This is a genomic window from Haemophilus haemolyticus (assembly GCF_003490595.1).
In the GTDB taxonomy this organism is placed as follows: domain Bacteria; phylum Pseudomonadota; class Gammaproteobacteria; order Enterobacterales; family Pasteurellaceae; genus Haemophilus; species Haemophilus haemolyticus_L.
Genome location: NZ_QQGY01000010.1, coordinates 1 through 57,671, shown reverse-complemented (window position 1 = coordinate 57,671; position 57,671 = coordinate 1). Strand labels below are relative to the sequence as shown.

The following is a 57,671-nucleotide window of genomic DNA, read 5'->3' as shown; positions in this document are numbered from 1 at the left end:
AGGTTTTCGGTTACGTTCAATTCGTTCCTGAGAACGTGCAGCCCAAATCTCTTCAGGGGCAACACCGACCGCATTAGCGATAAGTCTTTCCATTTTCGGATAGGGTTTATCAAGTGCGGTCTTTAATGTGTTGTAACTCACGTTCCCAGCTTCAGCCAAAGAACGTAAAGACCACCCGTTTTTACGCAACGCAGCCAAAATATCCGCACGATGCCAATCGCATATAGCGGTTTTTTTTGTGTCGCTTAATACACTCATTACATACACCTCCTTTTATGTATCCAGTGCGTGTATTAAATCGTAAATGTTTAAATATTGCAAGCGTAAATGTTTAGTTTTTTAAAATTATTTCATCTTTTGTGTTTAATTTTAAGAATATCAAACACTTACAATAAACATTTACAGATAATAAATTTTTATTTAAAAGGTAAAAGATGAGCAAGCCAAACATTTACGATCAAGAGTTCTCTGAAAGAATGATGAAAATTGCAAAATTAAAGTTTAATGACAATTTGAGTTTATTCGCGAGAGCGGTTGGAGTAGTACAACCATCATTGGCAAGATGGGTTAAAGGAGAAGCAGATCCAACAAGAACAAACTTGGTGAAAATTGCGGAAGCTAGTGGTGTAAGCCTTGATTGGTTAGCCCTTGGCGTGGGTAATATGGATGGAGTAGAACCACAATCAAAGAAATCTGAAGTTAATTTAATAGCAAGTAATGACGAAACCTTTTCAGTGATTGAAGATTGCCGAGAAGTGCGTATTTCAGCCGGTGGCGGTGGTTTTAACGATGAATATAAACCTTACCAAACCACCAAAGTAGAAAAGGCTTGGCTCGATTCACGCCGCTTAAAGGCGGAAGACTGTGCGATGTTCTTAGTAAGTGGCGATAGTATGTACCCAACGCTAAAAGACGGCGAAGAAATTATTGTAGATCGGTCGAAAAAGGAATTAAAAGACGGAAAAATCTTTGTATTAAATAATGAAGGTGCAATGCTAGTGAAGAAAGTGCAAATCACCTACAACGGCATCACACTCATCAGCCAAAACACAGAATACGCGCCAATAGAACTCAACGCAGAACAAGCCAATAACTTAATTGTGATAGGGCAAGTCGTGCGTGGCTATCGTGACTTCTAATATGTCGCCGACATCAATGTCGGTAACATCCAAAGAAACCGCATTACAAGCGCTTTCTTAATATTTTAAAGCACAAAGGCAAGGAAGCCTGTGTTCCTTTCAAATACCGCCAAATAATGGCGCATTTTCGCAAATTCTACCCATAATCACACACAACAAACCGCTAGATTTCATCTAAACGCACCAAAATCGCCCCAAAAACTAACAAAAAAAGGCGATTTCGCCCCATAAAACCGCCTTTTTTATTTAGTGAGTTCTAAGTTAGCTTCTAAGTTATCGTCTCTGGTTAGAAATTTAAGGTAAATTCTTAGTAGCAAAACTCAATGACCTATTCAGTTTAAAGCCGTTTTAAACTAACTTTAAAATGAACTTTAAATTTTTAAAAATGTTTAAAACCTAACAATTCACCGCCAACTTTTATGCAAAATAAAACCCAATTTTCGACCATTTTCCCCCAATCCACACCATTTTCCATTTTTGCATAAATTTTCCCCCTAAAAACGCCAAAGCCCCACAAACAGGGGCTCCAGCCAATTTTTTCCCACCAAATTTTTTCTTTTTCCTTATGCAAATATTGTCACTACCCCACATACATCGGAAGATTTGCTCACAGAAATTCGTGATTTATTAAAGAATAAATAATGAAATTGAAAAATAAAGGTTGGTAGATATGCCAACCTTTTTTTATTGTTATTTTTTAGGCTATAATCGGCCCCTAAAATTTAAGGAATTAAACATGGAAAAATATAATAAACTCCGTATTGAATGGGATTGCCGCCGAGGAATGTTGGAGTTGGATAAAATCATTATGCCTTTTTATTTGAAGCATTTTGATGAATTAACAGATGATAAAAAAGATATATTTATTCGTTTATTAGCAAGTACAGATCTGCAGCTGTTTTCTTGGTTTTTTAATCGTGGTCAATCATCAGATTCAGACATTCAATCTATGGTGGAATATATCCAAAACGTACAAAAAATCTCAACTAATTAAAATTATTAAGATACGTATGAACTTTTTTCACACACTTGTGTCTGAGATTGCAACAAGAGCTTGCTGTCTTGAATATTAAGGCGTGTTAGATATTGGCATAGGAGAAATATGGCTGAACAGCTAACAGATCAGGCTTTGGTAGAAAGAGTGCAGCAAGGGGATAAGAAAGCCTTCAATTTGTTGGTTTCTCGTTATCAGAATAAAGTAGCGGGGCTTTTGACTCGCTATGTATCACGTAACGATATTCCTGATGTAGTGCAAGAATCCTTTATAAAGGCTTATCGCTCAATTGAATCTTTTCGTGGCGAAAGTGCTTTCTATACATGGCTTTATCGAATTGCCGTTAATACGGCAAAAAATTATTTAACGGCTCAAGGGCGTCGTCCACCTAATGAAGATATTTTAGCTGAGGATGCTGAAAATTATGATGTGGGTACGCACTTGCGAGATGTAGATACACCCGAAAATGAAATGTTATCTAGTGAACTTGAACGAATTGTGTTTAGTACGATTCACAGTTTGCCAGAAGATTTAAAAACAGCAATCACCTTGCGAGAGCTAGAAGGTTTAAGCTATGAAGAGATTGCAGAAATTATGGATTGCCCTGTTGGTACTGTTCGTTCTCGTATTTTCCGAGCAAGGGAAATTATTGAGAATAAAATTCAACCACTGATGCAACGTGAATAAAAAAGTCGGAGTTTACTATGCAAAAAGAGCAACTTTCAGCCTATATGGATGGCGAACAAGTCGAGGCTGGCTTGACAGATGCTTTATTGAAAGACGAAGAATTACAAGAATCTTGGCAGGCATTCCATGCTGTACGTGCAGTGATGCGTAAAGAAAGTACTTTGTTTCTAGGGGCTGATTTTACCGCTAAAATGGCAGGTTTAATTGAATCTGAAGAAGTGAAGAAAGTCGATGTCATTGCTGTGTCTCAACCTGAACCAGAAGACGCACATAATTCTGTATTTATGCAAAAATTAAAAGCGTTCTTTGCTCCAATGACACAAGTTGCTGTTGCTGCCGGTGTATGTTTAGTGGCGGTACTTGGTGTTCAATCTTTCAATAATAAAAATGATGCGTCTAATTTACCTGAGACTCCAGTATTGCAAACCTTGCCATTTAATAATACGGTTCAAGAGGTGAGCTACAATGCGCCGAGTAAAGATACATTGACATCAGAGCAGCTTGAACAAAAAAGTCGCCGTATTGGTGCGATGTTACAGAACTATGAATTACAACGTCGTATGAATGCAGATGCATTAAATGTAAGTAGTAATAGTCAAAAATAATATGGATTAGCCCTGTGCATTTATGTTAATTCACCACCTAATATACTATTTAGTGTGGTGAATTTTTATCCTTTAAATTTAATGTTTATGAAAAAAATAGCGTTAAAACTCACCGCACTTTCTCTTTCTTTTCTATTTAGTAACATTACTTCAGCTGAAGAGCTTTCTGCGAAGCAGTCTTTAGATAAAATGACACAAGCATTGGATAATCTCAATTATGAGCTTGCCTTTGTTCAAACAACCCCATCAAATATGGATTCCTTTCGTTATCGTCATATTAAGAAAGATAATAAAACTTATGCGCAATTAGTGACGCTTGATGGTCGTCAACAAGAAATTATTCAACGTGATAATTTAGTCAGCTATTTTCAGCCGAATACTCAAGCCTTTACACTTAATAGTGGCAATATCGTCGATGCAATGCCTGCTGTTGTTCGGGCTGATTTTGATAAACTTTCTTCAGTTTATGATTTTATAAAAATAGGTAAAGATCGAGTGGCTGGGCGTTTTGCTGACACGATCCGTATCATCCCTAAAGATGATTTCCGATATCAGTATTTAGTGTTTGTCGATGAAGAAAATGGTTTATTATTACGCGGTGATATGCTTGATAGTGAAGGTAAATTACTTGATCAGTTTAGAGTTGTAACGCTTTATATCGACGATAGACTAAGAGGGTTGACGGAGTATATTAACAAAGTCTCAATGCCTCCTTTGTTGAAAGAAAGTAAAAATGAACAAAATTCAGATATAACTTGGTCTGCAGGTTGGTTGCCACAAGGTTTTTCTTTAATTCGATATACTCAAGAAACATTGGAAAATGAAATCATAGATAGCGCATTATATAGCGACGGTTTATTTACTTTTACGTTGTTTGTTTCTAATGCAGGCTCTAATAATCTACCAGAAAATACTTGGAAACAAGGAGCTTATACGATTTATAGTGAAGTGAGTGGCGGAAAAGAAATTACTTTTATTGGGCAATTGCCCATAGCTGCAGCTAAGCGAATTGTACAAGAAGTTAAATTTCGATAACAAGTGCGGTGATTTTTCACCGCATTTTTATCTTTAAAGATTAGTGTAATTTTAATCTTGGTTTTAAATAACGATTTAGTTTATCAACCAGAATAATCAAACCAATTTTAATACAACCGTGCAAAGCATGTTGATGCATTCTATATAAAGATACATAGGCAAATTGTGCAAATTTACCTTGAACGGTAAGTGGATTTTTACCGAATTTATTGGTTAAGCTACCAAGTGCGGTGAAATCTGACAGAGAAACTAAGGTGCCTTTATCGTTATATTTAAATGGTTTTAATGGTTTTTGCTCAAAAAGTGCAAAGATATTTTTTGCACAAGCTTTTGCCATTTGATGTGCGGCTTGAGCTCTTGGCGGGACTAATTTACCGTTTGGCTGTGTTAATGCTGCACAGTCACCAATGGCAAAAATACTGTCATCAACGGTTGTTTGAAGTGTGTCTTTTACCACTAATTGATTGATTCGATTGAGTTCTAATCCATCAAATTGCTGTGTCACTGTTGATGTGCGAACGCCTGCGGCCCAAACGATGAGATCTGCCTTAATTTCTTCTCCATCTTTGGTGATAAGGGTATTGGGTTGAGCTTCGGTGATCATTGTATTTAATTTCACGTTTGTGCCCATTTCTTGCAACTCGTCTAATACCGCAGCAGATAAATCTTCGGGTAGTGCTGGCAGTAAGCGAGGTCCCGCTTCAACGAGAGTGACTTGTAAACATGAGTTATCAATTTTGCCATAGCCGTAAGAAGATAAATCTTCCGTAGCATGATAAAGCTCAGCTGTTAATTCCACACCAGTTGCTCCGCCACCGACAATAGCGATATTCACATTATTTTCATCCACTAATTTTTGTTTAAATTCTTCTTCACCAATATCATCTAAAGCACGGTTTTCAGAGAATTTAAGGAATAATTCCAACATTTTTTGTTGGAAGCGAAGTGCTTGATCAGAGCTGTCTAAGAAAATACAGTTATCAGCCACACCTTTTGTGTTGAAATCATTTGATTTGCTACCGATCGCAATCACTAAGTAATCATAAGGAATTCGGCGAGTAATGACGAGCATATCGCCTTCTTGCCCATAAACAGGGGCGAGTTCAACATATTTTTGTTCACGATTAATACGAGTGATTGAACCCTGTTCAAAACTGAAATGGTGATTTTTACCATGTGCACGATAGCTAAGAGAATCTACGCCATCATCCATTACACCCGTTGCAATTTCATGTAATAGGGGTTTCCATAGATGCGTAGCATTGCGATCCACTAGTGTCACTTTAGCTTGTTTTTTTCGACCTAATTTATCACCTAAGAATGTTGCTAATTCAATGCCGCCAGCGCCCCCGCCGACGATCACGACGTTTTTCATAAAGCTCTCCTAAAAGTTTAAATTGTTAAAAATGTTAAATTAATGTAATGATAACATAACAACTAAACAGGGCGAAAAACTTTCATGAAAATAACCGCACTTTTATTGATGGCAATATTCGTAGATTGGTTGTAATGCTTGAATAGTTTGAATGATAAAAGAGACGGGATTTATTTGACTGAGTTCCGATTTTTCAATGCTTTTTCCTATGCACCAAAAATCTTCTTCTGAGCGTAAAATGAGATCGTTTTTAGTCATTTGTTTCACTTTGCGAAAATCATCATATTCACTTTCATCTTCTCGCCAAATATCAAAATCAGCAAATTGTTTGAAATCAAATTGATCAAGCCACCGATTATATTGTTGCACATTAATTTGTGAGCGATCTGCGCGATAGCAATGCCAATCTAAGCACACTCTTAATCGACGACGATTTAATAGCACAGAAAAGATCGCTGCAGAATTTTGATTAAACTCGTATTTAAAATAAGCGAAGAAATGTGCTCGCACTTGCCAACCATTGGTCCAACTTTCAATATGCGGTTTCGCAAAAGGTGTGCCAAGCTGTTTTGCCACTTCTTGAATAATCGCTTTCCAGTTATCCCAATGTAATTTGTAATCCGCTTTAATCGCCGGAATATCTTCTGGACAGAATTTTTTCATTTGGGCAAATTGATAGAAAGGAATATTGAACAGTTCACAAGATTCGGCAGTAAGCGAGAGCATAGCGTTTCCTTAAAAATCACTGTAATTTTTGACCGGACTTTGTGTGAAGAACTGTTTGTCTTCCCAACGCAACATGGTCATTCGATTATTCCACACACAACCGGTATCTAAGGCATAAATACCTTGTGGAGTAGGCTCATCCACTAAACTTGCCCAATGCCCAAAGACAATGGGAATTTGTTTATAAAGAGGATTATCTAAATTAAACCAAGCTGTAAGCTCTGTAGGCGCATCTTTTAAAGGAGATTTACAGGCAAAATCAAAGCGATGATCTAAATAGCAAAAACGCATGCGAGTGAAAGCATTAATAATGTAACGATGACGCGCTAAGCCCTGTAAATCTGGCGACCAGCGATCAGGCTGTTCAGAATACATATTTTCAATAAGATAATGAAAATCACCGTGCTGTAAAATCTGTTCAACTTCGGCCGCACAAGATTTCGCAGTTTCCAAATCCCAATCAGGCGAAATACCTGCGTGTGCCATCAGAAAGTTTAATTCTTCATTATGTACAAGTAATGGCTGATGGCGTAACCAATGAATCAGCTCATCAAAATCGGGCGCATTAAAAATGGCATCGACGCGATCACGCGGTTTTACTTTTTTAATACCAAGTGCGGTCGCAATTAAGTGTAAATCGTGATTACCTAGTACGGTTTGTGCTGCATTACCAAGTGATTTTACGAAACGAAGACATTCAAGTGATTTATCTCCACGAGCCACAAGATCCCCCACAAGATAAAGTTTATCTTGCGTAGGATTGAAATCTACACGTTCTAATAAAAGCTGTAATTCATCATAACAGCCTTGCAAATCACCGACGAAATAGGTTGCCATTTTTGACCGCTCTTTTTACCCTTCTGAATCTAAGATTTCATATTTATTGATATCAGCTGGTGGATTATCTACCAACCAGTTTGCTAAGCGGGCATAATCTGCGATAGTCAAATTTTCTGCGCGTGCATTTAAATCAATACCTAGTGAGGTCAGATTTTCAGGTGAAAATAATGTTGAGAGTGCATTGCGCAGTGTTTTACGGCGCTGATTGAACGCTTGGGAGCAAACACGGTTCAACCAATATAAATCTTTTACAGGATGAGGTAATTCTTTATGTGGAATTAAACGCACAACGGCTGAATCCACTTTCGGCGCAGGTTTGAAGGCCGAAGGTGGTACTTCAAGTACAGGCATCACCTGGCAGAAGTATTGAGCCATAATGGTTAAACGGCCGTAGGCTTTGCTATTTGGCCCTGCGCATAAGCGTTTTACCACTTCTTTTTGCAGCATGAAGTGCATATCTTGAATTACATCATGATACTTAAATAAATGGAACATTAATGGCGTAGAAATGTTGTAAGGCAAGTTACCAAACACACGTAATTTCTGACCTTTTTCTGCCAAATTTTCTTTTGTATAAAGCTCACCAAAATCAAATTGCATCGCATCCGTTTCAATAACAGTGAGTTTTTGATGTAAAAATGGATGATGACGTAAACGTTCTGCAAGGTCTCGGTCAAGCTCTACCACAGTGAGGTGATCGACAAGTTCACCAACCGGCTCTGTTAATGCGCCAAGTCCCGGACCAATTTCCACTAAGAATTGATTGGGTTGTGGGTAAATTGCGGCCACGATACCTTGAATGACAGAGGTATCATGTAAAAAGTTTTGTCCGAAGCGTTTACGGGCGGTATGGCCTAAGTGTTTTTTTGAGTTCATAAGTACTATTTAATAAGAAAAGTGCGGTTATTATAGAGCCTGTATTTCTTTTGTAAATTTTAGTGTAACTGTCATGGGCAATATCATTTAGCGATGAGTTCCAGTATTGTTTTAATATGATGACTCAAACTTGGATTATAACGAATACAGTCCATTGGATTGAGAATACGATGTTGATGTTCAGATGCTTGTTTTACTGATTTTTGAATTGCATCATCCAATGTATTCATGTTTTCTCTAGAAAATGTATAGCCAAATCCATGTTGTAATACTTCTAGGCATCCCATGTTTTCAGAAAAAATAACTGGCGTACCAGATAATATGGATTCTAGTCCAACAAGCCCAAATGGCTCATATTGAGATGCCATAATGGTGAAATCTGCCGATTGGTATAATTCAGGCATATTTTTGCAAAAACCAAGCGAAGATATTTTAGGATTTTCTTCTACAGGCGTTCCTGCTACCACTAAGCGAATAGGTAACTGAGTTTTTTCAAAATATTTTTTTAAAATATCAAAACCTTTTCGCGTATGCCCAGTAGAAGGAAATAGGTAAATGATTTCATCTTTTTTGAAACCCAACTTTTCTCTGAGTTTTACTCTTTCTTCTTCATTGATTTGTGTGAATTTATCTGTATTAATAGGGGGATAAATCACATCAATTTTGTTTTCTGGGATATGATATAACTCAACGAGTTCTTTTTTCATCAATGCAGAATGAGCGATGACATATTTGGATTGATTTAAAGATTTTTGTTCACCCATGATTTTAAATCGATCTGATATGCTTGGCTTTTTCTTTGATGCTTGTAGATATCCTTTATGATTTCCACCACAAATAACAACGTCAGATAGGGTATAAGAGGTGGTAAGTGAGACTTCTGATGTTTCTTTATATTTATTTGAAAAATAGGAAAGAAACGAAGTTCTCCATTTTTTTAGGCACAAAAGAAAGATTAATCTTAACTGGCTTAATCAAATCGTATTCAGGTAATGCAGTATCAAACTTGGCAGAGTAAATTTTAGGTGTAATGCTTGCCTGAGATAATCCATTAACAATATCAATAAGATATCGCTCCATACCTCCGCCATATTGAAATTTTTGACAGGTTAATGAAATATTGGGGTGATTATTATTACTTAGTAATGTTTTATTCATTTTTATTTACCTAGTAATGGGATTATTTATGTTGATTATAGGGAGTGTTTTGATTTTGTAAATCATTGTTAACTTATGCTAAATTGAGTTTTTTATGAACAATATTATTTTTTCTTTCGTAGAAAGCCAAAAACGGCTATAATCCGCCCGTTTTTCTTAACTTTTCCGCCTAAAGTGCGGATAAAAAATCGATTATTTTTAGAGGATACAATGGCGAAAGAAGATTGCATTGAGATGCAAGGCACAATTTTAGAGACTTTACCGAATACTATGTTCCGCGTGGAGTTGGAAAACGGTCACGTGGTTACTGCACATATTTCTGGAAAAATGCGTAAAAACTATATCCGTATTTTGACTGGGGATAAAGTGACTGTAGAAATGACCCCTTATGATTTAAGTAAAGGTCGTATTATTTTCCGCAGTCGTTAATCACTGAAGATTTGAGATAGGCCGATATTATTACAATATCGGCCTTCTTTTTGGTCAAAAAGAACTCAAACGGGTTGCGGAACGTAAAAAAATCGGTATAATCCGCAACCCTTAGCCACATTGAATTTTTCGTTCCTTGCCTTTGCAGATTGGTGGCTGATCTACGTCAAAGGCTGATTAACCCGTAAGGAGCAGTAATGCGTCACTACGAAATCGTGTTTATGGTTCATCCGGACCAAAGCGAGCAAGTACCAGGTATGATCGAACGTTACACCGGTTCTGTAAAAGAAGCTGGTGGTCAAGTTCATCGCCTAGAAGATTGGGGTCGTCGCCAATTAGCGTACCCAATTAATAAATTACACAAAGCACACTATGTGCTTATGAATGTAGAAGCGCCTCAACAAGTCATCGACGAGCTAGAAACGACTTTCCGTTATAACGATGCTGTATTACGCAGTCTTGTTATCCATACTAAGCACGCCGTAACAGAAGCGTCCCCAATGAAAGCGGCTAAAGAAGAACGTAAACCTTTAGCTGAAGTTGAAAACAACGATTTTGAGGATGCTGAAGAGTAATTTGAAAATTGATAATCGTTTTTCGGTTATGGGAGTCGTTTCTCAGTTACCAAAGCGATTAAAGAGCCCTAGTGGAATTGAGCATTGCAAATTTTTGTTAGAACATCGTTCTGATCAGATTGAAAGTGGTTTTACACGTCAAGCTTGGTTAAAAATGCCAGTTCAAATTAGTGGTAATCAATTGATAGAAAAAACTCAAAGCATTACGGTCGGTAGTAAAATTTTGGTGGTGGGATTTATTACATCACATAAAACCCAAAGTGGTTTATGCCAATTAGTTTTACATGCCGAGCAAATCGAATTTATAGATTAGGAGACTAGCCAAATGGCACGTTATTTCCGTCGTCGTAAGTTCTGCCGTTTCACAGCGGAAAATGTTGTTGAAATCGATTACAAAGATATCGCTACATTAAAGAACTATATTTCAGAAAGCGGCAAAATTGTACCTAGCCGTATTACCGGTACTCGTGCGAAGTACCAACGTCAATTAGCTCGTGCAATCAAGCGCGCTCGCTATTTAGCGTTACTTCCATACACTGACAATCATCAGTAATTAAGGAGATACGGTAATGCAAGTAATTCTTTTAGATAAAATTGTTCACTTAGGTCAAGTGGGCGATCAAGTAAATGTTAAATCAGGTTTTGCACGTAACTTCTTAATCCCACAAGGTAAAGCAGTTATGGCAACTAAAGCTAACATTGAACACTTTGAAGCACGTCGTGCAGAATTAGAAGCAGCAGCGGCAGCAAATCTTGCAGCAGCTCAAGCTCGTGCAGCAGAAGTTACTGCATTAGGTTCTGTGACTATCGCATCTAAAGCAGGTGATGAAGGTCGTTTATTCGGCGCAATCACTACTCGTGATGTGGCAGAAGCAGTAACTGCAGCAGGCGTTAAAATTGCGAAAAGTGAAGTTCGTTTACCAAACGGTCCTATCCGTACTCTTGGTGACCACGATGTTCGTTTCCAACTTCACGGTGAAGTATTTGCAACATTAGATGTAATCGTTGTTGCAGAATAATTTGTCAGATAGGCAAAATAAAACCCGGTCTTAGATCGGGTTTTTATTATTAGTTTAACGTAATAAAAAGGAGCTATAGCTCCTTTTTATTTGTAACTTTTAGTCGTCAAGGAAACTTCTTAATGTTTCTGAGCGGCTAGGATGACGTAATTTACGTAACGCTTTTGCTTCAATTTGACGAATACGTTCGCGTGTAACGTCGAATTGTTTACCCACTTCTTCAAGCGTATGGTCGGTATTCATATCGATACCAAAACGCATGCGTAATACTTTTGCTTCTCGTGGTGTTAGGCCTTCAAGAACTTCGTGAGTCGCAACTCTTAAGCTTTGTGCTGTTGCAGAATCTAAAGGAAGTTCTAAGGTTGAATCTTCAATAAAATCACCTAAATGTGAGTCATCGTCATCACCGATAGGCGTTTCCATAGAAATTGGCTCTTTTGCAATTTTCAATACTTTACGAATTTTATCTTCAGGCATTCCCATACGCTCAGCTAATTCTTCTGGTGTTGCTTCACGCCCCATTTCTTGTAATAACTGGCGAGAAATGCGGTTAAGTTTATTGATTGTTTCAATCATATGTACCGGAATACGGATTGTACGAGCTTGATCCGCAATAGAGCGTGTAATGGCTTGGCGAATCCACCAGGTCGCATATGTAGAGAATTTATAACCACGGCGATACTCAAATTTATCTACCGCTTTCATTAAACCAATATTCCCTTCTTGAATTAAGTCTAGGAATTGTAAACCGCGGTTCGTATATTTTTTCGCTATGGAAATTACTAAACGTAAGTTAGCTTCTACCATTTCTTTTTTAGCTCGACGAGCTTTTTGTTCACCTCGAGCGACTGCATCACAAATATCGCGCATTTGGGTAATGGTAAGTTTCGTATTTTCTTCAATGCTAGCTAAGTTGTTTAATGCCTCAAGTATACGTGCTTCATATTTTGGTAAGCGTTTTGCCCATGGTTTGCTTGATTTTAAGGCTTTTTGTACCCATTCAGTATTGCTGCCATTAGTAGTAATGAGTTTCTCAAAATCATCTTTTGGCATTCCTGCAATATCCACTACTATTTTTTGCAACTGACGTTCTTCGTGACGTACAGATTTCATCATTTCTTTCATTGATAAAACGAGTAAATCAAATTGTTTTGGTACTAAACGGAATTGTTTAAAAATTTCACCAAGCAGCGCAATTTGATCTTGGGCGCGTTTTCCTGAGCGACCATGTTTTTCAATAACAGCAAGCGTTTTGGTGTGTTGCTCTTTTAATTGTTGGAATTTTTCTCTTGCAACTTCTGGATCGATGCTATTATCAGACTCGCTTGAATCTGATGTAGATTCTGCTTCGTTTTCGTCTTCATCTTCGTTGTCTTCAACATCTGCACTTTCTGATTCTTCTCCGTCTTCAGAAAAGTTTTCATCAATGACATTATGTTCTTCTATTTCTGCATTTGGATCGACAAAACCCGTAATTAAGTCAGCTAAACGGAAGTTTCCTTTTTCCACATCATCATAATTTTTTAGCAACCCATTTAAAGCTTCTGGATATGCGGCAATGGATGTTTGAACTTCATCAATTCCTTCTTCAATACGTTTTGCAATGCTGATTTCATCTTCACGAGTGAGAAGATCAACCGTTCCCATTTCACGCATATACATACGGACAGGATCGGTTGTTCGACCGATTTCCGATTCTACATTTGAAAGAATTTGGGTTGCCTCTTCCACCGCATCTTCATCTGGAATGGTGTCATTCAACATCATCTCATCGCTTTCTGGGGCTTCATCCAAGACCGGAATCCCTGCATCATTTTGCAGCGTTTGTAGCAACTTATCGTAATATTCAGGGTCGATGACATCTTCTGGTAATAAATCATTAATTTCTGCATAGGTTAAATAACCTTGAGTGCGACCTAATTCCATCAGTTGTTCAATTTGTTCTGAATATTGTTCAGCCGTAGATTGTTGATTTTTTTCCATTTTTATATCCGTTTTGCTTGATGTGATATTAGCAATATAATTCTTGTTACGAACTTACAATTTTATCATTGTTATTGCGGATTAACTAACTGTTTTTTCTGCAGTTCTTTACCCGCTAAAAGGTGAACGAGCACTGTTTTTTCCTCGTTAGTAAGCCCTTCAGCTCGTTCTTTAGCAATAAGCATTTCAATGTCTCGCTCAATGGCTTGAATATTTAAGCGACGATAGTTTTGTGAAAATGCATTGATCATTTCTGCTTCGTCTAATAAATGATCCCAAGTTGCCAGTATTTCAAGGGGATTGCTGTAAGGCGTATCACGGAAGTGCTCTAAAATCTGCCCTGTCGTAATCCCTTCTCGTTGGCGACAAAGTGCGGTCAAATTTTCCAGAATTTCAAAACCAGCTTCTGCACGTAATGCTTGCACGCCGCTTTCAGATATACGTTTTACTAATTCAGGATTTTGCAGAAGCAATGAAATGACCATTCGCATTGGTGTCTTCTTGATCTTATTATTAGCGACTTTTTGTTGTGTATTGACTTGTTCTAATTGTTTTGGAATAAGATTTTCTAGCTGTGTTTGGTCAAAGATTCCTAGCTTCTGAGCAAGCATATTGCGTAGCGACAAGCGTAGCATTTCTCCAGGAATTTGACGAATTAACGGTGCAGCCAAAGCAACTAATTTTCCGCGCCCTTCTTTGCTAGAAAAATCAACTTGTGGGCTTAAGTGAGCAAACATAAACTCGCTTAAAGATTGCGCACTTTCGATATATTCTTCAAATTTTTCTTTGCCATATTGTCGAATGTAAGTATCAGGATCTTCTCCCTCTGGTAAGAAAATAAATTTGAGTTGTCTGCCATCTTCTAAATAAGGCAATGCATTTTCTAATGCCCGCCAAGCCGCATCTCGCCCTGCACGGTCACCATCGTAACAACAAACAACTTGTTCGGTCGAACGAAAAATAAGTTGAATTTGTTCTGATGTCGTGGACGTACCTAAAGAAGCGACCGCATAATCCACGCCAAATTGTGCTAATGCCACTACATCCATATAACCTTCAACAACAAGTAATTGTTTGGGGTCATCGTTGACTTGTAAGGCTTCGTACAAACCATAAAGTTCGTTACCTTTATGATAAGTAATGGTTTCTGGTGAATTAAGATATTTCGGCTTTTCATCTGTTAATACTCGCCCACCGAAAGCGACGGTACGACCACGTTTATCGCGAATAGGAAACATGATGCGATTTCGGAATTTATCGTAAATATTGCCACGATCATTTCGAGAAAGCATGCCTAACTCAATGAGTTTTTGTTGTTCTTCACGATTAACACCAAATTTACGCAATACCGTATCCATCGCATTCGGCACAAACCCAATTTGAAAACGCTCAATAATTTCAGTCGAAAGCCCACGTTGTTGTAAATATTCTTGTGCTTGAGTATTTAATGGTAATTGGCTTTGATAAAACTTGGCAATCTCTTGCATTAATTCATAGAGATTTCGTTTGGTTTGATAATTAGCTTGAGGTTTCCCGCTGTTATTCGTGCGTTTTTCGTAAGGTACTTCAAGCCCTGCCATCGCTGCAAGTTCTTCAATAGCCTCTACAAATTCAAGTTTGTCATAATCCATTAAAAAGGAAATGGCATTACCGTGTGCGCCACAACCAAAGCAATGATAAAACTGTTTCTTTTGACTAACCGTGAAGGATGGTGTTTTTTCGTGATGGAAAGGGCAGCAGGCTTGATAATCGCGGCCAGCTTTTTTTAGTTTTACGCGCGTGTTAATCACATCGACAATATCGGACTTAGTCAGCAAATCATCAATAAAGGGGCGTGGAATAGAACCTTTCATTGTCGAGCCTCCGTGATCGTGGTGTGAAAGTGCGGTCGTTTTTGGCGTAGATTTTTGTTTTGCTTAAAGTAACAAAACCGTGAGTCCAAAGGATTCACGGTTTGTCTTAACTCGAGTCAGAAAATACTATAAATTAGTATAAACGGGTATTGCGCGCGTTTTCGCGAGCGTTGCGTTTTGCGTGACGTTTTGCAAGTGTTGCATTTTCACGTTTACGAATTGTAGTTGGTTTTTCGTAAAATTCGCGAGCGCGTACTTCAGCTAAGATTCCCGCTTTTTCGCAAGAGCGTTTGAAACGACGTAAAGCTACGTCAAATGATTCGTTTTCACGTACTTTAATTACAGGCATAAGCCAATCACCTCAATGAGTTTAATTTAATTGCAATTTAAAATTTTATTTTTACCAAAGCACCACTGTGCAAATGGTAAATTTAATAAAGGACGCAATTCTAATCTACTTTTAGGGAAAAAGTAAAGGGAAGAATGCCAATTCACCTTAATATTTGTGGTTTCAACTGGTTAAAACCGCTTAAACAGGGTAAAATCGCGCAACATTTTAGGTAATAAATTAAGAAAATCAATGAAAATCTTAGGTATTGAAACCTCCTGTGATGAAACGGGCGTGGCGATTTATGATGAAGAAAAAGGATTAATTGCTAATCAACTTTATACTCAAATTGCCCTACATGCAGATTATGGTGGTGTGGTTCCTGAATTGGCATCGCGCGATCATATTCGTAAAACAGCTCCTCTCATTAAAGCTGCGTTAGAAGAAGCTAAGTTAACGGCGAGCGATATTAATGGCGTGGCTTATACGAGTGGCCCAGGCCTTGTCGGCGCATTGCTTGTCGGCGCTACGATTGCGCGTTCTTTAGCTTATGCGTGGAATGTTCCTGCGATTGGTGTTCATCATATGGAAGGGCATTTACTTGCGCCAATGCTTGATGAAAATTCACCGCACTTTCCCTTTGTTGCTTTGTTGGTATCGGGTGGTCACACCCAATTAGTGCGTGTAGATGGCGTAGGAAAATACGAAGTGATTGGTGAATCCATTGATGACGCTGCAGGTGAAGCCTTTGATAAAACAGCAAAATTACTTGGACTAGATTATCCAGGTGGTGCGGCACTTTCTCGTTTAGCAGAAAAAGGCTCGCCAAATCGTTTCACATTTCCACGTCCAATGACAGATCGTGCAGGCCTTGATTTTAGCTTTTCAGGTTTAAAAACGTTTGCCGCGAATACGATTAATCAAGCGATTAAAAACGAGGGCGAACTGACAGAACAAACTAAATCAGATATTGCTTATGCTTTCCAAGATGCGGTGGTGGATACTCTTGCCATTAAATGTAAGCGTGCATTGAAAGAAACAGGTTATAAACGTTTAGTGATTGCCGGAGGGGTGAGCGCAAATAAAAAACTCCGAGAAACGCTTGCGCACTTAATGCAAAATTTAGGTGGCGAAGTGTTTTATCCTCAACCTCAATTTTGTACGGATAATGGCGCAATGATTGCTTACACAGGTTTTTTACGTTTAAAACAAGGTCAGCATAGCGATCTGGCTATTGATGTTAAGCCTCGTTGGGCAATGACGGAATTACCGGCAATTTAGGAGAAAAAATGGCAAAACTCTACTTCTATTACTCCACAATGAACGCTGGAAAATCAACGACGTTGCTACAATCTTCCTATAACTATCGTGAGCGTGATATGAACACATTAGTTTATACGGCTGCGATTGATGATCGTTTTGGCGTGGGAAAAGTCACATCGCGTATTGGTATTTCGCAAGACGCCTTTTTATTTCGCTCGGAAACCAATTTGTTTGATGAAATCAATGAGCACTTAAAAAAAGAAAAAGTGCATTGCGTGCTGGTGGATGAAGCTCAATTTCTTAGCAAACAACAAGTTTACCAGTTGAGTGATGTTGTTGATAAACTCAAGATCCCTGTGCTTTGTTATGGCTTGCGTACAGATTTCCAAGCGGAGCTTTTTGAAGGGAGTAAATATTTACTGGCTTGGGCGGATCAACTCGAAGAATTAAAAACAATTTGTTATTGTGGCCGCAAGGCTAACTTTGTTTTGCGCTTAAATGATCAAGGTGAGGTTATTAAAGAAGGCGCGCAAATTCAAATTGGGGGTAATGACTCTTACCTTTCTGTTTGCCGTTTACACTATAAAGAAAAGTGCGGTCAACTTTAAATTAGTTTTCAAACACAACACTATAAGGATAATTTTATGTTACAGAATAAAACATTTGGGAGTGCACTGATTATTGCAGGCACAACCATTGGAGCAGGTATGCTTGCTATGCCGCTTACATCAGCGGGAATGGGATTTGGTTATACCGTGTTATTGCTCGTGGGATTGTGGGCTTTGTTGGTTTACAGTGGATTGTTGTTTGTAGAAGTGTATCAAACAGCGGAGCAGTTGGATGATGGTGTCGCCACGCTCGCTGAAAAATATTTTGGGGTTCCTGGACGAATTTTAGCAACATTGAGTTTGTTAATTTTACTTTATGCGCTTTCTGCCGCCTATATTACTGGTGGTGGATCTTTGCTTTCAGGTTTGCCAACGGCTTTTGGAATGGAAGCGATGTCGCTTAAAACTGCGATTATTATCTTTACTGTGGTATTAGGTTCTTTCGTGGTTGTAGGAACGAAAGGCGTGGATGGTTTAACTCGCGTGTTATTTATTGGTAAGTTAGTCGCCTTTGCTTTTGTACTATTTATGATGCTTCCCAAAGTGGCAACAGATAATTTAATGGCATTGCCTTTGGATTATGCTTTTGTAGTTTCTGCTGCACCGATATTTTTTACCTCTTTCGGTTTCCACGTTATTATGGCGAGTGTAAATAGCTACTTAGGTGGACGTGTTGAAAAATTCCGTCGTGCTATTTTGATTGGTACCGCGATTCCATTAGCTGCTTATCTTGTATGGCAGTTAGCAACTCATGGTGTATTAAGTCAAAGTGAATTTGTACGCATTTTACAAGCTGACCCAACGCTAAATGGCTTAGTGAATGCAACACGTGAAATCACAGGTTCTCATTTTATGGGGGAAGTGGTGCGCGTGTTCTCATCACTTGCGTTAATTACTTCATTCTTGGGCGTAATGCTTGGTGTGTTTGAAGGCTTAGGTGATTTATTCAAACGCTATCATTTGCCAAATAATCGCTTTGTATTAACCATTGCCGCATTTTTACCACCACTTGTATTTGCATTGTTTTATCCTGAAGGATTTATTACTGCATTAAGTTACGCAGGGTTGTTGTGTGCGTTCTATTGCTTAATTTTACCAATTGGCTTGGCATGGCGTACACGTATTGAAAATCCAACATTGCCATATCGTGTTGCTGGCGGTAATTTTGCTTTGGTGTTTGCGTTATTGATTGGCGTCGTGATTATGGTCATTCCATTTTTAATTCAATGGGGATATTTACCGGCCGTAGCGGGATAATGTGAAGAAAAGTCACTCAATATAGTTCTTTTTATAGATAAAAGTGCGGTGAAAAATTTCAGTTTTTTGATAATAAAAATAAGCTCAAAATTAACCGCACTATTTAGCTTAAAAGATATAACAAGTTAAATTACAACTTGTCTGAATGATGAATCATCACAAAGCGTTCCCAAAGCTGTTCTTCGGTTTCTTGATGTTCAGGATCGGGCTTAATGCAGTTAGTGATTGGGCAAACTTTTTGGCAGGTTGGGGTGTCGTAATGGCCGACACATTCCGTGCAAAGTACAGGATCGATCACATAAATCTCATCGCCAATGGAAATGGCTTCGTTCGGGCATTCCGGTAAGCACATATCGCAGTTGGTACATTTGTTAGTGATGAGTAATGCCATTGTGACCCTTAATAGAAAGTTGAAAGCGGCGAATTATAGCCGACAAAAACTTGATTGACAAAAACTAAACAAAATTTATGAAAAAATTCACTTCCACCCTTTCTCTTATTGTCCTCGTTGTATTAGCAATTTGGCAATATTTTACCGATTCAACCAAAACTAAAAATCAATCATCTTCTCTCGTAATCGAACAGACTAAGCAAACAAAAGCATCTGAGCCTAAATTTGAGCCTCAATTTGAGACAAAGCGGACTGATATTGAAAAAAGTGCGGTGAAAAATCTGAATGTTTTTGTCAATTATGATGTAATTATGCGCGATGATCCTATCGGGCAAAATGCAAAAGTGCCTGTCGATTATTATATGTTGGCATTATCTTGGTCGCCTGGATTTTGTGATATTCAGCGTGAAAAATATGGTAATCAGTTGCCTTCTTCCTCTCAATATCAATGTGGAAGTAACCGCGCTTTAGGTTGGGTCGTTCATGGGCTGTGGCCTCAAAATGCAAATGCACTTTCAGTGACGGATCATCCACGTTTTTGCAAGGGCGATTTACCTGCATTGCCAAAAGATTTATTAGCACGATATTTGGCTATTTCACCAGGTGAACAATTATTGCAAGGCGAATGGGAAAAACACGGCAGCTGTGCGTTTGATTCTGCCCAGCAATATTTTGCTAAGGAGCAGGAATTATTTAGCTCATTAAAATTACCGAATCAAAATTTAAGCCGTAATGAACTTTTTCGTTGGATGAAACAACATAATCCACAATTAAAAAATGCTTATTTAGGTGCAAGTCGAAACGAATTATTCATTTGTTATGATAAAAAATGGCAGGTAATGAATTGCCAAAGCAAATAAGAATTTCTTTGATCTAAATCGTTACAACCTAGCGCGAAGTAGGTATAATACGAAGAGTTTTCAATTTTAATTTTAATTTTAACTTAACAAGAGGATAGATTATGTCAGTAATCAAAATGACCGATTTAGATTTAGCCGGTAAACGTGTATTTATCCGTGCGGATCTTAATGTGCCAGTAAAAGATGGCAAAGTGACCTCAGATGCGCGTATTCGTGCGACCATTCCTACTTTAAAATTAGCCTTAGAAAAAGGCGCGAAAGTGATGGTAACTTCTCACTTAGGTCGTCCAACTGAAGGTGAATCCAAACCAGAAGATTCTTTACAACCAGTTGTTGATTACTTAAAAGACGCAGGCTTTAATGTTCGTTTAGAACAAGACTATTTAAACGGCGTAGATGTTAAAGAAGGCGAAATTGTTGTTTTAGAAAACGTACGCGTGAACAAAGGTGAAAAGAAAAACGATCCAGAATTAGGTAAAAAATATGCCGCACTTTGCGATGTATTTGTAATGGATGCGTTTGGTACTGCTCACCGTGCGCAAGCATCAACTTACGGCGTTGCAGAATTTGCACCAATCGCTTGTGCCGGTCCATTATTAGCTGCTGAATTAGATGCATTAGGTAAAGCATTAAAAGAACCTGCTCGCCCAATGGTGGCTATTGTTGGTGGTTCTAAAGTTTCAACCAAATTAGAAGTATTAAATTCTCTTTCAAAAATCGCTGACCAAATTATTGTGGGCGGTGGTATTGCAAATACTTTCATTGCGGCAGCTGGCCACAATGTAGGTAAATCTTTACATGAAGCTGATTTAATCCCAGTCGCCAAAGAATTAGCAGCAAATACAGATATTCCTGTTCCAGTTGATGTACGTGTTGGTTTGGAGTTCACTGAAACTGCAGCAGCTATAGAAAAATCAGTGACTGAAGTTAAAGATGATGAATCTATCTTCGATATCGGTGATAAATCTGCAGAACAATTAGCAGAAATCATCAAAAATGCAAAAACCGTTTTATGGAATGGCCCAGTTGGCGTGTTTGAATTCCCTAACTTCCGTAAAGGGACTGAAATCATTTCTCACGCGATTGCAAACAGCGATGCATTCTCTATCGCAGGTGGTGGTGATACATTAGCGGCTATCGATTTATTTGGTATTGCAGACAAGATCTCTTACATTTCAACTGGGGGCGGTGCGTTCTTAGAATTCGTAGAAGGCAAAGTATTACCTGCAGTAGAAATTCTTGAAAAACGTGCGAAAAACTAACCGCACTTTTCCTATGTGGCATATCGATGGCGAGCATTAAAAATTGCGCCATCGATAAAAAGTCAAAAAAATTCTCCAATTGTGGGTTTGTCCCGCTAAACATAAAAAGGAAACACAAGTATGGCTAAATTATTAGATATCGTGAAACCTGGTGTTGTAACAGGTGAAGATGTGCAAAAAATCTTTGCTTATGCAAAAGAGCATAACTTTGCTATCCCTGCAGTAAACTGCGTGGGTTCTGACTCAGTTAATGCTGTGTTAGAAACTGCTGCACGCGTAAAAGCGCCAGTTATTATTCAATTTTCTAACGGTGGTGCGGCGTTCTATGCGGGTAAAGGTATTAAACCTGCAAGTGGTGCTCGTCCTGATGTACTTGGTGCGATCGCAGGTGCGAAACACGTTCATACTTTAGCGAAAGAATACGGTGTTCCTGTTATTCTTCACACTGACCACGCAGCGAAAAAATTACTTCCATGGATTGATGGTTTACTTGACGCAGGTGAAAAACACTTCGCAGAAACTGGCCGTCCATTATTCTCTTCTCACATGCTTGACCTTTCTGAAGAGCCAATGGAAGAAAATATGGCAATCTGCCGTGAATACCTTGCTCGTATGGATAAAATGGGGATGACCCTTGAAATCGAAATCGGTATTACCGGTGGTGAAGAAGATGGCGTAGATAATTCTGGTGTTGATGAATCTCGTTTATATACTCAACCATCTGACGTGCTTTATGTTTACGACCAATTAAACCCAGTAAGTCCTAACTTTACGGTCGCAGCGGCATTTGGTAACGTACATGGCGTGTATAAACCGGGTAACGTAAAATTAAAACCATCTATTTTAGGTGCATCACAAGAGTTCGTTGCGAAAGAACGTAATCTTCCTGCAAAACCAATTAATTTCGTCTTCCACGGTGGTTCTGGTTCTAGCCGCGAAGAAATCCGCGAAGCAATTAGCTACGGTGCAATCAAAATGAACATTGATACCGATACTCAATGGGCATCTTGGAATGGTATTTTGAACTTCTATAAAGCAAATGAAGCTTATCTTCAAGGTCAATTAGGTAACCCTGAAGGTCCAGATGCACCAAACAAAAAATACTACGACCCACGTGTTTGGTTACGTAAAATGGAAGAATCTATGTCTAAACGCTTAGAACAATCTTTCGAAGACTTAAATTGTGTTGATGTTTTATAATCCACAAAAATAACATAAAATACGACCGCACTTTCAAGTGCGGTTTTTTTATTTTAGCGGAGAAATTATGGAAAAGATCTTAGTTATTCGTAACGATAAATTAGGCGATTTTATGCAAGCATGGCCTGCTTTTGCTATGTTGAAGTTATCGAATCCTTCTTTAAAATTAACCGCACTTGTTCCGAGTTACACTGCGCCTTTAGCGGAGGTTTGTCCGTTTATTGATCATGTCATTATTGATAGTAAAAAAAATGATAAAACGGATTTCAAACGTCTTGTACAGGAAATCAAATCGCAGCAGTTTGATGGAATGATTAGCTTTTTTTCCAATACCCATAATGGAAAACTTGCTTGGAAAAGTGGGATTAAATATCGTCTCGCGCCAGCAACGAAATGGGTTCAAATTCTCTATAATCATCGCCTGATACAACGCCGCTCTCGTTCTGAAAAATCAGAATCTGAATATAATCAAGATTTAGTTCGCGCTTTTTTGCACAGGCATAATATGCCAGTTGTTGAACCTAAACCGCCTTATTTAACCTTTGAGAAAAGTGCGGTGGAAAATCAACGCATTTTCTTGCAAGAGGGTTTAGGACTTTCCGCAAATAAAAAATGGATCTTTGTGCATAGCGGTTCTGGTGGTTCAGCTACGAATCTTTCTTTAGCGCAATATGCGGATTTAATTAAAGGCTTATTGGCTGAGTTTGATTGCAATGTTGTGCTGACAGCAGGACCTGGCGAAAGTGAAAAAGCTCATGAATTGGCAAATATGGTGAATGATTCACGTGTAGCCATTTACGATAAGAATAAAGGTTTAGTGGATTTCGCTCATTCTTTAGCTTGTGCGGATTTATTTATTGCGGGATCTACAGGGCCATTGCATTTGAGCAGTGCGTTTAATATTCCGACTATCGGGTTTTATCCAAATAGCCGTTCTTCTCAGCCGAGACGCTGGAAACCGATTAATGATGCAGATAAGCATCTTGCATTTTGCCCACCCTCGGGAAAAGAGACTCAAATGAATCTAGGGCTAATTTCTATTCAACAAGCATTACAAGAGATAATCCCTTTTGTTAAGAAAATGTGTTATTCAAGTGATAACATTTAAAATTTACCAATCAAATTAAAACTGGCGGATCTTCATTACTCCGCCAGTCAAAATCCTTTTCTCTCTACCATCTAAATTCTATATTTCTTATTTTAATGGTTAATCGTTTGCTTCAGTTTTTATTTCTGAAAATGTGATCTCGCTCACATTTTCAAAATTGTCTATTTTGTTACCATTGCGTACAATACAAAACCATTTTAAAAGGGGGACATTATGTTAGCTTCACTTCAAGATATTCTCGATACGGTTAAAGCCAATAATCTGACTTATCATCAAAAATTAATGACATTAGGCAATATTGCCGAGCGTTTATTTGATCCTCGTGATTTGCTTGGCTATACCGATGAAGAATGGGGCTTTTTACAGAATCAGATGATCTGTGATTTATGTGAAGGTTACGCGATTTATCGCCCTCGTTATATCCTGCCTGATTACAATGTGTATATCCAAAAAGGCTGCGAATTTTTAGAATTGCCGCCACCAAAAGATCTAGATGAAGCACTTGACGGATTATTGATTCTTTACTCTCACGTGCCATCTATTACAACTTATCCTGTTTATGTTGGCCGTCTTGATGTGTTGCTCGAACCTTTCATTACTGATGAAGAAAAAGACTACATCAAAATTAAACGTTTCTTAAATCATATCGACAAAACTGTGCCTGATTCATTCTGTCATGCCAATATTGGGCCTTATGATACGAAAGCGGGTCGCTTGATTTTACGCGCGGTGATTGAGCTTGAAGCGCCAACACCGAATATGACCATTCGTTATGATAAATCCAAAACGAGCCGTGAGTTTGCTGAACTTGCAGCAAAAGCCTGTTTATTAGTTTCTAAACCATCTTTTGCGAACGATGCTTACTATATTTCTGATCTAGGTGAAGAATATGGCGTAGCAAGTTGCTATAACGCACTTCCCGAATGTGGCGGCGCTTACACATTAACACGTTTACGTCTAGGGACGATTGCGCGCGCGTGTAAAAGTGCGGATGAAATGGTGAACGAATTATTACCACGTGTGGCGAAATGTGCTCTTTCAACCATGGATAAACGCCATAAGTTTGTAGTGGAAGAAAGTAATTTCTTTAACAGTTCATTCCTTGAAAAAGAAGGCTTTATCAAACGCACTAATTTTACGGGGATGTTCGCAATTGTGGGCTTGGCAGATGCAGCAAACCACTTATTGCAATGTGAAGGCTTAAATGAAACCTTTGGTAAGAGTGCTCGTGGTGATGAAATTGCGACAGCAATTATGGATAAACTTAAAGAAATCACCGATGCACATGAAGGGGTTTATGCAGAACGCACAGGCAATCGTTATTTATTACATGCGCAAGTCGGTGCAAGTAACCACGAAGAAGACAAACGTAACGCACCGGCTCACCGTATTCGTGTAGGCGAAGAACCAACGTTACTTACACATTTGAAACAGTCTGCACCGTTCCATAAATATTTCCCATCTGGTACAGGGGATTTATTCGCCTTTGATCAAACTTATGTAGATCACTGCGATGCGGTGGTGGATATTATTGATGGTGCATTCTCTTTAGGCTATCGCTACATTACTACCTATTTGAAAAATACAGATTTAATTCGTGTTACAGGTTATCTAGTGAAGAAAAGCGAAGTTGAAAAATACCGTAAAGGCGAAGTCGCATTACGCGATACAACCTGGTATGGCTCGGGTACGGATGAATGTGCCAACGTGTTTGATCGCCAGTTACGCGATGAAAAAGATGTCACTGCTGAAAAATAATTGGAAAAATGACCGCACTTTCTGAGATTTTTGTGCCGTTGCATCGGATTATTCCTTTTTCAAATGTAGAGGGGCAAGGCAATCGTTCGAGTATTTTTCTGCAAGGTTGTAAGTTAAATTGCTTGTATTGCCATAATCCGGAAACTATACCTCGTTATACGGAAAATGCGAAATTGGTTAGTTTGCAGTATTTGTATGAACAGGTTATGGAGGCGGTTCCATTTATTCGAGGTGTCACAATTTCAGGTGGTGAACCGACAATCCATCATAAAAAACTGGTGCCGCTCTTTGAGGCTTTACATTCGCAGGGATTAACCTGTTATTTGGATAGTAGTGGCTTTTTTGAGTTTGATCGTATTCGTTCGTTAATTGATGTCACTGATAAATTTTTATTCGATCTGAAAGGAGAGGGTTTTGGCTTGCAAACACTTTGCTTCGATCGGAAAAATCAAGCAGGTATTGTACCGCAACAAGTGATACCAGAACGTTTGCATATAAAAAACGATAAACTGGAGCGGAATTTGCAAAATTTAGCTGCCTTGTTGCCATTAAATAAAGTGGAAGAAGTGCGGTTGGTTTTTTTAAAGCATTTTTTTGATGCTGAATATTTAGTGAGAAAGGTTGCTCAACTGCTACGAAATTATCCTGACGTGGCATTAAAAATTATCCGTGTGCATAGCAAAGGTGCGCGAGATGAAGCAGGGTTGTCTGCACATATCCCAAGTGCGGAGGAAACAAATGAGCTGGCGAAGCTGGCTTATCAATATGGGATTGAAAAAGTCCTGACTATTTTGTAATCGTTTGTGTTAAGTGCGGTGAAATTTCACCGACTTTTTCATCAAAAACAAGTAAAATAGTGCCGTTTTATTTTTATCAACTTCACCAACTAAGGGGAATCAAATGAGTGTGTTAAGCAGCATTTTGGGAATGGTCGTATTAATCGCTATTGCCGTGTTACTTTCCAATAATCGTAAAGCGATTAGTATTCGAACTGTCGTGGGGGCGTTAGCAATCCAAGTAGGATTTGCCGCCCTTATTTTATATGTGCCTGCAGGTAAACAAGCATTGGGTGCCGCTGCGGATATGGTATCTAACGTTATTGCCTATGGTAACGACGGGATTAATTTCGTTTTCGGCGGATTAGCGGATCCAAGCAAACCTTCGGGTTTCATTTTTGCAGTGAAAGTATTACCAATTATCGTATTCTTCTCTGGCTTAATCTCTGTGCTTTATTACCTTGGCATTATGCAAGTGGTGATTAAAGTATTGGGTGGTGCATTGCAAAAAGCATTGGGTACCTCAAAAGCAGAATCAATGTCAGCTGCGGCTAATATTTTCGTTGGTCAAACTGAAGCACCATTGGTGGTTCGCCCTTACATTAAAAATATGACCCAATCTGAATTATTTGCCATCATGGTGGGTGGTACAGCGTCTATCGCGGGTTCAGTAATGGCAGGTTATGCTGGAATGGGCGTGCCATTGACATACTTAATTGCAGCGTCATTTATGGCGGCACCAGCAGGTTTGTTATTTGCGAAATTAATGTTCCCACAAACAGAACAATTCTCTGATAAACAACCAGAAGACAATGATTCAGAAAAACCAACTAACGTACTTGAAGCAATGGCGGGCGGTGCGAGTGCAGGTATGCAACTTGCGTTAAACGTAGGTGCAATGTTAATCGCATTCGTTGGTTTAATTGCATTAATTAACGGTATTTTAAGTGGCGTAGGTGGATGGTTCGGCTATGGCGACTTAACCTTACAATCTATCTTTGGTTTAATTTTCAAACCATTAGCATACTTAATCGGTGTAACAGATGGTGCTGAAGCAGGTATTGCAGGACAAATGATCGGGATGAAATTAGCGGTTAATGAATTTGTGGGTTATCTTGAATTTGCAAAATACTTGCAACCAGATTCTGCGATTGTATTAACTGAAAAAACCAAAGCAATTATTACTTTCGCACTTTGTGGTTTTGCTAACTTCAGCTCTATTGCAATCTTAATCGGTGGTTTAGGTGGAATGGCGCCAAACCGTCGTAGTGATGTTGCGCGTTTAGGCTTAAAAGCAGTAATCGCGGGTACTTTAGCAAACTTAATGAGTGCAACGATTGCAGGCTTGTTCATCGGTCTCGGTGCTGCAGCGCTTTAATTCTCGGATAAGTGCGGTGAAAAATGACCGCACTTTTTATTTTTATATTTAAAAAAGGAAGGAAAATTATGACTCCACATATTAACGCGCCTGAAGGCGCATTTGCTGATGTTGTTTTAATGCCGGGTGATCCACTTCGTGCAAAATATATTGCAGAAACATTTTTGCAAGATGCAGTAGAAGTAACAAATGTTCGTAATATGCTTGGTTATACCGGTACTTACAAAGGTCGTAAAATTTCTATTATGGGCCACGGTATGGGCATTCCATCTTGCTCTATTTACGCGAAAGAATTAATCACTGAATACGGCGTGAAAAAAATTATCCGTGTAGGTTCTTGTGGTGCTGTTCGTATGGACGTAAAAGTGCGCGATGTAATTATCGGTTTAGGTGCATGTACTGATTCAAAAGTAAACCGTATTCGTTTCAAAGATAACGACTTTGCAGCTATTGCTGACTTCGATATGGCACAAGCCGCTGTTCAAGCTGCAAAAGCAAAAGGCAAAGCAGTTCGTGTAGGTAATTTATTCTCGGCGGATTTATTCTATACACCTGATGTAGAAATGTTCGATGTAATGGAAAAATACGGCATTTTAGGTGTGGAAATGGAAGCTGCTGGTATTTATGGGGTGGCTGCAGAATATGGTGCGAAAGCATTAACGATTTGTACTGTTTCTGACCATATTCGTACACATGAACAAACCACAGCAGAAGAACGTCAATTAACATTTAATGATATGATTGAAATTGCATTGGATTCAGTATTAATTGGTGATGCACAGTAATTTCTTATAGTGGATTTAAGAAGTGCTTGAAAAACAACCGCACTTTTTATATAATCCGCGCCCATTATGAGCCGTTCTCGGCTCATATTTTTGTGTGGTGCAATGAATGTTGCACTGAAAATTATCGGGGAGCTATTTAATAGCGTTATTACCCAATTAGAGGAAAACTAAAATGGCAAAAAAAGTCCAAGCCTACGTTAAGTTGCAAGTTGCAGCTGGTATGGCAAACCCATCACCACCAGTTGGTCCTGCATTAGGTCAACAAGGTGTGAACATCATGGAATTCTGTAAAGCATTCAACGCTCGTACTGAGAGCTTAGAAAAAGGTTTACCAATTCCAGTTGTTATCACTGTATATGCAGACCGTTCATTTACTTTCGTAACTAAAACTCCACCAGCAGCAGTATTATTGAAAAAAGCTGCGGGTATCAAATCTGGTTCTGGTAAACCGAACAAAGATAAAGTGGGTAAAGTAACTTTAGATCAAGTTCGTCAAATCGCTGAAACTAAAGCAGCAGATATGACTGGCGCGTCTATCGAAACTAAAATGAAATCAATCGCTGGTACTGCTCGTTCAATGGGCTTAGTGGTGGAGGAATAATACGATGGCTAAATTGACTAAAAAAATGAAAGCAATCAAAGCTGGCGTAGATTCTACCAAAGCATATGAAATCAACGAAGCAATCGCAGTATTAAAACAATTTGCGACTGCTAAATTCGTGGAAAGCGTTGATGTTGCAGTAAACTTAGGTATCGATCCTCGTAAATCAGACCAAAACGTACGTGGTGCAACTGTATTACCACACGGTACCGGTCGTGAAGTTCGTGTCGCTGTGTTCACCCAAGGTGCTAACGCAGATGCAGCTAAAGAAGCTGGTGCTGATTTAGTAGGTATGGAAGATTTAGCAGAGCAAATCAAAAAAGGCGAAATGAACTTTGACGTTGTTATCGCTTCTCCTGATGCAATGCGTGTTGTTGGTCAATTAGGTCAAGTATTAGGCCCACGTGGTTTAATGCCAAACCCTAAAGTTGGTACTGTAACTCCAAACGTTGCTGAAGCAGTTAAAAATGCTAAATCTGGTCAGATCCGTTATCGTAATGATAAAAACGGTATCATCCACACCACTATCGGTAAAGCAAACTTCTCTGAAGTTCAATTAAAAGAAAACCTTCAAGCATTATTGGCTGCTTTAAACAAAGCAAAACCAACTACTGCTAAAGGTATCTTCATCAAGAAAGTAAGCATCTCTACCACTATGGGGGCAGGTGTTGCTGTTGATCAAGCTTCTTTATAATTTAAAGAATTGATAGATTTTAAACCGCACTTTTTTAAAGTGCGGTTTTTTATTTCATAAAATTTCTATATAAGTTTTAAACTTGACGAGAAAGCCGCATTCATTTAAAATCTACCGCCTCAAAATTAGCAAAGGTTTAGATTGATTTTTAATCAATTTTGACCTTTAATTGTTTAATTTAACCGTGTTTTGATAGAAAACACATCTATACAATGATAAATTCACCGTTATTTGTCGTTGTTTTGCTCAAGTTGTCGTCCTATGTAATTTGAGTTGTCACCCCACTATAGAAGTAAGGTTCAGAGTGCGGTCATTTTAACGGTCATTCACGTCACAGTTAGTTTGTGGCTAGGTCACTGAACAGTTAGCAGAGGAAAACCAATGGGTTACTCCTATTCTGAAAAAAAACGAATTCGTAAAGATTTCGGTAAACGTCCGCAAGTTTTAAATGTTCCTTATTTATTAACCATTCAGTTGGATTCTTTTGATAAATTTATTCAAAAAGATCCTGAAGGTCAGCAAGGTTTAGAAGCGGCATTCCGTTCTGTATTCCCTATTGTAAGCAATAATGGCTATACAGAATTACAATATGTAGATTATCGTTTAGAAGAACCTGAATTTGATGTACGTGAGTGTCAAATTCGTGGCTCAACTTATGCAGCAGGCTTACGTGTAAAATTACGTTTAGTGAGCTACGATAAAGAATCTTCTTCACGCGCAGTTAAAGATATTAAAGAAAATGAAGTTTATATGGGTGAAATCCCATTAATGACTGATAACGGTACTTTTGTAATTAATGGTACCGAGCGTGTTATCGTTTCACAATTACACCGTAGTCCAGGCGTATTCTTTGATTCTGACAAAGGTAAAACCCATTCTTCAGGTAAAGTGCTTTATAACGCACGCATTATTCCTTACCGTGGTTCTTGGTTAGATTTTGAATTCGATCCAAAAGATAACTTATTTGCGCGTATTGACCGTCGTCGTAAATTACCGGCAACAATCATTCTTCGTGCATTAGGCTACACCACTGAAGAAATCTTAAACTTATTCTTTGATAAAATTACCTTTGAAATCGCTGGCGATAAATTGTTAATGACTTTAGTGCCAGAACGTTTACGTGGTGAAACTGCTTCTTTTGATATTGAAGCAAATGGCAAAGTTTATGTTGAACGTGGTCGTCGTATTACTGCACGCCATATCAAGGCATTAGAAAAAGATAAAATTTCACAAGTCGTTGTACCTTCTGAATATATTTTAGGTAAAGTTGCATCGAAAGATTATGTTGATTTAGAGTCTGGCGAAATTATTTGCCCTGCGAATGGCGAGATTTCTTTAGAGACGCTTGCAAAACTTGCGCAAGCAGGTTACACCACGATCGAAACTTTATTTACTAACGATTTAGATTACGGTCCATATATTTCTGAAACGCTACGTGTCGATCCAACTTATGACAAAACCAGTGCGCTTTATGAAATTTATCGCATGATGCGTCCGGGTGAGCCACCAACACCAGAATCTTCAGAAGCGTTATTCAATAATTTATTCTTCTCTGCAGAGCGTTATGATTTATCTGCTGTCGGTCGTATGAAATTCAATCGTTCTTTAGCGATCGCAGAAGGTGAAGGCACTGCTACTTTAAGCAATGAAGATATTATTGCGGTAATGCGTAAATTGATCGACATCCGTAATGGTCGTGGCGAAGTGGATGATATTGACCACTTGGGTAACCGTCGTATCCGTAGCGTAGGTGAGATGGCGGAAAACCAATTCCGTATCGGTTTAGTGCGTGTAGAAAGAGCGGTGAAAGAACGCTTATCTTTAGGTGATTTAGATGCAATCACACCGCAAGACTTAATTAATCCAAAACCAATTTCTGCAGCGGTGAAAGAATTCTTTGGTTCTTCACAACTTTCGCAATTTATGGACCAAAACAACCCATTATCAGAAGTGACACACAAACGTCGTATTTCTGCATTAGGTCCAGGCGGTTTAACGCGTGAACGTGCTGGTTTTGAGGTACGTGACGTACATAACACTCACTATGGTCGTTTATGTCCGATTGAAACCCCTGAAGGTCCAAACATCGGTTTGATCAACTCACTTTCTGCGTTTGCACGTACTAATGATTATGGTTTCTTAGAAACACCATATCGTAAAGTAGTTGATGGCCAAGTTACTGAAGAAATTGAATACTTATCTGCAATTGATGAAGCAAACTATATCATTGCACAGGCAAACTCAAATTTAGACGAAAATAACCGTTTTACTGATGCTTTTGTTACTGCACGTGGTGAACGTGGTGAATCTGGTTTATATAAACCTGAGGATATTCACTATATGGACGTTTCGACACAACAAGTGGTATCTGTCGCGGCTGCATTAATTCCATTCCTTGAGCATGACGATGCGAACCGTGCGTTGATGGGTGCGAACATGCAACGTCAAGCAGTTCCAACATTACGTGCGGATAAACCATTAGTTGGTACAGGTATGGAAAAACCAATCGCACTTGACTCAGGTGTTGCGGTTGTTGCAAAACGTGGTGGTACAGTTCAGTACGTCGATGCTTCTCGTATCGTTATTAAAGTAAATGAAGATGAAACCATTGCAGGTGAAGCAGGTATTGATATTTATAACTTAATCAAATATACCCGTTCTAACCAAAATACTTGTATTAACCAAATTCCTTGTGTGAATTTAGGCGATCCAATCAATCGTGGTGAAGTATTAGCAGATGGTCCTTCTACTGATTTAGGGGAACTTGCATTAGGTCAAAATATTCGCGTGGCGTTCATGCCTTGGAACGGCTATAACTTCGAAGACTCAATGTTAGTTTCTGAACGTGTTGTTCAACAAGATCGTTTCACTACCATCCATATTCAAGAATTATCTTGTGTTGCGCGTGATACCAAGTTAGGTGCAGAAGAAATTACTGCAGATATTCCAAACGTAGGTGAGTCAGCGTTAAGCAAACTTGATGAATCAGGTATTGTTTATGTTGGTGCAGAGGTTAAAGGTGGGGACATCTTAGTCGGTAAAGTAACGCCTAAAGGTGAAACTCAATTAACCCCAGAAGAAAAACTTTTACGCGCAATCTTTGGTGAAAAAGCTTCAGATGTTAAAGATTCTTCATTACGTGTGCCAAACGGTACATCAGGTACGGTTATTGATGTTCAAGTCTTCACTCGTGATGGCGTAGAAAAAGATAAACGTGCATTAGAAATCGAAGAAATGCAACTTCGTGAAGCGAAAAAAGATTTAACTGAAGAGTTAGAGATTTTAGAAGCTGGCTTATTTGCTCGTGTTCGTAATCTTCTTATTTCTAGTGGTGCTGATGCAGCGCAATTAGATAAATTAGATCGCACTAAATGGTTAGAACAAACCATTGCAGATGAAGAAAAACAAAATCAATTAGAACAGCTTGCAGAGCAATACGAAGAACTTCGTAAAGAGTTTGAACATAAACTTGAAGTGAAACGTAAGAAAATCATCAAAGGTGATGATCTTGCACCAGGCGTGTTAAAAGTGGTTAAAGTTTACCTCGCGGTGAAACGTCAAATCCAACCGGGTGATAAAATGGCGGGTCGTCATGGTAACAAAGGTGTTATCTCGAAAATTAACCCAGTTGAAGATATGCCATACGATGAGAATGGCCAACCAGTTGAGATCGTATTGAACCCATTGGGTGTTCCATCTCGTATGAACATTGGTCAGATCCTTGAAACCCACTTAGGTTTAGCTGCGAAAGGTATTGGTGATCAAATCAACGCAATGCTTAAACAAAAACAAGAAGTGGAAAAATTACGTGGTTATATCCAAAAAGCGTATGACTTAGGTAATGGCTCGCAAAAAGTGGATTTAAGTACCTTCACAGATGAAGAAGTATTACGTTTAGCCGAAAATCTACGTAAAGGTTTACCGGTTGCAACCCCTGTGTTCGACGGTGCAGACGAAGCTGAAATCAAAGAGTTATTAAAACTTGGTGGATTACCAACTTCAGGTCAAATCACTTTATATGATGGCCGTACAGGTGAGAAATTTGAGCGTCCAGTAACAGTAGGTTATATGTATATGCTCAAATTGAACCACTTAGTTGATGACAAAATGCATGCTCGTTCAACGGGTTCTTATAGCCTTGTTACACAACAACCATTGGGTGGTAAAGCCCAATTCGGTGGCCAACGTTTCGGTGAGATGGAGGTATGGGCACTTGAAGCATATGGTGCAGCTTACACCTTACAAGAAATGCTAACCGTGAAATCGGATGATGTGAATGGTCGTACGAAGATGTATAAAAACATCGTAAGTGGCAATCAACATATGGATCCGGGTACACCAGAATCTTTCAACGTAATAATGAAAGAAATCCGCTCACTTGGTTTAAATATCGAGTTAGATGAAGAGTAATCACTGATTACTATAAATGGTGCTGAGCCCTTGGCTCCACCCGTTTACGGGGGGAGCTGGCGCGAAGCGACTGAGGGGGGATTTATATCCTAAGCCCCCTTCCGCCCTTCGGGCACCTTCCCCCGCAAAGCAGGGGAAGGCAAGAGGAACAACAACATAAGATTTGAAATCGCCGAAGTGCGGTCAAAATTCTCCGAGATTTTCAACCGCACTTTAAACCTTTAACTCCGACAGGAGAACATTTGTGAAAGACTTAGTTAAGTTTTTAAAAGCACAATCAAAAACCAGTGAAGATTTTGATGTGATTAAAATTGGGTTAGCTTCCCCAGATATGATCCGTTCTTGGTCATTTGGTGAAGTGAAGAAACCTGAAACCATTAACTACCGTACGTTCAAACCTGAACGTGATGGTCTTTTCTGTGCACGTATCTTCGGGCCTGTAAAAGATTACGAATGTTTATGTGGTAAATATAAACGTTTAAAACACCGTGGTGTGATTTGTGAAAAATGTGGTGTTGAGGTCACTCAAACTAAAGTTCGTCGTGAACGTATGGGCCACATTGAACTTGCATCGCCAGTTGCACATATTTGGTTCTTAAAATCATTGCCGTCTCGTATTGGTTTACTTTTAGATATGCCATTGCGCGATATTGAACGTGTACTTTACTTTGAAATGTACATCGTGACCGAGCCAGGTATGACTGATTTAGAGCGAGGTCAATTATTAACTGAAGAACAATACCTTGACGCTGAAGATCGTTGGCAAGATGAATTCGAAGCGAAAATGGGTGCCGAAGCGATTCAAGATCTCTTAAAAGGTATGGATCTTGACGTTGAATGTGAAAAATTACGTGAAGAATTACAAGAAACTAACTCTGAAACTAAACGTAAAAAAATCACTAAACGCTTAAAATTATTAGAAGCATTTGTTCAATCTGGTAATAAACCAGAATGGATGGTAATGACTGTATTACCAGTTCTTCCACCAGATTTACGTCCATTAGTGCCGCTTGATGGTGGTCGTTTTGCGACTTCAGATTTGAACGATTTATATCGTCGTGTGATCAACCGTAACAACCGTTTAAAACGTTTATTAGATTTAATTGCGCCAGATATTATTGTGCGCAACGAAAAACGTATGTTACAAGAATCTGTTGATGCGTTATTAGATAATGGTCGCCGTGGTCGTGCAATTACAGGTTCTAACCGTCGTCCATTAAAATCTCTTGCAGACATGATCAAAGGTAAACAAGGTCGTTTCCGTCAAAACTTATTAGGTAAACGTGTTGATTACTCTGGTCGTTCTGTAATCACTGTAGGTCCATACTTGCACTTACACCAATGTGGTTTGCCGAAGAAAATGGCATTGGAATTATTCCGTCCGTTTATCTACGCTAAACTAGAAAGCCGTGGTTATGCAACGACAATCAAAGCGGCTAAGAAAATGGTTGAGCGTGAAGATGCGATCGTTTGGGATATTCTTGCAGAAGTTATTCGTGAACACCCAATTCTATTGAACCGTGCGCCAACACTTCACCGTTTGGGTATCCAAGCGTTTGAACCGATCTTAATCGAAGGTAAAGCGATTCAATTACATCCACTCGTTTGTGCGGCGTTCAACGCAGACTTCGATGGTGACCAAATGGCGGTACACGTTCCATTAACGCTTGAAGCTCAATTAGAAGCTCGTGCGTTGATGATGTCAACCAACAACGTGCTTTCACCAGCAAACGGTGATCCTATTATCGTTCCATCACAAGACGTGGTATTAGGTCTTTACTATATGACCCGCGAAAAAGTGAACGGTAAAGGCGAAGGCATGTTATTGCAAGATCCTCGCGAAGCTGAAAAAGCATATCGTACTGGTGAAGCAGAATTACATTCTCGCGTGAAAGTACGTATTACTGAATATGTGAAGAATGAAGCTGGCGAATTTGATGCGAAAACCACGCTGACTGATACAACTATCGGTCGTGCAATCTTATGGATGATCGCGCCGAAAGGCATGCCTTATTCATTGTTCAACCAAACATTAGGTAAAAAAGCTATTTCTAAACTGATTAACGAAGCTTATCGTCGTTTAGGTTTAAAAGAAGCGGTAATGTTTGCTGACCAAATTATGTATACCGGTTTTGCGTATGCGGCACGTTCTGGTTCATCAGTTGGTATTGATGATATGGAAATTCCAGCGAAGAAATACGAAATTATTTCTGCAGCGGAAGAAGAAGTGGCTGAGATCCAAGAGCAATTCCAATCAGGTCTTGTGACTGCAGGCGAACGCTATAATAAAGTAATCGATATTTGGGCCGCAGCGAATGAGCGCGTAGCGAAAGCGATGATGGAAAACTTATCTCAAGAAGAAGTCATCAACCGCGAAGGTAATCCTGAAAAACAAGCATCCTTTAATAGTATCTTTATGATGGCGGATTCTGGTGCACGTGGTTCTGCAGCTCAGATTCGTCAGTTAGCAGGTATGCGTGGTTTGATGGCGCGTCCAGATGGTTCGATCATCGAAACTCCAATTACAGCGAACTTCCGTGAAGGTTTGAATGTACTTCAGTACTTTATTTCAACCCACGGTGCGCGTAAAGGTTTGGCAGATACCGCATTAAAAACAGCAAACTCTGGTTACTTAACTCGTCGTTTAGTTGACGTAGCACAAGACTTAGTGATTGTAGAAGATGACTGTGGTACGCACGAAGGCTTAGTTATGACCCCATTAATCGAAGGTGGAGATGAAAAAGTTCCACTTCGTGAATTAGTGTTAGGTCGTGTAGCTGCAGAAGATATTTTAAAACCAGGTACAGAAGAAGTATTAATTCCTCGTAACACGTTATTAGATGAAAAACTCTGTGATGTGTTGGATGCAAACTCTGTAGACAGCGTAAAAGTACGTTCTGTTGTAACTTGTGATACTGATTTTGGTGTATGTGCGAAATGTTATGGTCGTGATCTTGCGCGTGGTCATTTAATTAACCAAGGTGAAGCAGTGGGTGTTATTGCTGCTCAATCTATCGGTGAGCCGGGTACACAGTTAACCATGCGTACGTTCCATATCGGTGGTGCGGCATCTGCAGCAGCGAAAGAATCGAGTGTACAAGTTAAAAACACTGGTACATTACACTTAATGAATGCGAAATTCGTTACTAATGATGAAGGTAAATTAGTATTAACGTCTCGTAATACTGAATTAACTATTACCGATGCATTTGGTCGTACTAAAGAACACTATAAAGTGCCTTACGGTGCGGTGTTAAGCAAAGGTGACAGCCAAGATGTAACAACAGGCGAAACTATCGCAAATTGGGATCCACATACAATGCCAGTTGTCTCTGAAGTATCTGGTTTTGTGAAATTCGTTGATATTATTGATGGCTTAACTGTAACGCGTCAAACTGATGAATTAACAGGTTTATCATCAATCGTGGTTCAAGACGTAGGTGAACGTGCTACTGCGGGTAAAGATTTACGTCCAACCATTAAATTAGTTGATGCAAATGGTAACGATATTTTCTTACCTGAAACGGATGTTCTTGCGCAGTATTTCTTACCGGGTAAAGCAATCGTAAGTTTAGACGATGGCGCAGCAGTAAAAGTGGGTGAACCATTAGCACGTATTCCGCAAGAGTCTGTGGGTACGAAAGATATTACCGGTGGTTTACCACGCGTTGCAGATTTATTTGAAGCACGTAAACCAAAAGAACCAGCTATTTTGGCTGAAATTTCTGGTATCGTGTCTTTCGGTAAAGAAACTAAAGGTAAACGCCGTTTATTAATTACTCCTGCGGAAGGCGAAACTTACGAAGAAATGATTCCAAAATGGCGTCAGCTCAACGTATTTGAAGGTGAAATGGTACAACGTGGTGACGTAATTTCTGATGGTGCTGAAACACCACATGATATTTTACGTTTACGTGGCGTGCGTGCAGTAACTGAATACATTGTGAACGAAGTACAAGATGTTTACCGCTTACAAGGGGTAAAAATCAACGATAAACATATCGAAGTTATCGTTCGTCAAATGTTACGTAAAGCGGTAATTACTAAAGCTTACGATTCAGAATTCCTTGAAGGGGAACAAGTCGAAGTTGCTCGTGTGAAAATCGTTAACCGTCAACGTGAAGCAGAAGGCAAACCGCCAGTTGAGTTTGAACGCGAATTATTGGGTATTACCAAAGCGTCTCTTGCGACTGAATCCTTCATCTCTGCCGCATCGTTCCAAGAAACTACTCGTGTTCTTACCGAAGCAGCAGTGGCAGGTAAACGTGATGAATTACGTGGCTTGAAAGAGAACGTAATCGTAGGTCGATTAATTCCTGCGGGTACAGGTTTTGCGTATCATCAAAATCGTCACAAACATCGTTTAGTTGATGATGTCGTAGCGAAATTATCTGAAGAAGATGAAGCTGCTATCGCTGATGAGTTTGTTATGACTGCAGACGATGCAAGTGCAAACTTAGCTGAAATGCTTAATATGGCAGATGATGTGGAATAATTAATTCCCTATATAAGAAAACCCGAATGAAAGTTCGGGTTTTTTATTTGTATGAAAATTAGTAGACGTTTTATTCCAGAACAATAAGTGTGTTTCTTTATAGAAATTTCACAAAAATTTGAGATTTTTAGAAAAGTCTGTTGTTGATGGCTGTGCTAAACTTCGCTAAATTTTTTCAAAATAAGGATAATATTATGAGTACAACAAAACCTTTTCCTCTTCCAACAGGATATTTCGGTATTCCTCTTGGTTTGGCCGCTTTATCTTTGGCTTGGCTTCATCTAGAAAACTTATTTCCTACTGCCCGAACCGTAAGTGATGTTCTTGGCATTGTAGCAAGTGCGGTCTGGATTTTATTTATTTTAATGTATGCGTATAAACTTCGTTATTACTTTGAGGAAGTTAGAGCAGAGTATCATTGCCCTGTTCGTTTTTCCTTTATTGCGTTGATTCCTATTACAACCATGTTGGTAGGCGATATTATTTATCGTTGGAATCCTTTAATAGCTGAAGTGATGATTTGGGTTGGTACAGTAGGACAGTTACTTTTCTCATCATTGCGTATCAGTGAACTATGGCAAGGTGGTGTATTTGAACAAAAATCTACTCGCCCTCCGTTTTATTTGCCTGCGGTAGCGGCAAATTTCACAAGTGCAAGTTCATTGGCATTACTGGGTTACCATGATTTAGGTTATTTGTTCTTCGGTGCAGGAATGGTTGCATGGATTATTTTTGAGCCCGTATTATTACAACATTTGCGAATTTCATCTCTTGAGCCGCCATTTAGAGCCACAATGGGCATTATTCTTGCGCCTGCATTTGTGGGCGCATCCGCTTATTTGTCACTCAATCATGGCGAAGTGGATACTTTAGTTAAAATCCTTTGGGGATATGGATTCTTGCAATTATTTTTCTTATTGCGATTATTCCCTTGGATTGTGGAAAAAGGACTTAACATTGGCTTATGGGGATTCTCATTCGGATTAGCGTCTATGGCAAACAGTGCTATCGCTTTCTATCATGGCAATGTTTTACAAGGCGTGTCTATTTTTGCCTTTGTTTTCTCGAATTTAATGATTGGCCTATTAGTTCTAATGACAATTATTAAATTAGCTAAAGGGCAGTTTTTCTTAAGATAAGGCATTTAAATCGACTAAGGCAGGGATTCCCTGCCTTATTTATATATGTCATCTATTTGTCTTTTTCTATTTCAATCACTTCTACACAATTCACCGTGCCTGCTTTAATTCGCCATTTCACATTAAATTCATACAAACTCATACCATAAATACGATCACTCGGTTTACCTTGTTGATAGGCTGGACGCGGATCTTGCTCTAGCACTTGGCGAATAAAACGACTTAAGTGCGGCCGTTTTTCTTCTCGTTTTTTTACCGCACTTTTAGCTTGCTCGGTAAATTCAACAGTCAGTTTTACTGGTGGTTTTTCTTGGGCAAAGCTCGATTGTGCATTTGGCTCACTATCTGCATAGGCAATATAGGGTTTGATATCGAAAATGGGTGTGCCATCCACTAAATCCACCGCACCTAAATGGAGAAAAACGTTACCGTTGATGCATTCTACTTGACGTAATTCTACTTTGGATAAACCGAGAGGATTCGGACGGTGCGTTGCACGTGAAGCAAACACGCCAACTCGTTGATTACCGCCTAACCGCGGAGGGCGTACTGTGGGTTGCCATTTTCCTTGTTGGATTTGGTCAAACTGAAAAATTAACCAAAGGTGACTGAATTGTTCCAATCCTCGTACGGCTTCAGGCGAATTATATGGCGGTAAGAGTTCTACAATGCCTACTCCGTCTTCAACTAAATTAGGTTGGCGTGGTACGGAGAATTTTTCTTTGTAAGGTGTGTGGATAATGGCGATAGGTGATAAGGTTAAATCATTCATAAATTGGGTATCTTAGTGTAGAATGTGCGGCTTATTGTAATCAAAAGTGCGGTCAAAAAAAAATGACAAATGAAAAATTGAAAATGTGGTGGGAAACGGCTCGACCAAAAACTTTGCCCTTAGCGTTGGCATCGATTTTCACAGGTTCGGCATTAGGTTATTGGGCGAATCCACAAGGTTTTAATGGGCTTGTAATGGCGCTTTGTTTACTTACGACAATTTTATTGCAGGTGCTTTCTAATTTTGCCAATGATTATGGGGATCATCAAAAAGGTTCAGATACTGAAGAACGTATTGGGCCATTACGTGGCATTCAAAAAGGCGCAATTTCAGCCAAAGAACTGAAATGTGGATTAATTCTAATGGTGGTGGCAAGTTTTCTTTCAGGAAGTTTCTTGATTGGAATCGCTTATGAAAACCTCTCGGATTTATTCGCTTTCGCTGGGCTTGGTATTTTAGCTATTGTTGCTGCTATTACTTATACGGTTGGGGTAAAACCTTATGGCTATATGGGATTAGGCGATATTTCTGTATTAGTATTTTTTGGTTTGCTTGGTGTTGGCGGCACTTATTATTTGCAAACTCACAGTATTGATAGCCACATTATTTTGCCTGCTATTGGTTCTGGTTTATTGGCAAGTGCGGTATTAAATATCAATAATTTACGCGACATTGAACAGGATGCGAAAGCTGGCAAAAATACCTTAGCTGTTCGTTTAGGTGCATATAAAGGGCGTGTTTATCATTGTATTTTATTAAGTGTGGCGGCCCTATGTTATTTGGCATTTGCGGTGGCAACGGCTATTTCTTGGACAAATTATTTATTTGTATTGGCAATGCCGCTGTTAGCTAAACATGCGATCTTTGTTTATCGCAGTCAGCAGCCAAGTGAATTGCGTCCAATGTTGGCTCAAATGTCTATGATTTCGTTATTAATCAATATCTTGTTTAGTTTAGGCTTGCTTATCGGCTAAATCGGCATATACTAAAGCAAACAAAATTTCAACAATCGATAGGGGAAAGTTATGTTTATTGATACTTCAGAACTTTGCGATCTTTATGCAGAACAAGTGGATGTAGTCGAGCCAATTTTTTCAAGTTTTGGTGGCGTAAGTAATTTTTACGGTAAAGTCACTACGGTAAAATGCTTTGAAAGTAATGGATTAATTGCTGAAGTATTAGAAGAAAATGGCGAAGGTCGAGTGCTTATCGTTGATGGCGGTGGTGCGGTACGCCGTGGTTTGATTGATGCAGAATTGGCTCAACTTGCTGTTGATAATGGTTGGGAAGGCATTATTGTATATGGTGCAGTACGCCAAATTCAGCAATTAGAAAACCTCGATATTGGTATTCATGCCCTTGCGCCAATTCCAGTTAGTGCAGATGAAAGCACAGCTGGTGAGAGTGATGTTCCAGTAAACTTTGGTGGCGTAACCTTTTTCCCAGAAGATTATATTTACGCAGATCTGACAGGAATTATACTTTCGCAAGAGCCCTTAGATTTAGATGATTCGGACGAATAATACGAAAGAGCAAAAGTGCGGTGAAAAATAACCGCACTTTTTTTATCAAAATTTATTGCACTAGATCACATTTCTGAAAATTGAGCATTGCAACTTATTAACATTCATTTAACATTGTAGTCCGTTCGAGTTAGAACACTAACGGAGGAGCTTTATGACTGAGATGAAATCTTTCAAGAATCATAAAAGTGGCATTATTTTTATTTTAGATATAGTGCTGTTTTTTGTGTTATTAAATGTGCTACCTTATGACCCAAAGGCTAGTGCTGGTTTAGCTTTATTGGCTTTTGTTGCAGTGCTTTGGTTAACCGAGGCATTGCATGTTACGGTTACCGCATTATTGGTGCCATTATTGGCGATCGCGCTAGATTTAGTGAGTACTAAACAAGCCTTAGTGGCTTTTGCTGATCCTACAATCTTTTTATTCTTTGGTGGCTTTTCTTTGGCTACAGCCTTACATATTCAAAAACTTGATAAAATGATTGCTAATAAGATTATGGCGTTAGCGCGTGGTAATTTATTTATTGCCATTATTTATCTCTTTTTGATTACAGCCTTCCTTTCTATGTGGATGAGTAACACGGCAACTGCAGCCATGATGTTACCCCTCGCAATGGGAATTTTAAGCCAACTTGATCGTGAGAAAGAACATAATACTTATGTGTTTGTATTGTTAGGGATTGCTTATAGTGCATCAATTGGTGGTATGGGAACCCTTGTGGGTAGCCCACCGAATGCGATTGTAGCAAGTAACTTACATTTAACTTTTGCAGATTGGTTATGGTACGGTTTACCAATAATGATCATTTTACTACCACTGATGATTGGTACGCTTTACATTATTTTTAAGCCAAAACTTCATATTAATTTTGAGCAATCTTTTGAAAGCATTGAAATGAATTCAGTGCGTGTATTAACACTTGTTATTTTTGTTGTAATTGCTTTAACTTGGGTATTTAGTGGGCAAATTAATCCGCTGATTTCAGGCTTACTTGGTTTGCAGAAAAATATTGCGAGCTTCGATAGTGTCGTCGCTTTATTAGCCGCTATTGTGATTTGTTCTACGGGCATTGCAAGCTGGAAACAAATTCAAGAAAGTACCGATTGGGGCGTATTAATGCTTTTCGGTGGTGGATTAACATTAAGTGCGGTATTGAAGGATTCTGGAGCAAGTAAAATTTTAGCAGATAGTATTGTCTTTATGATTGAAGGACAACATTTCTATCTTATTGGCTTGTTAGTTGCAGCATTCATTATTTTCTTAACTGAATTTACTTCTAACACAGCAAGTGCGGCACTACTCGTCCCAATATTTATTTCTATCGCCCAATCATTGGGTATGCCTGAAATTGGTTTAGCATTAATTATTGGTATTGGTGCATCCTGTGCCTTCATGTTACCAGTTGCAACACCTCCAAATGCTATTGTATTTGGTTCTGGACAAGTGAAACAAAGTGAAATGGTAAAAGCTGGTTTCGTATTGAATTTAGTGTGTATCGTCGTGATTGCAACTGTCGGCTATATGTTCTGGTTGAACTAATTTAGATTTGATTATTTACAAAATTCTTGAATGATTAAAATAAATGGGTTAAAGCGAATAAGGCTTTAACCCATTTTTCTTGTGATAAGATTCTTTTATACAAAGCTATTTGTTGTGTTCATAAGCGTAAAGTGTGTTGCTCATTAACATTGCAACGGTCATTGGCCCAACACCGCCGGGAACGGGGGTAATATATGCCGCTTTTTCTGCTGCTTTATCAAACTCTACATCGCCTACTAATTTTCCATCTAGGCGGTTAATTCCGACATCAATGACTACCGCACTTTCTTTGATCCAATCTCCGGGAATCAAATTCGGCTTACCTACCGCGACGACAAGTATATCTGCTTGGCGAGCATGGCTTTCTAAATCTTTGGTAAATCGATGAGTTACTGTGACAGTTGCGCCTGCTAATAATAATTCTAAAGACATTGGGCGTCCGACAATATTGGATGCGCCTACAATTACTGCGTGTTTGCCATGTAAGTCAATGCCCGTTGTTTCTAATAGTTTCATTACGCCATAAGGAGTGCAGGCACGTAAAGTTGGAATACGTTGGCATAAAAGCCCAACATTGTAAGGATGGAAACCATCCACATCTTTTTTCGGGTCGATTCTTTCAATTATTGCTTCTGTATTAATTTGTTTGGGTAACGGTAGCTGCACCAAAATACCATCAATATTTTTATCAGCATTAAGCTGGTCAATAACCGCTAACAATTCCTCTTGCGTGGTGGTATCTGGCAGATCATAAGATTTAGAGAGAATACCAATTTCTTCACAACTTTTACGTTTATTACCGACATAGATTTGCGAAGCAGGATCGGCACCCACGAGAATGACAGCAAGCCCAGGCGCGCGTTTTCCTTGCTTAACGTAATGGGTGATTTTATCTGCCACATCGGCTTTAATTTTTTTTGAAAGTGCGGTACCAGAGATGATTTGTGCGGTCATTGAGCTGTCCTTTTGAATGATGGGAAAGAAAGCGTTTGCTATTTTAGCGGACAATGATTTTTTTACAACGAAAAAGGGGGCATTTTTCCTAAAGTGGAATAATTTTGAACAATTAAATTAAAAAATCAAAAAATTAATTGACTGAGATAAAAACAAACCTATAATTGACCGCACTCGTCGGCGAGTAGCGCAGCTTGGTAGCGCAACTGGTTTGGGACCAGTGGGTCGTAGGTTCAAATCCTATCTCGCCGACCACTTCTTTTATATTGTCTTGAAATTCCGTACAAAAGAAATCCTTTGAATGCGCCCTTAGCTCAGCTGGATAGAGCAACGCCCTTCTAAGGCGTGGGTCAAAGGTTCGAATCCTTTAGGGCGTGCCATTTATTTCTTCAATCCATTTTTTTATTCTCTTTTATTAATTTCTTTTGCTATTTAAGCAAGCTACAATACGCCCCCAAATTTTATCAATACGAATCAGAAAGAGAATTATTATGCCCTTTGCTATTGGTCAGCGCTGGTTGAGTGAAAGTGAAAACGCTTTAGGATTAGGTATCATTACCGCATTAGATCAACGAACTGTCACGATTTATTTCCCTGCTGCGGATGAAACGCGTATATATGCTGCTGCACAAGCGCCTTTAAGTCGAATTGTATTTAGCAAAGGTGAAACATTATCCCATCAAGCAGGCTGGCAAGGTGAGATTTTAGACGTTCAAAATATGAACGGTTTGCTATTTTATTTAGTTAAAAATCCACAAGGTGAAGATGTCATTGTGCAAGAACGTGATATTTCATCGATTATTTCTTTTAGCCAAGCGAAAGAGCGTCTGTTTTCAGCGCAAATTGATCGTAGCAGCCATTTTGCATTGCGTTATCGTACGCTTTGTCATCAGCAAGCACAATTTAAATCGCCATTGCGTGGTTTACGCGGAACGCGTGCGGGTTTAATTCCTCATCAGCTTCATATTGCAGCTGAAGTCGGTAATCGAGTTAATCCTCGCGTATTATTGGCGGATGAGGTTGGTTTAGGGAAAACCATTGAAGCAGGAATGATTTTGCAGAATCAACTTTTTGCTGAGAAAGTGCAACGTGTTCTTATTATCGTGCCAGAAACCTTGCAACATCAATGGTTGGTGGAAATGCTTCGTCGTTTTAATTTGCATTTTTCACTTTTTGATGAAGAACGTTGCAACGATTTTGATCTTGATGCGGTTAATCCGTTTACAACTGAAAGCTTAATTATTTGTTCGCTGAATTGGTTAGAAACTCATCCAAACCGAGTAGAGCAGGTGCTCAATGCTCAATTTGACTGTTTAATTGTGGATGAGGCACATCATCTTGTTTGGTCCGAAACCTCGCCAAGTGCAGCTTATTTATTAGTTGAACAGCTTGCTCGTATCATTCCATCCGTTTTGTTACTCACTGCAACTCCTGAACAACTTGGGCAAGAAAGTCATTTTGCTCGTTTGCGCTTACTGGATCCAGAACGTTTCTTTGATTATCAAACCTTTGTGAAAGAGCAGGAACGCTATCAACCTGTGGTTAATGCCGTTGAATCTTTGCTGGCAAATAAGGCATTAAGTGCGGTAGAAAAAAATCATATTTCTGATTTGTTACTTGAACAAGATGTCGAGCCACTTTTTAAAGCAATTGCATCAAATAATGATGAAGAACAACATCGAGCCCGTCAGGAACTGATTCAAGCCTTAATTGATCGTCACGGTACGGGGCGAATGTTATTCCGCAATACACGTCAAGGGGTGAAAGGTTTTCCGCACCGTGTTTACCACCAAATTACACTCTCTGAAGAGAATGAGAAAATTGATTGGTTGATTGATTTCCTCAAACTCCATCGCGATGAAAAAATTTTTGTGATTTGTCAGACAGCGGCAACGGCGATTCAGTTAGAACAAATTTTACGTGAACGTGAGGCGATTCGTGCAGCGGTATTCCACGAAAAAATGTCGATTATTGAACGTGATAGAGCTGCCGCTTATTTTGCGGATTTAGAAAACGGCGCGCAGGTTTTACTGAGCTCGAGTATTGGCTCGGAAGGGCGTAACTTCCAATTCGCAGCAAATTTAGTGTTATTTGATTTACCGACAAATCCTGATTTATTGGAACAATGTATTGGGAGATTAGATCGTATTGGACAAAAACGTGATGTGCAAATTTATGTGCCTTGTGCGAAAGATTCACCTCAAAGTCGTTTAGCGCGTTGGTACAATGAGGGGCTGAATGCTTTTGAACAAACTTGTCCAATGGGAATGGCATTATTTACGCAGTTTTTCGATGAGTTGGAAAAAGTGCGGTCAAATTCTACCGCACTTTCAGAGAATGAATTTTCTGAATTATTAAAACAAACTAAAACCGCACGGGAAAAACTCAAGATTGAGTTAGAAAAAGGTCGCGATCGTTTATTAGAGCTAAATTCTCATGGCGGTGAGCAAGCACAAGCGTTAGCGGATCAAATTGCTGATGAAGATAATTCGCCTGAGCTTGTAAATTTTACCTTAAAATTGTTTGATATTATTGGCGTAGAACAAGAGGAACTTGGGGCAAATAGTATTGTGATTAGCCCAACAGGGACAATGCTTGTGCCCGATTTTCCAGGTTTAAAAGAAGAAGGTGTGACGGTTACCTTTGATCGAGAACTTGCCCTTGCTCGCGAAGAAATGGAATTCTTGACTTGGGATCATCCTATGATTCGTCAAGGTATTGATCTTGTTGCTTCGGGGGATATTGGCAAAGCTGCAATGGCATTGCTTGTGAATAAGCAACTGCCCGCTGGAACCTTATTAATTGAATTAATTTACGTGGTGGAAAGCCAATCACCAAAAGGATTACAGCTCAATCGTTTCCTGCCGCCAACGCCTATTCGTTTGCTGCTTGATAACAAAGGAAATAACATTGGTGAGCAGGTTGCCTTTGAAACCTTGCATAGCAAATTGAAACCACTTGGTAAAAATATTGCCAATCAAATGGTGAAAATGGCACGGGCTAATATTGAAGCCTTGATCACGCGAGGCGATCAATTCGTAAAATCTTTAGCTGAACCGATTATTTCTGAGGCTAAAAATCAAGCAGACCAACAATTAAGCGCAGAAATTAACCGTTTACAGGCTTTGCGAGCGGTAAATAAAAATATTCGCCAAAGCGAAATTGATATTTTGGAACAACAACGAATACAATCACTGGACGAGCTTTCTAAAGCAAATTGGCGTTTGGATTGCTTGCGTGTCATTGTGACGAACAAGGAATAAAAATGGCATTGATTGAATACAATCCGCCTCTTGAACCTTATTTAGATATTATTTATCAAGATAATCATTTGTGCGTGGTGAACAAACCTAGCGGTTTGCTTTCTGTGCCGGGCAATCAACCACAATATTACGATAGTGCAATGAGTCGAGTGAAAGAAAAATTCGGCTTTTGTGAACCGGCTCATCGTTTGGATATGGCAACGAGCGGTATTATTGTGTTTGCTTTAAGTAAGGCGGCGGATCGTGAATTAAAACGTCAATTTCGCGAACGTGAACCGAAAAAACATTATCAAGCGATTGTTTGGGGGCATTTGGAGAAAGATTATGGCGAGGTAAATTTTCCAATGATTTGTGATTGGGAAAATCGACCGCGCCAACGTTTGGATTTTGTTTTAGGAAAAAGAGCGGTCACAAAATTCGAAGTTTTAGCACGTTTTCCCAATAACAGTACTCGCGTGAAACTGACGCCCGTGACAGGCCGATCTCATCAATTACGCTTGCACATGTTAGCATTGGGGCATCCAATTCTAGGCGATAAATTTTATTCTCATCCACAGGCTAAAGCTATGTCGCCAAGATTATGCTTGCACGCAGAGGAATTGACGATTACCCATCCTATTACAGGGGAAACAATGACCTTTAATGCGAAGTCTGATTTTTAAATTTGCGCAGAAGTACGAGATCACGAATGAAAAACTTTTTAGCTCAACAGGGAAAAATCACGCTAATTCTCACCGCACTTTGTGCGCTTATTTATATTGCTCAACAGCTGGGTTTTGAAGACGATATTATGTATTTGATGCATTACCCCGCTTACGAAGAGCAAGATAGCGAAGCGTGGCGCTATATCTCACATACACTGGTACATTTATCTAATTTGCATATTTTGTTTAATCTGTCTTGGTTTTTTATTTTCGGTGGAATGATTGAGCGCACTTTTGGTTCAGTCAAATTATTGATGTTGTATGTTGTAGCCTCCGCCATAACAGGGTATGTGCAAAACTATGTGTCTGGCCCCGCTTTCTTTGGACTTTCTGGTGTTGTGTATGCTGTGCTAGGCTATGTATTTATACGCGATAAGTTGAATCATCATTTATTTGATCTGCCAGAAGGTTTTTTCACCATGTTGTTGGTGGGGATCGCATTAGGTTTTGTTAGCCCATTATTTGGTATTGAAATGGGAAATGCTGCGCATATATCAGGCTTGATTGTCGGTCTTCTTTGGGGATTTATTGATAGCAAATTGCGCAAAAATTCGCTAGAGTAAGCCTGTTTAATTTGGATAAAGGATTCGCTATGAAACAATCGTTACGCCATCAAAAAATTATTAAACTGGTGGAGCAAGCTGGCTATTTAAGCACGGAAGAACTGGTTGCTGCCTTAGATGTTAGCCCTCAAACGATTCGCCGTGATTTGAATATTTTGGCGGAGTTAGATTTAATCCGTCGCCATCACGGTGGTGCGGCATCACCATCTTCTGCAGAAAATTCTGATTACGTGGATCGTAAACAATTCTTTTCATTACAAAAAAATAATATTGCACAGGAAGTTGCGAAGTTGATTCCTAACGGTGCATCTTTGTTTATTGATATTGGTACCACGCCTGAGGCTGTCGCCAATGCGTTGCTTGGCCACGAAAAACTCAGAATTGTGACGAACAATCTAAATGCCGCCCATCTTTTACGCCAAAATGAAAGTTTTGATATTGTCATGGCGGGCGGATCATTACGAATGGATGGTGGAATTATCGGCGAAGCTACGGTGAATTTTATTTCTCAATTTCGCCTAGATTTCGGGATTTTAGGGATTAGCGCGATCGATGCTGATGGTTCATTATTGGATTATGATTACCACGAAGTACAAGTCAAGAGAGCGATTATTGAAAGTTCACGTCAGACCTTATTAGTGACCGATCACTCTAAATTTACTCGCCAAGCGATTGTTCGCTTGGGCGAATTAAGTGATGTGGAATATTTGTTTACGGATGATGTTCCCGAAGGAATTGTTAATTATCTGAAAGGTCAGAAAACGAAATTAGTTTTATGTTAGGGATGAGAAAGTGCGGTAAAAATAATGTTTTTTTACCGCACTTTTTATATGTTTTATGGGAAATATTTATTTTGTTGTTATTTGGCAAATTAGGTAGAATAAGCCCACATTTATATAAGGATTCAAAATGAAAATAAAGACGATTTTGACCGCACTTTTTGGCGTAATTATGCTGACAGGTTGTGCAAATAAGAACGACACAAAACAAGCGAGTGACCGTAATGATACCCTTGAAGGGTTCAATCGAACCATGTGGAAATTTAACTATAACGTTATGGATCGTTATGTGTTAGAACCCGCTGCAAAAGGTTGGAATAACTATGTGCCTAAGCCAATTTCTTCAGGTCTTGCTGGCATTGCCAATAATCTTGATGAGCCAGTAAGCTTTGTGAACCGCTTAATTGAAGGTGAACCGAAAAAAGCATTTGTTCACTTTAATCGCTTTTGGATTAATACCGTATTTGGTCTAGGTGGCTTTATTGATTTTGCGAGCGCAAGCAAAGAATTACGCATAGATAATCAACGTGGTTTTGGTGAAACGTTAGGTAGCTACGGCGTAGATGCTGGCACTTATATTGTGCTACCGATTTATAATGCAACAACGCCAAGACAATTAACCGGTGCTGTGGTTGATGCGGCTTATATGTATCCATTCTGGGAATGGGTTGGCGGTCCGTGGTCGTTAGTGAAATATGGTGTGCAAGCAGTGGATGCCCGTGCGAAAAATATTGATAACGCTGAGTTGTTACGCCAAGCTCAAGATCCATATGTAACCTTTAGAGAAGCGTATTACCAAAATTTACAATTTAAAGTGAGTGATGGCAAATCAACAGAAAATAAAGAATCACTTTCTGATGACGTGCTAAAAGAAATTGATTAATAAACAAAAAAGTGCGGTGAAAAATAACCGCACTTTTTATCAACCAAGGAGAAAATGATGACTCAAATTATTCATACTGAAAAAGCACCAGCAGCCATTGGCCCTTATGTTCAAGCGGTTGATCTTGGCAATTTAGTTTTAACCTCAGGACAAATTCCCGTGAATCCTGCAACAGGCGAAGTGCCTGCGGATATCGTTGCGCAAGCGCGCCAATCTTTAGAAAATGTGAAAGCAATTATCGAGAAAGCGGGTTTAACCGCTGCAGATATTGTAAAAACGACGGTTTTTGTGAAAGATCTTAATGATTTTGCAGCGGTTAATGCAGAATACGAACGTTTCTTTAAAGAAAATAATCATCCTAACTTCCCTGCTCGTTCTTGCGTAGAAGTTGCACGTTTACCAAAAGATGTAGGATTAGAAATTGAAGCGATTGCTGTAAGAAAATAGTTTATTGTAAAGATTAAATTATTGCCCTTAACGCGAAAAATTACGTTTAGGGCATTGTATTGTATAGGTTATTTATTCCCTTTCGCTCGATTGTGCATTGTGCAAAGCATCTCGCAATTCTCAGCCGAAGTTGTCCCCCCTTTGCTCCACGCGGAAACGTGATCTGCTTCCATTTCTTTCATTGTCCAAATTTTGGTTTTATTGACATTGTCATGAATGGCACAAAGTGGACAGTTGGATTTTCCTTCTTTTTCGGCTTGCTCGGTTTGCTTTTTATAAGTTGCTTTTTTGGTAGCTTCGTCAAATACTCTAACATCTAGCAATCGTTTATCTTGTTCTCCACCTAAAATATATTCAAAAATCCCTTTACGGTTTTTTACATAAGGATCGGAATATAAGGCTTTTACCCGCCCTGCAACTTGTTTGGGATTGTAGGCAGTTTTGCCGTAGGTGTCGTACAATCGTCCCCATTCTAAGCCCTTCATTTCTTTCTCTGGGCTTTCTTCAAATACCATTGAAATCCAATCAATAACCGTGGTGAAATGATTTTCTAATTCGGTAATGTTGTCGCTGTGGCGATGAGTTTGCATATAGTCGCTCACTTTGCCTTTGCTTACCCAATTTAAGGCTTCAGCTAAGAAATCTTGTCGAGCAGCAGAGCCTTTAATATAAGCACCCCATTTTTGCGTATGTGGATTTTGGCTATTACTAAATTTTTCTTTCGCTTTGGTGACAAATTTGCCCGAATAAATTGCATTCAGTAATTCTTGCTCATTGAGCGGTACACCTGCAATGTTGATAGTTTTAAACCATTCTTTAATATCGCTTTCATCGCCTTTGCAAATATAAACCAGCAATTTGTTTTTTTTAATTAATTCCTGTTTATCTTCTGGTAACGCATTAAAGTTAAATGGCTCTCCATCAATGATGATTGAGAGTTTATTGGTCATAAATCTCCCAATACTGGTAATGCGTTGCTGTCCGTCTAGTACTTCGTATTGGTTGTCAGCAGTTTGGTTAAAATAAATCAGTCCAAGTGGGTAGCCTTTTAAAATGGATTGAATTACTGCAACATCTCGCTTACCGTCTGCATAAATATAGTTGCGTTGATATTCAGGCTGAATGGTGAGTTTTCCACCCCAGCCAAATAACCCTTTACCTTCCAATTCGTTATATTGGAATCCTTCGCACAGGGCTTCTAAAGTGATTTCATTATTTAAGGTTGTTTGCATCATTGTTGATTTTTCCGTTATAAGAGCGGTTGATTTTTGAAGGATTTTTACTGTTTGTGCTTAATAAAAATTCTCTGATAAGCAGATTGCACTGAGTGCCCATCTTGATTTATGAAATAATTTTTCTTTCCATCATTCATTGCAAGATTTGCGTTCTCATTTGTTTTTCCACCTTTTGAGCCTGTTTTCTCACCATTTTGTTTCATTTCCCAATAGTCATCATATTTTTTTGTATCTGGAACAAGATCATGACAACCTCGTTGTGTTGCTCCTAAAATTTCAAACTGATCTGGATTGTATTTATCTAAGAAAGAAATCGGTACTCCCATTATCCCGTCAAAATCACTTGGGATTGCATTAGTAAAAGGGACTTCAATGGCATTGTAATTATCGTATTTTAAGTAAGCAGCTGTACCTACGATTTTTTTATTAAATTTGAGATTGTCTGCCATTGTCATTAATGGTAATGGCTCGTGACGGCGACCATGATCTAAATTGGTAAGCCACATTCCTGTAGTTCTTGCCATTAGCTCATTTCCAACTTTTCGATATGCACTACCTTCTTGTTTATTTTCAATAAATTCATTTTCCATTTCTTTAGGGATATGGAACAATATATCTGCTCCCATAGACATTGCTCCAGACCAAATTTTATTTGATTGGATTAGAGGAAAAACCTCTTTATAAGTAATAGCATTCTTATTGCTTATAATTGTGAATTTTTTATCTGCTTCTACAATCCAAGCCAAAAACTCTCGAAACAGGGAAAATGGTGGGTTAGTGATAATAATATCGGCTTGATCACGTAATTTTTTCACTTCATCACTACGGAAATCACCATCGCCTTTTAAATATTTCCACTCTAAATCGTCAATATTGATTTTACCATCGCCCGACTTATCGTGCGTAAGCGTAAAAATTTTGCCTTGTTTTGGGCTTAATTCTAGATCAAAACGTTCATCACTTTGCTCAAATAAAGAGGGTTGATAAGCAAAGCCCGCAGGTTTGCTGGTAGCGGCAAAGCTTGTGCTGATAAGCTTTTTTAAACCTAAACGCTGGAAATTTTGGGCAAAGTATTTGGTAAAGTTGCTCCATTCGGGATCATCACAAGGAAGTAGAATGGTTTTATCTTTGAACACATCAGGATTGAAATCCAAGTAGGCTTGCATTTCTTTTTCAATGTCGTGGTATTGGGTGTAAAACTCGTCGTTTTTGGCGATTTTTGCTTTAGAAAGGTTGCTGTTTTTCGCTGCCATTATGCCACCTCTTTTTTATTGGTTGCTATTGACAGCAAAGAAAAGAAATTTATGCTATTTGCTTGCTTGCTTGCTTGCTTGCTTGCTTGCTTGCTTGCTTGCTTGCTTGCTTGCTTGCTTGCTTGCTTGCTTGCTTGCTTGCTTGCTATACATTTAAGATCCTTAATTTGTTGAGTAGTTTACTTTTGGGGATTATATCGTATTTAGATTGATAACACTACAATAGTGATGCATTGACCGCGCTTTTTGTTTGTATGCTGATAACAAAAATTTTACATTATACCTTGAATTTTTTGTGAATTTTCCCAACTAAGGAAATACTTAACCCTAACTTTGAGAGAACACATTATGATGCGTATTCTTCTTTTCTTGGCAACCAATATGGCTGTAATGCTGGTATTAGGTATTATTTTAAGTGTGACTGGTATTGCAGGAAATAGCACCGGCGGCATTTTAATTATGGCTTTGTTGTTTGGTTTTACTGGTTCATTAATTTCATTATTCCTGTCTAAAACGATGGCATTACGTTCTGTAGATGGAGAAGTGATTACTCAACCTCGTAATCAAACTGAACGTTGGTTAATTGATACCGTTAGTCGCCAAGCGCAGAAAGCGAGTATTCCGATGCCAGAAGTGGCGATTTATCATTCACCCGATGTGAATGCTTTTGCTACAGGTGCGACAAAAGGCAATTCTTTGGTGGCAGTGAGCACTGGATTATTAAACAACATGACGGAAGCTGAAGCTGAAGCTGTTTTAGCGCACGAAATTTCTCATATTTCAAATGGCGATATGGTGACTATGGCATTATTGCAAGGTGTATTGAATACTTTCGTGATTTTTTTGTCTCGTGTTATCGCAACAGCGGTGGCAAGTTCGCGTAACAATAATGGAGAAGAAACGCGCAGTTCAGGTATTTATTTCTTGGTTTCGATGGTATTGGAAATGCTCTTTGGTGTGCTTGCGAGTATTATCGCAATGTGGTTCTCTCGCTACCGCGAATTTCGTGCAGATGCAGGTTCCGCAAGTCTAGTAGGCAAAGAAAAGATGATCATGGCATTGCAACGTTTGCAACAACTTCACGAACCACAAAATCTCGAAGGTTCTTTAAATGCCTTTATGATTAATGGAAAACGAAGTGAACTTTTTATGAGTCATCCGCCACTCGAAAAGCGTATTGAAGCCTTACGCAATCTTTAAAAATTACAAAAAAATCGGCCGCACTTTAATGACGGCCGATTTTTTTATTTTCCTTTTTTCACCCAATATTTGAACGGTGGTTTTTCAACTTCACTTTGCAGTAAGGTGTGATCCATAAATTGACAGAAACTTGGAATATCTCTTGTTGTTGCAGGATCGTCAGCAATAATCAAAAGTATTTCTCCATCGTTAAGATGACGAATATTTTTACGAACAAGCATCACCGGTTCTGGACAACGTAATCCTAAAGTATCTAGGGTTTGTGTGACGGAAATTTCAGACATATTCTTTTTTCTTTTGAAAAACAGAGCTATATCATACCGCACTTACGGCAAAATTTCGACAAATCCCAGTCATCAGTGATAGACTAGTGTCATTGAAACTACTTTGAAAAAATAAATGGCGGAATACCTTGTTCCTAAAAGTGCGGTTATTTTTGAAGAAGAAATTAAGAAAAGCCGCTTTATTACTTATTTACAGCACACCGAAGGTTTAGAAGACGCGAGAGCTTTTTGGGCAAAGATTAAACAAGAACACCCAAATGCTCGGCATCATTGTTGGGCTGCCGTAGCAGGTAAGCCAACAGATTCTCTACAACTTGGTTTTTCTGATGATGGCGAACCTGCTGGAACGGCAGGAAAGCTAATGTTGAGTGCATTGCAAGGTAGTCAATTAGGTGAAATCAGTGCGGTGGTGGTTCGCTATTATGGAGGTATTTTGCTTGGAACGGGCGGATTAGTTCGTGCTTACGGTAATGGTGTTCAACAAGCGTTAAAGCTGATTGAAAGCGAAATTAAAGTTGAACGAGCCTCTTTCAAACTTGATTGTGACTATGGCCAGCTAAATTTAGTCCAACAACTTTGTGAAAAACATCAGATTGAGATTTTATCTCAAGATTTTCAGGCAAATATTCATTTGATTTTAGGTATTAGTGAAAAAACAATAGAGGCGTTTTCTTCAGAATTAACGGAAAAATCTGCGGGCAGATTAGTCATCCAACTTTTAGAGACAGGCGAATAATAGTGCATATTTTATCGATTATCCGAATTATTGGTATTCTTGTGATGTGTTTTTCTGGCACGATGCTGATTCCAGCATTTGTCGCACTGATTTATGGCGATGGTGGCGGCAAGGCATTTATGCAGGCTTTTATGTTGAGCTTGACGGCTGGCACATTGCTTTGGTGGCCATGCCATCACCATAAACAAGAATTACGATCTCGTGATGGTTTTTTGATTGTTGTGGCTTTTTGGTTAGTTTTAGGAAGCTTGGCAACATTGCCTCTTTTATTGTTCGATTCACCACATTTAACTATTGCTTCAGCTGTATTTGAAGCATTTTCTGGCTTAACTACTACTGGTGCAACGGTGATGACGGGGCTGGATAATTTACCTAAATCTATTTTGTTTTATCGTCAGTTTTTACAATGGTTAGGTGGTATGGGGATTATCGTATTGGCTGTGGCGATAATTCCGCTGTTGGGAATTGGTGGGACACAATTATATCGAGCAGAATCTTCAGGCCCTCTTAAAGATCAAAAATCTTTGCCTAAAATTTCAGAAGTGGCGAAAGCTCTATGGATTATTTATGCTTCATTAACTGTTCTTTGTGCCATTGCATATTGGCTATCAGGAATGAATCTTTTTGATGCCATTGGGCATAGTTTTTCGACGATTTCTAATGGGGGGTTTTCAACACATGATGCAAGTATTGGCTATTTTAATCAAGCTTCCATTTATTGGGTTACAACAATTTTTATGCTGATTGGGGGTGTTAATTTTAGTTTACATATTTCCGCTTTTCTTGCACTAGGTAAAAGAAATATTTGGCGAAATTATTGGAAAGATCCCGAATTTCGTTTTTTTCTAACGATGCAAATTATTTTTATTGGTATTGTATCTCTATCTTTATATGGTTATGGTTTAGTTTCAGATATGAACGAGGCAGTAACAAAAGGTGCATTACAATTAACATCAATGTCAATGACTGCTGGTTATACGATTTTTGATATTGATAATCTTCCGCCTTTTATTGGGCTTTTACTGGTAATTTCTGCGGTAATTGGTGGTTGTGGTGGTTCAACAACTGGGGGATTAAAAGCGATACGGACACTTATATTGTGGAAACAAATCGATCGAGAACTGCATAGTTTAATTCATCCAAATTTAGTACAACCAATTCGAATAGGTAAAAATCGTCTAGCACCAAGAATGATAGAAAGTATTTGGGCATTTTTCATTATTTTTATACTGGTTTATTGGGGGTGTGTTTTTGCTGTTATTCTTTGTGGAATGAATGCTTTTGATGCGATGGGAGCCGTATTCGCCACATTAACGAATGCAGGACCGGGACTTGGTTTTATTCACGAAAGTTTTATTGATGTTCCAGAAAGTGCTAAATTAGTCTTTAGTTTTGCTATGATCTGTGGACGTTTAGAAATGTTTTCATTAATCGTGCTGTTTATTCCAAGCTATTGGAAAAAATAATAATTGGAAAATTATTGTATTTTTGACCGCACTTTTTAATGAAATGTTTATATTTCCATCAAAAGATCATTTTTTTAAATATTTTTACAAAAAGTACTTGCAAGGGTTTTGAAAATCCCTATAATGCACCGCACACAACGACGCACTGTTGTGAAGTATTTAAGTTTCCACGTGCGTCGTTATTTTTTGCTCTTTAACAATGTATCAGACAATCTGTGTGGGCACTTGTTGATTGACTTGTTTTAAACTATTTTTAATTTTGAAGTCTTAATAGGTGCTTAACTGAAAATTCATAATTACTTTTTAAGTAGTGTTTTATTTATAGCTAAGCAGTTTATTGAGCGATTGAACTTGAATTGAAGAGTTTGATCATGGCTCAGATTGAACGCTGGCGGCAGGCTTAACACATGCAAGTCGAACGGTAGCAGGAGAAAGCTTGCTTTCTTGCTGACGAGTGGCGGA

Annotated in this window: 53 protein-coding genes, 2 tRNA genes, 1 rRNA gene and 1 pseudogene (1 of these 57 running past the window's edge); 41 read left to right on the top strand and 16 right to left on the bottom strand. The window is 38.9% G+C overall.

The features are described from left to right. Positions 1-258: the 5' portion of a helix-turn-helix domain-containing protein gene (locus DV415_RS08520; protein ID WP_005646986.1), read on the bottom strand. It extends 21 nt beyond the left edge of the window; 258 of the gene's 279 nt are visible here — the first part of the coding sequence; it begins with the start codon at positions 256-258; the stop codon falls past the left edge of the window. 176 nt (positions 259-434) lie between these two features. On the opposite strand from DV415_RS08520, the gene DV415_RS08515 reads away from it, so the two are divergent. Further along, the gene (locus tag DV415_RS08515; protein WP_112081051.1) at positions 435-1,139 is read left to right on the top strand and encodes an XRE family transcriptional regulator; all 705 of its coding nucleotides are present in this window, start codon (positions 435-437) and stop codon (positions 1,137-1,139) included. A gap of 379 nt (positions 1,140-1,518) precedes the next feature. On the opposite strand, the gene DV415_RS10140 is transcribed toward DV415_RS08515, so the two are convergent. Continuing rightward, on the bottom strand, positions 1,519-1,710 hold the full coding sequence (locus tag DV415_RS10140; protein ID WP_153063411.1) for a hypothetical protein: 192 nt from the start codon (positions 1,708-1,710) through the stop codon (positions 1,519-1,521). A 165-nt stretch (positions 1,711-1,875) separates the two neighbouring features. Between DV415_RS10140 and DV415_RS08510 the strand changes: the two genes are divergently transcribed. The 4 genes from DV415_RS08510 to rseB all read left to right on the top strand — a co-directional run bounded on the left by DV415_RS08510 (position 1,876) and on the right by rseB (position 4,460). Continuing rightward, complete coding sequence (locus DV415_RS08510) at positions 1,876-2,133, top strand: FAD assembly factor SdhE (protein ID WP_118790936.1); 258 nt, start codon at positions 1,876-1,878, stop codon at positions 2,131-2,133. 108 nt (positions 2,134-2,241) lie between these two features. Further along, positions 2,242-2,820, top strand: a complete 579-nt coding sequence (gene rpoE / locus DV415_RS08505) for an RNA polymerase sigma factor RpoE (protein ID WP_005627595.1) — start codon at positions 2,242-2,244, stop codon at positions 2,818-2,820. Positions 2,821-2,837: 17 nt separating this feature from the next. Beyond that, positions 2,838-3,425, top strand: coding sequence for a sigma-E factor negative regulatory protein (locus tag DV415_RS08500; protein WP_118790937.1), 588 nt, complete (start codon positions 2,838-2,840; stop codon positions 3,423-3,425). An 87-nt stretch (positions 3,426-3,512) separates the two neighbouring features. Then, the gene (gene rseB / locus DV415_RS08495; protein ID WP_118790938.1) at positions 3,513-4,460 is read left to right on the top strand and encodes a sigma-E factor regulatory protein RseB; all 948 of its coding nucleotides are present in this window, start codon (positions 3,513-3,515) and stop codon (positions 4,458-4,460) included. 40 nt (positions 4,461-4,500) lie between these two features. Here the strand turns inward: rseB and DV415_RS08490 are convergent, their stop codons facing one another. The 5 genes and pseudogenes from DV415_RS08490 to DV415_RS08470 all read right to left on the bottom strand — a co-directional run bounded on the left by DV415_RS08490 (position 4,501) and on the right by DV415_RS08470 (position 9,357). Next, the gene (locus DV415_RS08490) at positions 4,501-5,835 is read right to left on the bottom strand and encodes an NAD(P)/FAD-dependent oxidoreductase (RefSeq protein WP_118790939.1); all 1,335 of its coding nucleotides are present in this window, start codon (positions 5,833-5,835) and stop codon (positions 4,501-4,503) included. A 102-nt stretch (positions 5,836-5,937) separates the two neighbouring features. Further along, on the bottom strand, positions 5,938-6,561 hold the full coding sequence (locus DV415_RS08485; RefSeq protein ID WP_118790940.1) for a glucose-6-phosphate 1-dehydrogenase family protein: 624 nt from the start codon (positions 6,559-6,561) through the stop codon (positions 5,938-5,940). 9 nt (positions 6,562-6,570) lie between these two features. Further along, positions 6,571-7,398 carry a bis(5'-nucleosyl)-tetraphosphatase (symmetrical) ApaH gene (gene apaH, locus DV415_RS08480; RefSeq protein WP_118790941.1) on the bottom strand — a complete coding sequence of 276 codons (828 nt, stop codon included), beginning with the start codon at positions 7,396-7,398 and terminating at the stop codon, positions 6,571-6,573. A gap of 15 nt (positions 7,399-7,413) precedes the next feature. Further along, on the bottom strand, positions 7,414-8,277 hold the full coding sequence (gene rsmA / locus DV415_RS08475; protein ID WP_118790942.1) for a 16S rRNA (adenine(1518)-N(6)/adenine(1519)-N(6))-dimethyltransferase RsmA: 864 nt from the start codon (positions 8,275-8,277) through the stop codon (positions 7,414-7,416). Positions 8,278-8,360: 83 nt separating this feature from the next. Further along, positions 8,361-9,357: pseudogene (locus DV415_RS08470) on the bottom strand (glycosyltransferase). Between the two features lie 288 nt (positions 9,358-9,645). On the opposite strand from DV415_RS08470, the gene infA reads away from it, so the two are divergent. From infA to rplI, 5 genes are all read left to right on the top strand, one after another. Next, positions 9,646-9,864 carry a translation initiation factor IF-1 gene (gene infA, locus DV415_RS08460; protein ID WP_005627617.1) on the top strand — a complete coding sequence of 73 codons (219 nt, stop codon included), beginning with the start codon at positions 9,646-9,648 and terminating at the stop codon, positions 9,862-9,864. Between the two features lie 197 nt (positions 9,865-10,061). After that, the gene (gene rpsF, locus DV415_RS08455; RefSeq protein WP_005627620.1) at positions 10,062-10,439 is read left to right on the top strand and encodes a 30S ribosomal protein S6; all 378 of its coding nucleotides are present in this window, start codon (positions 10,062-10,064) and stop codon (positions 10,437-10,439) included. Then, the gene (gene priB, locus DV415_RS08450; protein WP_005639404.1) at positions 10,426-10,752 is read left to right on the top strand and encodes a primosomal replication protein N; all 327 of its coding nucleotides are present in this window, start codon (positions 10,426-10,428) and stop codon (positions 10,750-10,752) included. Before rpsF ends, priB begins: the two co-directional genes overlap by 14 nt. A 12-nt stretch (positions 10,753-10,764) precedes the next feature. Continuing rightward, positions 10,765-10,992, top strand: coding sequence for a 30S ribosomal protein S18 (gene rpsR, locus DV415_RS08445; RefSeq protein WP_005598105.1), 228 nt, complete (start codon positions 10,765-10,767; stop codon positions 10,990-10,992). Between the two features lie 16 nt (positions 10,993-11,008). Next, on the top strand, positions 11,009-11,458 hold the full coding sequence (gene rplI / locus DV415_RS08440; RefSeq protein ID WP_005627626.1) for a 50S ribosomal protein L9: 450 nt from the start codon (positions 11,009-11,011) through the stop codon (positions 11,456-11,458). Between the two features lie 99 nt (positions 11,459-11,557). On the opposite strand, the gene rpoD is transcribed toward rplI, so the two are convergent. From rpoD to rpsU, 3 genes are all read right to left on the bottom strand, one after another. Next, the gene (gene rpoD, locus DV415_RS08435; protein ID WP_118790943.1) at positions 11,558-13,441 is read right to left on the bottom strand and encodes an RNA polymerase sigma factor RpoD; all 1,884 of its coding nucleotides are present in this window, start codon (positions 13,439-13,441) and stop codon (positions 11,558-11,560) included. Positions 13,442-13,512: 71 nt separating this feature from the next. Further along, complete coding sequence (dnaG, locus tag DV415_RS08430; protein WP_118790944.1) at positions 13,513-15,294, bottom strand: DNA primase; 1,782 nt, start codon at positions 15,292-15,294, stop codon at positions 13,513-13,515. 133 nt (positions 15,295-15,427) lie between these two features. Next, positions 15,428-15,643 carry a 30S ribosomal protein S21 gene (gene rpsU, locus DV415_RS08425; protein WP_005627632.1) on the bottom strand — a complete coding sequence of 72 codons (216 nt, stop codon included), beginning with the start codon at positions 15,641-15,643 and terminating at the stop codon, positions 15,428-15,430. A gap of 231 nt (positions 15,644-15,874) precedes the next feature. Here rpsU and tsaD point away from each other — a divergent pair, with 231 nt between their 5' ends. Genes tsaD through DV415_RS08410 form a run of 3 tightly spaced genes read left to right on the top strand, consistent with a single transcriptional unit; the run spans position 15,875 to position 18,750 of the window. Then, a complete protein-coding gene (gene tsaD, locus DV415_RS08420; RefSeq protein ID WP_118790945.1) occupies positions 15,875-16,903 on the top strand; it encodes a tRNA (adenosine(37)-N6)-threonylcarbamoyltransferase complex transferase subunit TsaD in 1,029 nt (342 codons plus the stop codon). Positions 16,904-16,911: 8 nt separating this feature from the next. Beyond that, the gene (locus DV415_RS08415) at positions 16,912-17,493 is read left to right on the top strand and encodes a thymidine kinase (RefSeq protein WP_005627636.1); all 582 of its coding nucleotides are present in this window, start codon (positions 16,912-16,914) and stop codon (positions 17,491-17,493) included. Between the two features lie 36 nt (positions 17,494-17,529). Continuing rightward, on the top strand, positions 17,530-18,750 hold the full coding sequence (locus DV415_RS08410; protein WP_118790946.1) for an aromatic amino acid transport family protein: 1,221 nt from the start codon (positions 17,530-17,532) through the stop codon (positions 18,748-18,750). A gap of 130 nt (positions 18,751-18,880) precedes the next feature. Here DV415_RS08410 and DV415_RS08405 read toward each other — a convergent pair whose 3' ends face one another. Then, positions 18,881-19,141, bottom strand: coding sequence for a YfhL family 4Fe-4S dicluster ferredoxin (locus DV415_RS08405; RefSeq protein ID WP_105894548.1), 261 nt, complete (start codon positions 19,139-19,141; stop codon positions 18,881-18,883). 77 nt (positions 19,142-19,218) lie between these two features. Between DV415_RS08405 and DV415_RS08400 the strand changes: the two genes are divergently transcribed. From DV415_RS08400 to tehA, 13 genes are all read left to right on the top strand, one after another. Further along, positions 19,219-20,001 (top strand): ribonuclease T2 family protein, encoded by a 783-nt coding sequence (locus DV415_RS08400; protein ID WP_118790947.1) that lies wholly within the window; start codon positions 19,219-19,221, stop codon positions 19,999-20,001. Positions 20,002-20,102: 101 nt separating this feature from the next. Continuing rightward, positions 20,103-21,263, top strand: coding sequence for a phosphoglycerate kinase (gene pgk, locus DV415_RS08395; RefSeq protein WP_118790948.1), 1,161 nt, complete (start codon positions 20,103-20,105; stop codon positions 21,261-21,263). A gap of 120 nt (positions 21,264-21,383) precedes the next feature. Beyond that, a complete protein-coding gene (gene fbaA / locus DV415_RS08390; RefSeq protein WP_005639380.1) occupies positions 21,384-22,463 on the top strand; it encodes a class II fructose-bisphosphate aldolase in 1,080 nt (359 codons plus the stop codon). A 67-nt stretch (positions 22,464-22,530) separates the two neighbouring features. Next, positions 22,531-23,571, top strand: a complete 1,041-nt coding sequence (locus DV415_RS08385) for a glycosyltransferase family 9 protein (RefSeq protein ID WP_118790949.1) — start codon at positions 22,531-22,533, stop codon at positions 23,569-23,571. Positions 23,572-23,784: 213 nt separating this feature from the next. Beyond that, a complete protein-coding gene (locus DV415_RS08380; protein WP_053466122.1) occupies positions 23,785-25,329 on the top strand; it encodes a YjjI family glycine radical enzyme in 1,545 nt (514 codons plus the stop codon). Between the two features lie 8 nt (positions 25,330-25,337). After that, positions 25,338-26,126: a 4Fe-4S cluster-binding domain-containing protein gene (locus tag DV415_RS08375; protein WP_118790950.1), complete on the top strand. Its 789-nt coding sequence runs from the start codon at positions 25,338-25,340 to the stop codon at positions 26,124-26,126. Positions 26,127-26,229: 103 nt separating this feature from the next. Beyond that, the gene (locus DV415_RS08370; RefSeq protein WP_005630844.1) at positions 26,230-27,483 is read left to right on the top strand and encodes a NupC/NupG family nucleoside CNT transporter; all 1,254 of its coding nucleotides are present in this window, start codon (positions 26,230-26,232) and stop codon (positions 27,481-27,483) included. A gap of 68 nt (positions 27,484-27,551) precedes the next feature. Continuing rightward, entirely contained in the window at positions 27,552-28,268 is a 717-nt protein-coding gene (deoD, locus tag DV415_RS08365) for a purine-nucleoside phosphorylase (protein WP_005643966.1), read from the top strand. A 172-nt stretch (positions 28,269-28,440) separates the two neighbouring features. Beyond that, positions 28,441-28,869 (top strand): 50S ribosomal protein L11, encoded by a 429-nt coding sequence (rplK, locus tag DV415_RS08360; protein WP_005627653.1) that lies wholly within the window; start codon positions 28,441-28,443, stop codon positions 28,867-28,869. 4 nt (positions 28,870-28,873) lie between these two features. After that, positions 28,874-29,563: a 50S ribosomal protein L1 gene (gene rplA / locus DV415_RS08355; RefSeq protein WP_005649467.1), complete on the top strand. Its 690-nt coding sequence runs from the start codon at positions 28,874-28,876 to the stop codon at positions 29,561-29,563. 381 nt (positions 29,564-29,944) lie between these two features. Further along, complete coding sequence (gene rpoB, locus DV415_RS08345) at positions 29,945-33,973, top strand: DNA-directed RNA polymerase subunit beta (RefSeq protein WP_118790951.1); 4,029 nt, start codon at positions 29,945-29,947, stop codon at positions 33,971-33,973. A gap of 244 nt (positions 33,974-34,217) precedes the next feature. Next, a complete protein-coding gene (gene rpoC, locus DV415_RS08340; protein ID WP_118790952.1) occupies positions 34,218-38,468 on the top strand; it encodes a DNA-directed RNA polymerase subunit beta' in 4,251 nt (1,416 codons plus the stop codon). 194 nt (positions 38,469-38,662) lie between these two features. Beyond that, positions 38,663-39,607, top strand: a complete 945-nt coding sequence (tehA, locus tag DV415_RS08335; RefSeq protein ID WP_192879114.1) for a dicarboxylate transporter/tellurite-resistance protein TehA — start codon at positions 38,663-38,665, stop codon at positions 39,605-39,607. A 52-nt stretch (positions 39,608-39,659) separates the two neighbouring features. Here the strand turns inward: tehA and tsaA are convergent, their stop codons facing one another. Beyond that, complete coding sequence (gene tsaA / locus DV415_RS08330; protein WP_118790953.1) at positions 39,660-40,379, bottom strand: tRNA (N6-threonylcarbamoyladenosine(37)-N6)-methyltransferase TrmO; 720 nt, start codon at positions 40,377-40,379, stop codon at positions 39,660-39,662. Between the two features lie 62 nt (positions 40,380-40,441). Here tsaA and menA point away from each other — a divergent pair, with 62 nt between their 5' ends. From menA to DV415_RS08315, 3 genes are all read left to right on the top strand, one after another. Further along, positions 40,442-41,353 (top strand): 1,4-dihydroxy-2-naphthoate octaprenyltransferase, encoded by a 912-nt coding sequence (gene menA / locus DV415_RS08325; RefSeq protein WP_118790954.1) that lies wholly within the window; start codon positions 40,442-40,444, stop codon positions 41,351-41,353. Between the two features lie 51 nt (positions 41,354-41,404). After that, positions 41,405-41,902: a ribonuclease E activity regulator RraA gene (gene rraA, locus DV415_RS08320; RefSeq protein WP_118790955.1), complete on the top strand. Its 498-nt coding sequence runs from the start codon at positions 41,405-41,407 to the stop codon at positions 41,900-41,902. A 154-nt stretch (positions 41,903-42,056) separates the two neighbouring features. Continuing rightward, positions 42,057-43,442 (top strand): DASS family sodium-coupled anion symporter, encoded by a 1,386-nt coding sequence (locus DV415_RS08315; protein WP_046939652.1) that lies wholly within the window; start codon positions 42,057-42,059, stop codon positions 43,440-43,442. Between the two features lie 105 nt (positions 43,443-43,547). Here DV415_RS08315 and folD read toward each other — a convergent pair whose 3' ends face one another. Further along, positions 43,548-44,396: a bifunctional methylenetetrahydrofolate dehydrogenase/methenyltetrahydrofolate cyclohydrolase FolD gene (gene folD / locus DV415_RS08310; protein ID WP_118790956.1), complete on the bottom strand. Its 849-nt coding sequence runs from the start codon at positions 44,394-44,396 to the stop codon at positions 43,548-43,550. Between the two features lie 178 nt (positions 44,397-44,574). Between folD and DV415_RS08305 the strand changes: the two genes are divergently transcribed. The 8 genes from DV415_RS08305 to DV415_RS08270 all read left to right on the top strand — a co-directional run bounded on the left by DV415_RS08305 (position 44,575) and on the right by DV415_RS08270 (position 51,035). Beyond that, positions 44,575-44,651: transfer RNA gene (locus DV415_RS08305), tRNA-Pro, on the top strand. Positions 44,652-44,699: 48 nt separating this feature from the next. Beyond that, positions 44,700-44,776, top strand: a tRNA-Arg gene (locus tag DV415_RS08300). Between the two features lie 111 nt (positions 44,777-44,887). Beyond that, positions 44,888-47,659: an RNA polymerase-associated protein RapA gene (rapA, locus tag DV415_RS08295; protein WP_118790957.1), complete on the top strand. Its 2,772-nt coding sequence runs from the start codon at positions 44,888-44,890 to the stop codon at positions 47,657-47,659. A gap of 2 nt (positions 47,660-47,661) precedes the next feature. After that, positions 47,662-48,321, top strand: a complete 660-nt coding sequence (gene rluA, locus DV415_RS08290; RefSeq protein ID WP_118790958.1) for a bifunctional tRNA pseudouridine(32) synthase/23S rRNA pseudouridine(746) synthase RluA — start codon at positions 47,662-47,664, stop codon at positions 48,319-48,321. 26 nt (positions 48,322-48,347) lie between these two features. Next, positions 48,348-48,926 carry a rhomboid family intramembrane serine protease gene (locus tag DV415_RS08285; protein ID WP_118776409.1) on the top strand — a complete coding sequence of 193 codons (579 nt, stop codon included), beginning with the start codon at positions 48,348-48,350 and terminating at the stop codon, positions 48,924-48,926. Positions 48,927-48,955: 29 nt separating this feature from the next. Next, positions 48,956-49,708, top strand: a complete 753-nt coding sequence (locus DV415_RS08280; RefSeq protein ID WP_005641560.1) for a DeoR/GlpR family transcriptional regulator — start codon at positions 48,956-48,958, stop codon at positions 49,706-49,708. Between the two features lie 127 nt (positions 49,709-49,835). After that, on the top strand, positions 49,836-50,588 hold the full coding sequence (locus tag DV415_RS08275) for an MlaA family lipoprotein (protein ID WP_118776410.1): 753 nt from the start codon (positions 49,836-49,838) through the stop codon (positions 50,586-50,588). A gap of 57 nt (positions 50,589-50,645) precedes the next feature. Continuing rightward, positions 50,646-51,035 carry a RidA family protein gene (locus DV415_RS08270; protein ID WP_005630808.1) on the top strand — a complete coding sequence of 130 codons (390 nt, stop codon included), beginning with the start codon at positions 50,646-50,648 and terminating at the stop codon, positions 51,033-51,035. Positions 51,036-51,103: 68 nt separating this feature from the next. Here the strand turns inward: DV415_RS08270 and DV415_RS08265 are convergent, their stop codons facing one another. Together DV415_RS08265 and DV415_RS08260 are read right to left on the bottom strand one after the other, a co-directional pair. Continuing rightward, the gene (locus tag DV415_RS08265; protein ID WP_009500453.1) at positions 51,104-52,270 is read right to left on the bottom strand and encodes a GmrSD restriction endonuclease domain-containing protein; all 1,167 of its coding nucleotides are present in this window, start codon (positions 52,268-52,270) and stop codon (positions 51,104-51,106) included. A gap of 44 nt (positions 52,271-52,314) precedes the next feature. Then, entirely contained in the window at positions 52,315-53,523 is a 1,209-nt protein-coding gene (locus DV415_RS08260; RefSeq protein ID WP_118790959.1) for an adenine-specific methyltransferase EcoRI family protein, read from the bottom strand. A gap of 345 nt (positions 53,524-53,868) precedes the next feature. Between DV415_RS08260 and htpX the strand changes: the two genes are divergently transcribed. Further along, entirely contained in the window at positions 53,869-54,723 is an 855-nt protein-coding gene (gene htpX / locus DV415_RS08255; RefSeq protein ID WP_192879118.1) for a protease HtpX, read from the top strand. A 44-nt stretch (positions 54,724-54,767) separates the two neighbouring features. On the opposite strand, the gene tusA is transcribed toward htpX, so the two are convergent. Beyond that, positions 54,768-55,007 (bottom strand): sulfurtransferase TusA, encoded by a 240-nt coding sequence (gene tusA, locus DV415_RS08250; protein WP_005630802.1) that lies wholly within the window; start codon positions 55,005-55,007, stop codon positions 54,768-54,770. Between the two features lie 115 nt (positions 55,008-55,122). On the opposite strand from tusA, the gene DV415_RS08245 reads away from it, so the two are divergent. From DV415_RS08245 to DV415_RS08235, 3 genes are all read left to right on the top strand, one after another. Then, positions 55,123-55,743: a YigZ family protein gene (locus DV415_RS08245; protein WP_118790961.1), complete on the top strand. Its 621-nt coding sequence runs from the start codon at positions 55,123-55,125 to the stop codon at positions 55,741-55,743. A 2-nt stretch (positions 55,744-55,745) separates the two neighbouring features. Then, positions 55,746-57,209: a TrkH family potassium uptake protein gene (locus tag DV415_RS08240; protein ID WP_118776414.1), complete on the top strand. Its 1,464-nt coding sequence runs from the start codon at positions 55,746-55,748 to the stop codon at positions 57,207-57,209. Between the two features lie 353 nt (positions 57,210-57,562). Further along, a 16S ribosomal RNA gene (locus DV415_RS08235) occupies positions 57,563-57,671 on the top strand; the annotation flags it as partial.

What these genes read in the sequence shown, in the direction of transcription:
- DV415_RS08515 (WP_112081051.1), top strand. Translation starts at nt 435, where the DNA reads ATGAGCAAGCCAAACATTTACGATCAAGAGTTCTCTGAAAGAATGATG.
- DV415_RS08510 (WP_118790936.1), top strand. Translation starts at nt 1,876, where the DNA reads ATGGAAAAATATAATAAACTCCGTATTGAATGGGATTGCCGCCGAGGA.
- rpoE (WP_005627595.1), top strand. Translation starts at nt 2,242, where the DNA reads ATGGCTGAACAGCTAACAGATCAGGCTTTGGTAGAAAGAGTGCAGCAA.
- DV415_RS08500 (WP_118790937.1), top strand. Translation starts at nt 2,838, where the DNA reads ATGCAAAAAGAGCAACTTTCAGCCTATATGGATGGCGAACAAGTCGAG.
- rseB (WP_118790938.1), top strand. Translation starts at nt 3,513, where the DNA reads ATGAAAAAAATAGCGTTAAAACTCACCGCACTTTCTCTTTCTTTTCTA.
- DV415_RS08490 (WP_118790939.1), bottom strand. Translation starts at nt 5,835, where the DNA reads ATGAAAAACGTCGTGATCGTCGGCGGGGGCGCTGGCGGCATTGAATTA.
- DV415_RS08485 (WP_118790940.1), bottom strand. Translation starts at nt 6,561, where the DNA reads ATGCTCTCGCTTACTGCCGAATCTTGTGAACTGTTCAATATTCCTTTC.
- apaH (WP_118790941.1), bottom strand. Translation starts at nt 7,398, where the DNA reads ATGGCAACCTATTTCGTCGGTGATTTGCAAGGCTGTTATGATGAATTA.
- rsmA (WP_118790942.1), bottom strand. Translation starts at nt 8,277, where the DNA reads ATGAACTCAAAAAAACACTTAGGCCATACCGCCCGTAAACGCTTCGGA.
- infA (WP_005627617.1), top strand. Translation starts at nt 9,646, where the DNA reads ATGGCGAAAGAAGATTGCATTGAGATGCAAGGCACAATTTTAGAGACT.
- rpsF (WP_005627620.1), top strand. Translation starts at nt 10,062, where the DNA reads ATGCGTCACTACGAAATCGTGTTTATGGTTCATCCGGACCAAAGCGAG.
- priB (WP_005639404.1), top strand. Translation starts at nt 10,426, where the DNA reads ATGCTGAAGAGTAATTTGAAAATTGATAATCGTTTTTCGGTTATGGGA.
- rpsR (WP_005598105.1), top strand. Translation starts at nt 10,765, where the DNA reads ATGGCACGTTATTTCCGTCGTCGTAAGTTCTGCCGTTTCACAGCGGAA.
- rplI (WP_005627626.1), top strand. Translation starts at nt 11,009, where the DNA reads ATGCAAGTAATTCTTTTAGATAAAATTGTTCACTTAGGTCAAGTGGGC.
- rpoD (WP_118790943.1), bottom strand. Translation starts at nt 13,441, where the DNA reads ATGGAAAAAAATCAACAATCTACGGCTGAACAATATTCAGAACAAATT.
- dnaG (WP_118790944.1), bottom strand. Translation starts at nt 15,294, where the DNA reads ATGAAAGGTTCTATTCCACGCCCCTTTATTGATGATTTGCTGACTAAG.
- rpsU (WP_005627632.1), bottom strand. Translation starts at nt 15,643, where the DNA reads ATGCCTGTAATTAAAGTACGTGAAAACGAATCATTTGACGTAGCTTTA.
- tsaD (WP_118790945.1), top strand. Translation starts at nt 15,875, where the DNA reads ATGAAAATCTTAGGTATTGAAACCTCCTGTGATGAAACGGGCGTGGCG.
- DV415_RS08415 (WP_005627636.1), top strand. Translation starts at nt 16,912, where the DNA reads ATGGCAAAACTCTACTTCTATTACTCCACAATGAACGCTGGAAAATCA.
- DV415_RS08410 (WP_118790946.1), top strand. Translation starts at nt 17,530, where the DNA reads ATGTTACAGAATAAAACATTTGGGAGTGCACTGATTATTGCAGGCACA.
- DV415_RS08405 (WP_105894548.1), bottom strand. Translation starts at nt 19,141, where the DNA reads ATGGCATTACTCATCACTAACAAATGTACCAACTGCGATATGTGCTTA.
- DV415_RS08400 (WP_118790947.1), top strand. Translation starts at nt 19,219, where the DNA reads ATGAAAAAATTCACTTCCACCCTTTCTCTTATTGTCCTCGTTGTATTA.
- pgk (WP_118790948.1), top strand. Translation starts at nt 20,103, where the DNA reads ATGTCAGTAATCAAAATGACCGATTTAGATTTAGCCGGTAAACGTGTA.
- fbaA (WP_005639380.1), top strand. Translation starts at nt 21,384, where the DNA reads ATGGCTAAATTATTAGATATCGTGAAACCTGGTGTTGTAACAGGTGAA.
- DV415_RS08385 (WP_118790949.1), top strand. Translation starts at nt 22,531, where the DNA reads ATGGAAAAGATCTTAGTTATTCGTAACGATAAATTAGGCGATTTTATG.
- DV415_RS08380 (WP_053466122.1), top strand. Translation starts at nt 23,785, where the DNA reads ATGTTAGCTTCACTTCAAGATATTCTCGATACGGTTAAAGCCAATAAT.
- DV415_RS08375 (WP_118790950.1), top strand. Translation starts at nt 25,338, where the DNA reads ATGACCGCACTTTCTGAGATTTTTGTGCCGTTGCATCGGATTATTCCT.
- DV415_RS08370 (WP_005630844.1), top strand. Translation starts at nt 26,230, where the DNA reads ATGAGTGTGTTAAGCAGCATTTTGGGAATGGTCGTATTAATCGCTATT.
- deoD (WP_005643966.1), top strand. Translation starts at nt 27,552, where the DNA reads ATGACTCCACATATTAACGCGCCTGAAGGCGCATTTGCTGATGTTGTT.
- rplK (WP_005627653.1), top strand. Translation starts at nt 28,441, where the DNA reads ATGGCAAAAAAAGTCCAAGCCTACGTTAAGTTGCAAGTTGCAGCTGGT.
- rplA (WP_005649467.1), top strand. Translation starts at nt 28,874, where the DNA reads ATGGCTAAATTGACTAAAAAAATGAAAGCAATCAAAGCTGGCGTAGAT.
- rpoB (WP_118790951.1), top strand. Translation starts at nt 29,945, where the DNA reads ATGGGTTACTCCTATTCTGAAAAAAAACGAATTCGTAAAGATTTCGGT.
- tehA (WP_192879114.1), top strand. Translation starts at nt 38,663, where the DNA reads ATGAGTACAACAAAACCTTTTCCTCTTCCAACAGGATATTTCGGTATT.
- tsaA (WP_118790953.1), bottom strand. Translation starts at nt 40,379, where the DNA reads ATGAATGATTTAACCTTATCACCTATCGCCATTATCCACACACCTTAC.
- menA (WP_118790954.1), top strand. Translation starts at nt 40,442, where the DNA reads ATGACAAATGAAAAATTGAAAATGTGGTGGGAAACGGCTCGACCAAAA.
- rraA (WP_118790955.1), top strand. Translation starts at nt 41,405, where the DNA reads ATGTTTATTGATACTTCAGAACTTTGCGATCTTTATGCAGAACAAGTG.
- DV415_RS08315 (WP_046939652.1), top strand. Translation starts at nt 42,057, where the DNA reads ATGACTGAGATGAAATCTTTCAAGAATCATAAAAGTGGCATTATTTTT.
- folD (WP_118790956.1), bottom strand. Translation starts at nt 44,396, where the DNA reads ATGACCGCACAAATCATCTCTGGTACCGCACTTTCAAAAAAAATTAAA.
- rapA (WP_118790957.1), top strand. Translation starts at nt 44,888, where the DNA reads ATGCCCTTTGCTATTGGTCAGCGCTGGTTGAGTGAAAGTGAAAACGCT.
- rluA (WP_118790958.1), top strand. Translation starts at nt 47,662, where the DNA reads ATGGCATTGATTGAATACAATCCGCCTCTTGAACCTTATTTAGATATT.
- DV415_RS08285 (WP_118776409.1), top strand. Translation starts at nt 48,348, where the DNA reads ATGAAAAACTTTTTAGCTCAACAGGGAAAAATCACGCTAATTCTCACC.
- DV415_RS08280 (WP_005641560.1), top strand. Translation starts at nt 48,956, where the DNA reads ATGAAACAATCGTTACGCCATCAAAAAATTATTAAACTGGTGGAGCAA.
- DV415_RS08275 (WP_118776410.1), top strand. Translation starts at nt 49,836, where the DNA reads ATGAAAATAAAGACGATTTTGACCGCACTTTTTGGCGTAATTATGCTG.
- DV415_RS08270 (WP_005630808.1), top strand. Translation starts at nt 50,646, where the DNA reads ATGACTCAAATTATTCATACTGAAAAAGCACCAGCAGCCATTGGCCCT.
- DV415_RS08265 (WP_009500453.1), bottom strand. Translation starts at nt 52,270, where the DNA reads ATGATGCAAACAACCTTAAATAATGAAATCACTTTAGAAGCCCTGTGC.
- DV415_RS08260 (WP_118790959.1), bottom strand. Translation starts at nt 53,523, where the DNA reads ATGGCAGCGAAAAACAGCAACCTTTCTAAAGCAAAAATCGCCAAAAAC.
- tusA (WP_005630802.1), bottom strand. Translation starts at nt 55,007, where the DNA reads ATGTCTGAAATTTCCGTCACACAAACCCTAGATACTTTAGGATTACGT.
- DV415_RS08245 (WP_118790961.1), top strand. Translation starts at nt 55,123, where the DNA reads ATGGCGGAATACCTTGTTCCTAAAAGTGCGGTTATTTTTGAAGAAGAA.